Raw genomic sequence first — 53,373 nt, forward strand, 5'->3', positions numbered from 1 at the left:
TTCCCCCGCGTCCCCCCAGCTTCCCGAAAAAGCCGCTGATCAGAATTTCGTGACCAACGGCTTTTCAGGTTATTCTGCCGATGCGTGCAAAAGGGGTTTAACCGGTTGTAGAACTCGAAGCGAAACTGGGGGAGAATTGGGGCCGCTCTTATTATATTTCATCCATGCATGAAAAGATAAGTCCGCCCCCTCTTCCTCTGCTATCCGGGTTGTCCCTAAAATGTAAATCCGCTATGGGCATACCAGTTGGTTGTAATCACCATCGTATGAGTTGATGCATTTAAAGGTGGCGGTAAGACCTTGAAGATCGAATGGTCCATTCACTTTGGTCGATCCTATTTTAAATGATCCTCCTCCAGAAATTGCGGACCTCATTCCAGTGATCTCTGAATTATCAACGAAAACTGAAGCTTCTATACTCTGCAATCCGGCAATTCCTTGTGGGACTTTGATTTGCGATGAAGAGATCTGGATGTTACCGTTTACGGCAATTACGCCATAGCCGTTAGATGGGACGTTTACATTTATCGAGGAATTCGAGATGACGACATTACCGCTGCCATAGTTCAGTCTGATACCATAATGGGTAAGCGTGTTGCTATCGGTAACGTCGATTACAGTATTTCGAACGGTGAGGGTGGCATTTCCCTCGTTGAAGATGCCGCCGGTCCAATCAACTAATTTGGGTGTACCTTCGATCCTGGAATTGTCCACGACCAGGTTGCCCGCATTGTACAACCCACCTTTTGCCAGAACTCTGTCGAATGTAAAACCATCTCCATAAAGCCACAACGCGTGATACTCGAATTTATCAGTAGAATTTACAGTTACGTTTCTGAAGAGCGACCGGCTTCCCCAGATTCTTATGTGACCACTTGGGATGTTGATCGTAAGCCCCCGTATCTCCGCATTGGTTAGGGACATGTCTCCCCAGCCAGAGTTAGCTACCAGGAATGTTGCATTTTCACCCGAACCTTCTATGGTGACAAAAGGATTCACGACGATCGTAGCGGCAGCAAGATCCAGGTCGTATACACCCGGCATAATCTTGATAATATACGGGTTAGTTTCACTGGCGTCGGTTATGGACTGGAGTGCCGGCAGCAGTGCAGTAAAATCCCCTCCTGTTTTGGCGACTGTGATTACGTTGCCTGTTTTCTTTTGAAAAACGCCATCCTGAATCTTACTTGCCGAGATGGGTCCCGTGATTTTTGTATCCGTAACGGCGCCATCGGCAATCTTCGAACCTGTTACAGCTGCATCCTGAATATGCCCTCTCTTTATACCAGTACCAACTGTGACATCCTGACCACTTGTACCATCTGCCGGCCTGATGCTGCTCGACACTACCTGGTTTGGCCCAATCACTGCCAAACTCTCCACAGGGAGTGACATACTCGCTACAATCATTAATACTGCTGCTGCCCCCTTCAATCTCATAACTCCTCCTCTAATTGTAATTTCCAAGCGTCACGCCAGGAAGGAAATTGCTACTGTCACGGATTTGACTTAGTAGCAGATGACTAGCGGCACTTTTTTAACAGTACATCTTCTAATTAGCAAGATATTTTTATGAGGTTTTAAAGTAATGAAAAATTAGAGGCTAATTATTTGTTTTTTACGAATGTTTTGCAGTTTTCTTAGCTTGCCAGCAGCAACCCCCTCGATTGGCATTCCACCAGTGAGGCATAATAGCCCCCCTTCTCCATGAGTGCTTGATGGGTATCGGACTCGATGATATGGCCGTCTTTCAAGACCAGGATCCGGTCGCGCCGACGATGGTGGAGAGGCGGTGGGCGATGATGAAGCTGGTTCGACCCCTGATGAGCCGGTCCAGTGCCTCCTGCACCAGGACTTCCGATTCGGCGTCCAGTGCCGAAGTGGCCTCGTCAAGGATGAGCAGGGAGGGGTTCTTCAACAGCGCCCGAGCGATGCTGATCCGCTGGCGTTCTCCGACGGAGATCCGGCTCCCCCGTTCGCCGACGACGAAGTCGTAGCCGCCTGGGAGCTGGCAGATGAACTTGTGGGCATTGGCCGCCACCGCCGCCGCTTCGATCTCCTCCTGGCCGGCATCGGGCCTGCCGTAGGTGATATTGTTGCGGATGGTGTCGTTGAAGACCAGGGCGTCCTGGAGGACGACGCCGATCTGCTGCCTGAGCGACCGCTGCTGCAGGAAGCGCAGATCCACCCCGTCCAGCTTGATTGAGCCGGAGGTGGGATCGTAGAAGCGCTGCAGCAGCGAGATGAGGGTAGTCTTTCCCGAGCCGCTCGGGCCGACGATGGCCACCGTCTCACCTGGCCGAACATGGAGATCAATGTTGCTGAGGATGGTCCGGTCCTCGTTGTAGGCAAAGTCGACGTTGCGGAAGACCACTTCCCCCTTCACCTGCTGCACCGCCACCGCATGGGGCACGTCCTGGAGCTGGTCTTCGGCATCGAGGATGGAAAAGACGATGTCGAAGGAGATGGTCGCCTTGCGCAGGGTCTGGTAGATGGTGGTCAGACTGTTGACCGGGCCGAACAACCCACCCTGATAGCCGAGGAAGGCCATTAATGTTCCCACGGTCGTTTCACCCCGGGAGATGAGATAAACGGCACAGCCGATGGAACTTGCCTTGGCCAGCATCACCACCAGGTTCTGGGTTGCCCCTATCTTGGTGTCGGTGGCCACCCCTCTCCTGACGATACCGTGGGCTTCGGACACGTCGCCCATGAATCGTTTCCGTTCCGCTTCCTCCATGGCAAAGCTCTTGACGGTTACGATCCCTGCCAAGACCTCGTTGAAGCGGGAGAAGACGACTCCCCACCGATAGAGCAGCGAGCTTTCCCGGGCGGTCTGCTCTTTGGAGGCAAAGACGCCGATCAGGGCAGGGAGGGGCGCAAAGAGGATTACCACCAGTGACAGCCGCCAGTCCAGGCGGATCATCACCACAACCGAAATGGCCAGGTACATCAACCCCGGCAGGATGTTGAAGGTGATCTCGGCAACGGCGGCGACGAAGCCGTTGATGCCGTGATTGAGCCTGGTCATCAGGCCGCCTACCGTCTCACCACGATGGTAGGAAAGGGGCAGCGAGTGCAGGCGGCTCGTCACGGCATCGAGGAGCTGATAATTCACTGCCAGTCGCACTTTCCAGCTGAGACGGTTGGAAATGGCGTTGAACCCTTCCCTGGTCAGCGCCGCCAGCATAATGGCCACTACCGCCAAAAGCACGCTGGCAAGCCCTTTGTTCCCTGCCAGGCGGTCGAAGACCAGCTTGTAGATTAGCGGTTCCAGGGCGCCAAGGGCGGCGATAATCGGCATTATGGCCAGGATGGTGGCGACGGTCCGGCGATGGGGTGCAACAAAGCCGAGGGCACGCCGCATCTGGGTCAATTTCTCTCCATCCAGCCCGGCCAAGCCGGCCACCTTGGCGAAGATCCTGTCTTTCGTCTTAAGCATCATAGTTTTCATAGCCGACAGTCTGCAGCATTCCCTCCACGAAGGAAGTGAGCAGCATCACGCCGCTGGCAGTAACCGTCAGCGCAACCGGCGGTCTCTGCTATACTTTAATTTATTGGTTCCAATAAAATGCCGAGGTGATGAGATGCAAAAAGTGACGACTGTTGTAGTCTCATTGTTTCTGCTGTTCTCCAGCGCCTGCTGTCACCACCCCATGGGCGCCCATGCACTGCCGGTGGTGGAAGCACTACTGCTGCCGGCGCCGCTCAAGCATTCACCAAGCCGGTTTCATTCAGCATCCTGCAGGATTACATCAAGGGGGAAGATCTGGAGGAGGTGGCAAAGGACTTCAGGCTGATGAAGGAACTGGGGCTGACCACCTGGAGGGGAAGCCTGGCCTGGGGCGATTACGAACCTGCTCAGGGGCAGTACGATTTCAAGTGGCTGCGCCAGTTTGTCGAGCTCGCAGCGCAACATGGCATGAGCCTGCGCCCCTACATCGGTTATACCGCTCCATGGGCCGCAGGGGGAGGAACCGACAAGGAAGCCTGGAACGACCCTCCGGCCCGACTCCAGGACTGGAGCAATTTCGTTTCACGCCTTACCGGTGCCCTGTCCGGCCAGAAGAACATCCTCTCCTACGAAATTTACAATGAGGAAAACGTGCGGCAATGGTGGGACGGCACGGCGGAGCAGTATAACCAGGTACTGCAGAAGGGGGCTGAGGCCATACGCAGCAGCGACCGGACCAAGCCGGTTATCTTTGGCGGCATGGTCTACCCCGACGCCGACTGGGTCAAAGCAGCCTGTGACGAGTACGGCAGCGGCGACAGCTTCCACATCCTCCCCTTCCATGCCTATCCTGAGACCTGGACGGAAAAGCACATCGTGCTGGAAAACTATCTGGACCAGGGTTACCCCAATCATTTCCAGGGCACCTTCATCCCCTGGGCCGACCAGTACTGCGGCAGAAAGCCGATCTGGATCAATGAGGCCGGCTTCGCCAACACGCCGGGGAAAAGTGAACCCGATCAGGCCAACTGGTGGGCAAGGGCCTTCGCCACATTCCTGGCTTCCCCCCGGGTGGAACATCTGGGTATCTATCAGATCAAGGAGCGCAAACAGTCCGAAACGGTCATCGGCGGGGGGGAAAACTATTACCTGGGTATCAGCCGTCCCGACAGGACGCGAAAAATGGCGTTCTTCACCATCAAACGCCTGATCGGCCTGCTCGATGTGGGCAACTTGACCGTAGCCGACCGGGAACTGAAGGTTGAGGTTACCGGCGGGAAAAAGGTGGAACTGTACAGCCACCTCTTCGTCAGGCCCGATGGAAGCCAGGTCCTCTTTGTCTGGGACAAGAAGGGAGAACCGACGTTGCGGCTCCATCCCCGGCCGGGATCGGCGGTCGTGGAATATGCCCTGGACGGCTCGCCGTTGCCGTTCAGGTCATATAACGGCAAAACGCTGGAAAGGGTAAAACTGACCCCGGGTCTGGTTCGCATCTTCGAGATCAAGGCAGCAGGAAAGAGCTGATGGACATAGACCTGCAGTTGCAACGAACAAAAAACGGGGCTCTGGCAGGAGCCCCGTTGCTTTCCCCGAATACTCTTACTTGGTTACAGTTGAAATCGCCTGGATTTGACTTGATGTCAATGTGGAAAGGAAGCCCATTCCACCCCTGTTGTTGTTTATGGCCGACTGGATAGCGCTTGCACTCCACCCTTTCCCTGTCGGGGAACCATGGCAACCCGAGCAGTAGGTCTGGTAAAGGGTTGCACCGGAGGCGGCTGGAGTTGGGGTTGGGGTTGGAGTTGGTTTAGGTGTCGGTGTAGCCGTTGGAGTCGGAGTTGGTGTCGGGCTTGGTTTAGGTGTCGGTGTCGGTGTTGCCGTTGGTGTCGGGCTTGGTTTAGGTGTCGGTGTTGCCGTTGGCGTCGGTGTTGGCGTCGGACTCGGTTTTGGTGTCGGGCTTACCGCCGGCATTGGGCTTGGTGTCGGAGACATACGGGGTCTATGACGTCGGTCCTTTTTCTTATCCCTGTCCCTGTCTCGGTCACGGTCATCATCCCGCTCCCGGTCATTGTCCCGGTCATTGTCACGATCACGGTCATAGGTGCTGCCACCTGTAGCTTTACCTCGATCTTCATCATCATTGGCCACCGCCATTGCTCCTGATTGCAGGAAGCTCATGCATATCAGGATCGCCAGGGTTTTCTTCAGTCTCAGCATGCCGTGTACCTCCTTTTTTTAGTAGGCCCCGTAGCGCCGTGCTTCCGATTGTCGTCGGCTTCCCCAGTTGCAGGTAAAATTAGAATATACCCATACTATGCATTCTACTGACGGGCAACTCCATGTCAAGGGTGGCTCTCAATACAAATGTTAAAATAGTATCATTTCCAAGTTGCGGTATAGTTTAAAAATGGGCGCACACGGTGGGAAAGCATTCTTAAGCTTAAGCAGGCAGCCTGGGACACTGTCAACATTAGTGAGGCAATTGACCCGCTTCAACCTGGTCGGGATCCTCAATACGACAGTGGATTTCAGCCTGTTCTTTCTCCTGGACATGCTGGGCATGCCTTACCTGCTGGCCCAGACCTGCTCATACAGCTGCGGCATTGCCAACAGCTATTTTTTCAACAAATACTGGACCTTCGGCATGACAGGCATCAAATCAGCAGAAATGCTACGATTTGCCATGGTCAGCCTGACCGCCCTGGGAATATCAGTGCTGCTCGTCTATCTGCTCCACTCCACGCTGCACTTTTCTCTCCTGACATCAAAGATCGCCGCAACCATTCTGACAATGCTGCTTAGCTTCTTCGGCAGCAGGCAGCTGGTCTTCAGGCCCGAGACCAAGCCCATTGACCCATGAGGTGATAAAATGGCATCGCTTCTCCTGCTCGGGCTGGTTCCAGTACTGTTTGCCCTCGGTATGAGCATCGGCGGGAAATACGCCTTCCTTGTCAGCGGCACGCAGGACGGTAAACCGAGACCATGGCTTGTCTGGCTCGCCATGGCAACTATGCTGGTGATCAGACTGCTCCTGGCCGCCTCCATGGAAGGCTATAGGAACGACGTGCATACCTTTCAGGCCTGGGCAGTGCGAGCTGCCGAAAATCTGTCCGGATTCTATTCCGGGGGGTTCTTTGCCGATTATCCGCCGGGCTACATGTACGTGCTGTTTCTCATCGGCAAACTAAAGGAACTGCTGGTCCTGCCCGATGGAGGTTCAGGTTTTCTGGCACTTATCAAACTGCCGGCGATCATTGCCGACATGCTCACCACATTTCTGCTTTACCGGTTGGCAAATCTGCGTTTCGGCAAAAAAGCGGCTCTTGCCGTTGCCCTCATGTACGGCTTCAATCCGGCAGTGATCCTCGATTCGGCGGTATGGGGACAGGTGGATGCGGTTTTTACCCTCTTCATCGTGCTCTCCATCTTCTTCCTCACCGGAAACCACCTTGCTTCCTCCGTCAGCTGGTTCGTCGTCGCGCTGCTGATCAAACCGCAGGCGCTTATCTTTACCCCTCTGCTGCTCGCTTCGGCCATTGACCGGCTGCTCCTGCAGCCGGTCAACAGGATGTGGACCCGGATATTAGTGGCTGCTGCGGCAGGCGGTTTGGTATTCATGGTGGGCGTGGCGCCTTTCGCCCTGGAAGAAGGGACCTGTGGATCTTCAGTCATTACAGGGCTACCCTGACCTCTTATCCGTATGCAACGGTGAATGCCTACAACCTGTTCGCCCTGAGCGGAGCGAATTTCACGAATGAAACAGCCTCCTGGCTGTTTTTCCCTTATCGGAGCTGGGGCACTTTCTTTATCGTCCTGGCAACCCTTTTCGCTTTCAGAGTCTATTTCTGCGCCAGCGAAGAAACAAGGTTGTACCTGATGGGCATGTTCATCATTGCCGCCGTTTTCATCTTTTCCGCCAGGATGCACGAACGTTATCTGTTTCCGGTGCTGATCTTTGCCCTCCTGGCTGCTCTTTATGCGGGGAGCATGCAGCTGCTCGTCATCTTCACCGGTTTCAGCATCACTCACTACATTAATGTGGCCCATGTGCTGATTGCCAGCACCCGAGGGATTACCCATATACCGGGGAATGATCCACTGTTGCTTGGCACTTCCATGGCTAACCTGCTGCTGTTTCTTTACATGTTGCGATGCATAGCCGGAAGCTGGTCGGACCAGGAAGGTCGATTGCTGCCGGAATGACGGAGGTTTACCTTCCCCGGCAATCCTTCTCCATGGCGAAGTTCCTCACCCGACGCACCACGTAGAGGGGTCTTCCCTTGGTCTCGTCATAGATCCTGCCGATGTACTCACCGGCAATGCCCAGCATCATCAGCACGATGCCGTTGAAAAAAAGGCTGATGACCATGCTGGAGGCCCAACCGGCAACGGTCCGGTCGGTAAAGAACTTCTGGTAGACCACCACCATCAGGTAGATGAAGCTGAAAAACGACAGGGACATCCCCAGGTATGATGAAAGTTTCAGCGGCTTGAAGGAAAAGGAGGTAATGGCGTCGAAGGCGAACTTGAGCATTTTCTTCATGGGGTACTTGGTCTCGCCGGCAAAGCGCTCCTCGCGGGAAAATTCCACGCCGATCTGCCTGAAACCGAGCCAGCTGATGATGCCCCTGATATAGCGGTTTCTCTCCTTGATGGATTTGAGGGCGTCACAGACCCTGCGGTCGATCAGCCTGAAGTCGCCGGTATCCACGGGGATATCCACATCGGTCATCTTGCGCATCAGCCGATAAAAGAGGGCTGCCGAGAACCTTTTGAACAGGGTTTCCCCCTTGCGTTCTTTCCGCTTGCCGTAGACCACGTCATACCCCTCCCGCCAGCGGTCGATCATCTGCGGTATCAGTTCCGGCGGGTCCTGAAGGTCGGCATCGATGACCACTACCGCGTCGCCGTCCGCATAGTCCATCCCTGCGGTGATGGCAGTCTGGTGGCCGAAATTCTTGGCGAAGTCGATAATCCTGATGTGCCGATCCTGCTCGCAGATAGTGTCGAGTATGAACATGGTGCGGTCGGAACTGCCATCGTTGACGAATATGATCTCGTAGGTTCGTTCAGCCCCTCCATCACCTCATGGAGCCGCCGGTAGGTCTCGGGAAGGACTTTCTCTTCGTTAAACACCGGCACCACGATTGAGAACTTTGTCGCTTCAGACATAGTGACCTCCGGTCCTTAGAATATCCAGCTTTTGAGCCATCTCAGCCTGTCGATATAGTCCGTTGAGACTTCCATTCCCGACAGCTGGTAGAAGATTATGAACAGCAGTCCGGCAACGGTCAAATAGCCACTGACCGCCCACCGTGCCTTGGGCCACCTCTCCATGGCCTGCTGGATTACATATACCTGACACAGGATCATGAACGGCACTGCTGAAAAGAAGTGGTAAATGAATGTCAGCCGCGTGACGAACATCCACGGCAGATACTGAAAGGCGAAGGCGGTAAAGATGACGGCCATCCGCCGCTCCCGCTTCCTGGCGGCAATGATGACAGCGGCTATGACTGCCGGTAGACCGGTCCACCAGATGGCGGGATTACCGAAAGATGCAATGGTCGAGGTCCGGCCGGGAAGAAGACCGGACGCGGTGTAAAACCAGACCGGCTGAAGATCCAGCGGCCAGCTCCACCAGGGGGAAGAAAACGGGTGGGTGGCCTTAAGCCGCTGTGGTAGTCGAACATGTCCAGCTGATTTCGCAGTATGTCCATGAACCCGTGGGATTCCCCCTCAACCATCAGATAGGGAAGGTAGGACAGAAGGTAGATGATTGCCGGGATTACCAGGAAGGAAAACAGGCAGAGACAGATGACAGGCAACAGGTAACACCAGAAAAAGCGTCGCGTTCCGAGCTCTCCCCGATAATTCCTGAAACTGCGGAAGAGCTGCAGGGCCACCAGCAGGGCCAGCCCTGCCCCGGCATAGATGGCGATCCACTTGGATGCTGCGCCGAGTCCGAAGCAGACCCCGCCCAGGATCAACGGGACCGCGCTCTTTTTCATGGGGGCCACGGGGCAGCTGTTCACGTAGAAATCATAGATGAAATAATACATCGCGGTGATGAAGAAGACGCCGAAAATGTCGATAAGTGCGATCCTCGACTGGGTGAAGTGCATGAAGTCCACCATCATCAGAAAAGCGGCGCAGAAAGCGAAAAAAGACCTGCCGAACAGCTTTCTGCCGAAAAGATACATGACCGGCAGCAGTGCCGCACCGAACAGGGTTCCTGCCATGCGCCAGCCGAAAGAGTTCATGCCGAAAACTGCTATGCCTGAAGCAATGAACAGTTTTCCCAGGGGGGGGTGGGTGTTCTCGTAAGGCTCCATCCGCTGCAGATGCTCGTAGGCCGTCCTGCCGTGGTATACCTCATCGAAGTAGAACCCGTTGATAAATGAGGGGCCAGCTTCGAAGGTAGACTGCTCATCCAGCAGATGCTGCGGTTCAGTGCCGGCGGAGTTAAGAGCCGAAATCCTCACCCCGGCCAGCGGGACCTGCGCTCCCTTTTCCAGAACGACCAGTTCATTCAGGGCGCCGCCGGCAGTATCCGCTACTATTCGCAGTCGGGAGGTCGTAACACCTGCGTCCTGGAACTTCCAGATATTGCAGTCATTCTTTTCGAAATGGGCCAAGGGGCGGAATATGCCCTTTGTTTCATAATCAAGGGAAAAGCTTGGCTGCTGAAATCGCTTGTCGTTGATACCGCAGTAATAATAGATCCTGGAAACGGGAACCACACGCCCCAGATCAAGGACCAGTGATTCTCCCTTCCGCAAGGGTTGCCAGACGGTGGCAGGCACCTTGAAGCTGCCCAGATTATGGAGTGCTACCAGCAGGTAGACGAGAACCATGGCGGCCATAATCAGGACATCCTCCTGCTGGGACTGAAACATGCCCGGCCTGGCTCTGCCCATATGGATCCCGCTTGGGATGGTATTTGGGTTTCGGGTTTTGTCATGTTAGCCTGATTATCATTTGGCCCTGAAGGCTTCCATGGCCCATTCCAGGTCGGGTAGTTGCAGGCCCAGCCCCTCCCGCGTCGATTCCTCTTTCAGGGCTGCCTTTCTTGCTATTTTCCCAACATGCTCAGCATCTATTTTAATGCCGTGATGATCTAAAAGCGTGCCCATGTCCCTCCAGAGCCTTGACACCGCGCCGGCAAAGGTTTCCACCGCATCCACCTGTGAATTTCTGGCAAAGGTCAGATCGTTTTGCGCATTGATCACATCCTGAACTGTGCTTGTACCGGCCTGATTGTTCCTGCGGTATTCTTCAAGACGCTTCTCCGCTATCCTCAAGGACATGTCGGCCATCCGCACCTGCAATCGGGCAGAAATCAACGCCCGCATGTCCGACTCTACCTCATTGCGGATCCTCCAGCTGAGCGACCTGATCTGGTTTAGCAACTGTTCGGTCCTGATCTTGCTCCTGCGGTAATCATTGACGGCTGCCGTATTGCCGATGGGATAGCTGAACTGCATGCCGACGGTCCAAAATCGTCTTCTGCCGTCAATGATCTCCTTCCAGTTTTTGCTCATCGTCTCACCAGTGCCGTTAAGTCCGCCGCTGCCGGTCAGGGAAAGTTCGGGCCACGCCTGCCGCCTTGCGATGCGCTCCTGCACCTGCGCCACATTATATGAAATTTGTAACTGCAGCAGTTCGGGACGTAGATCGAGTGCAGCCACTACAGCCTGTTCCTCCGTCTCCTGCGGCTCCTCACGGGAGGGTGGATCAACGGGGATTATGGTGGCTTTCCCTTCCTGACCGATAAGATAACGGAAGCCTGCCTCATGGTCCTTACATTGCGTTCCGCCTCCACCAGCTCCTTGCGACGCTGAACAACGGCAAAATCGGCATCTGCCACCTCCATGGCCAGTGGTGTTTCCGGGGTTACCTTCTGCCTGACACCTTCAAGCAACATTTCAGCAGAAGCAAGGGCAGCCTTGCGCGTCTCCAGAATCCGACGCAGGGTGTAAAGACGGTTGTAGGACGTGACGACGGCGTGAACCGTATCGATAATGATGGAGCGAAACCTCTCCACGGCATCCTGTAGATTGCTGTCGGCAGCAAAAATGGAAAATTCGTTCGTTTCCCTGCCTGCATTGCGTAACAGCGGCTGACTCAGGTTAAGCCCCAGAGATGTCTGCCAGTCCCTGCTGGTCAATTCCGGGTCTTCCGATTCGGCGGTAGTGTAACCGGTCTGGGTGGAAACGGAAACACTCCCGCCAGTGGGAAGGTTCTGGGAAAGTCCGATGGTGGTCTGGGTGTTTCTGGTTCGAAAAGGCTCTCCCGGTGAAGCATTTATGCCGCTGTTTGCGGAAAGTGTCAGTAGCGGGTTGTAAATGCTGCGGCTGCGGATGGAATCAAGTTCTGCCATGAATGAGGAAAGAGATTCGTTATGAACCTCGATGTTGCTGGTCATGGCCATTTTTATGGCATCCATGCGGGAAAGGTTGAGTTCTTGGGGAAGGCTTTCACACTGACCGTCAATGGCTAGCAGTTGCACCAGGATGATGATGGGGAGTGGCAATTTCAGCCAATCTCGGCGCATAAAAAAATCCCCTTGGAAGTGCGAATTCTAAGAGGATTATATCTAATTAAATTTTTTTATCAATCAAGCCTTCGGTAATCAGAAATCAGCTATGGTCCGTATCTGCTCCTGGGTCAGAAACCTGAGCGAGCCCATTCCTCCGGTGTTTTTCCTGATGGCATTCTCGATCAGCGAGCTGGCTTGGCCACGTTTGGCCTGTCCATGGCAGATGGCGCAGTTTGCTTTATACAGCATACCGTTTTCCCTTCTTTCAGGCACAACGGCGGCAGAGGCATCGGCATGGGCATATGTGAATAAGCAGGCCTGCAGCATGAGGATCATGGGGAAAACCATGTGTGTCATTTTTTTCAACATTTGTCGTCTCCTTGCACTGTAGCGGTTTTACCGTTGCTTCAGGATACCGACAAAGAACCCCTTTAATATGTGATTATTGTCACCGGGGACCTGATTCCCGGCCTTGCCGGCCGTTGACCGTCATCACGGCTATGTTATGCTTTTTTAATAGGCCAAGGGAAAATCGAACGTAAGGAAGGATGAAATGGACTACCATAAATTCATCGAAGATGTTCTGGAACAGGCCGGGTGCAGCGAGACCTCTGCTTGCCTGATATCGGTCTGGTAAAACAGCAGCCTGATTACCGATTTTCTCCCGGCTGTGCCTTCCGGAGGTTTCCATGGAATCCTCGGAATACTGGTTGCCTAGGCTCTTGCTGCAACGGGGTCTGGGCTTGATTTATCTGATGGGCTTTCTGGTGGCACTCAACCAGTTCCGGCCGTTGTGCGGCCAGAAGGGGCTGTTACCGGCTACCCACTACATGCAGCTGGTACCGTTCCGTTCCGCCCCCAGCATCTTTTACCTGTTTCCCTCTGACCGGGCCTTCCAACTCTTTGCCTGGCTTGGCACCGGTCTCTCCCTTGCGGCAATGACCGGCCTCTCCGAGGCATATGGAACACCTGTATCAATGATCGTCTGGTTTCTGCTCTGGGCCATCTATCTGTCCTATGTCAATATCGGTCAGGATTTCTACGCCTTCGGCTGGGAATCTCTCCTTCTTGAATGCGGTTTCCTCGCCATCTTTCTCGGACCGGTCGGCGTTGAGCGCCCATTGTCATCATCTGGCTCTACCGCTGGGTCCTGTTTCGTGTCATGTTCGGCGCCGGGCTGATCAAGATGCGCGGTGACCCATGCTGGCGTGACCTGAGCTGCCTGGACTACCACTTCGAAACCCAGCCCATGCCGAACCCCGTCAGCCGTTTTTTCCATCTCCTCCCTGCCGTGCTGCGGCGATGGGGAGTTGCCTTCAATCATCTGGCCGAACTGATCATGCCCTGTCTCTACTTCGCTCCCCAACCGCTGGCAGTGACGGGCGGCGCCGTCTCTGCCGCCTTTCTCTTTTTCATCATCGTCAGCGGTAATTTTGCCTGGCTCAACTGGCTTGCCTTCATCCTCTGCTTTTCCACTGTCACCACCGGCCAGCTTCCATTCCTGCGCTGGAGGTTCCACCTCTTGCACCGCCACCGCCGCTGTTCGATGCCGCCTGCTGGGGAGTTGCGATTCTGGTGGCAATCCGCAGCATCCAGCCGGTGCTGAACATGATCTCACCGGCCCAGATCATGAACACCAGCTTTGACCCCTTCCATCTGGTTAACACCTATGGCGCCTTTGGCAGCATTACCCGTGAGCGTTACGAAATCGTTGTCGAGGGAACGGCCGATAACGCACCCGGCACTGCGAGCGGCTGGGTGGAGTATGAATTCCGCGGCAAACCGGGGGACCCGCAGGGGATACCGCCGCTCATCGCCCCCTACCATCTGCGTCTCGACTGGCTGATGTGGTTTGCGGCCATGCCTTCCCGGTCCCGGCCGCTGTGGTTTATTCATTTCCTGGCCAAGCTTCTTCAGGGGGACCGGCAAGTGCTGGGACTATTGAAGAAGAACCCGTTCCCTGACAAGCCCCCGCTTAAGGTGCGGGCGCTCTATTACCGCTACCGTTTCACCACCGGGGAGGAGCATCGCCGTACCGGCCAGCACTGGAGCAGGGAATTGATCGGCGAGTATCTGCCTGAAGTCTCACTTTCGTCCCCGTCGTTCCGCAGGATTCTGCAGGTCTACCAGCTGGAATAACCTTAAAAGGAGGCACCAATGGACTATCGCAGCTACATGAATCAGGTTATGGAACTTCCCTTCATCAATGATGAAAAAGCTGCTGACTCCGCCATCAAGACCGTTCTCGGGGTCCTGGCGAGCAAGATTGACGAAGACTGGGCCAGGGAACTGACCAACATCCTCCCCCCGGAGCTGGATTTCGCCACCTTGCGCGGCCAGCAGCAGGCGCCGGTCCAGCTGTCCATCGACGATTTCTTCTCCGCCGTGGCGGAACAAATGCACCTGGACTGGCAGCAAGCCAGGGATCTGGTGGGGCGTGTTTTCCACTGTGTCAAGGAAAGCGAGGAGGGGGCCGACATCTTGGGAGAGATAGAAACCAAGTTGCCCCCTGACTGGGCGGCAATTGTCGATCAGGCATAAAAAAAGAGGCTGCCGGTAACGGGCAGCCTCTTGCAATGTTATCTAACTACTAGCTCAGCCAGTCCGAGCAATTATTTCTTATGGCACTGCTTGCATTCCACTGGTCCTTTTTCTTCCAGATCATGACAGCTGATGCAGATTTGGTGGGCAGTTTCCTTGTTCCAGTTGTCGATCTTACCGCCGGTTTTTTTCGGGTGGCAGTGAAAGCATTCATTGTTCAGATCCTGCTGGTGCTTCCTGTGGGAAAAAGGCAGTATCATCACCCCCATTTTCAGGTTGATGATCTCGGGACCCGGATTTTTCGGCGTTGCGGCAAACGCAACCGCAGACAGTACACCAATGGACAACAGCAGAATGATCAAAACAGCTCGTTTCATTGTTTCCTCCTTTCATCACAACAATAGTCACTGATAACTTGTTACTTCAGCACTACCGATACCTTTAAGTTCCTCTTTTTCCCATATGTGCAGCTGATTTGCCAGACATTTATGATAAGATTATCTTAATTTAATCATTACCCGTTACCCGAGGAGAGCAATCATATGGATGGTGAAATGCCGTTTTCCCAATTCAGATACCTTGTGGAGAGCCATGGTATCTTTGCCGGATTTTCGCAGGTTACCCTTGACCAGGAAGACCTGGCCCTCCACGATCGGGAAAAGCTGAAACTGCAGACGGCTAACCTGGTTCTATCAGGCGGCATGCTCACTTTCGGCACCGATCTTTACAAGTGGCTGTGCAGTGTCAAACCTCAGACCATCGAGCGTCGCACCATCAGCATCATTCTCCACAACGATTCCCATCAGAAAATTGCCGCCTGGCAGGTCAGCAGTGCCTTTCCGGTCAAGGTCAGAGGGCTGCAACTGAAATCTTCGGGCCACGAGGTGGTAATCGAGCTGATTGAAGTGGAGCACCGCGGGATAGAGCTCATCGAGCAGCTGTAACCCTATTTCCTTACCTGGAAGGTCTGTCGCTCCATGATCATATCTACCACCGGCAGCTGCGGCACCTTCTCCAGGCCGTAAATCTCCTTCAGATTCATGTCCTTGGGCACCGCGGCCAGAAGCGACTCCGCCACCTTCTGATCAGCCTGGCGATAGCGCAGCTTTACCTCCACCGTTACCTTCTTCGCCCCCTTCGCCCCGTTCATGCCGTAGAAAACGTCCTTGTAGCCGTGGGGAGGAATGGTATCGTGGCGGGAAAAGGCCGTTACCACCCATGGATCCACGGCAAAATGGAAGTCCTTTCCCATACCGTCCGAATTGAAGATGCGGGTGTTTTCCGGCAAGGCGCCGGCCTTCTGAACGGCGCCGCTGGCCAATACCACCTTGCCCTTCTCGTCTTTTGCCGTTATCTCCAGCCACATCTGCCGCACGTTGGTCAGGGAGGTGGGCAGGTTGTGTCCGGCGCGGATATTCTTTACCCTGACCTTCAGCTCACTGAGCTGCCCTGCCCGGTAAACCGGCGTCATCTCCAGTGCTGCGGCACTCTTCAGATGCTCCACCGCCATCTGGTATTTTTCCTTCAGGGATGCGACCAGCTCCCTGTCACCCGTTCTCTCGGCCGCAGCCCCGGCCAGATAATAGAGGAGATAATTGGCGCCATTGAAGTAGTGGTGGTATTCACCCCTTTCCGGCTTTCTGAATTCATCGGCCGTGCGTTTGAAGGTGGCGGTATCCACCATGTGGCAGTCCTGGCAGAGGATTGACTTTTGGGCATAGGGGCCATGTTTCCACTCCAGGTAGGTGGCTTCCAGGGGAAAATGGGCATCGTAATGGTAGACCTGGTGGCAGGAGGCACAGAGGTCGGCTTGCTGGTGCAGCGAAGACTCTTCGCATTTGTGGAAGCCACCGCCGCAATCGGCAGAAGGCTTCCACGGTCCGCGCTTGACGAGATCGGTTCCCTCCTTGCCGGAAAGACCGGGACTGAGGATCATCGAGCCGTTTTCAGGCTCATGGGATGGGGTCTGCCAGTGGGTAGTGTCGCTGATGGAATGGCAGATATCGCAGGAGACGCCCCCCAGGGCCATGGGGCTCAAGCCGGCCAGTCCCGGCCCTTTAATTTCGCCGGTTACCATGCCCGCCGCGGAGTGGCAACCCTCGCACTGGCGGGTAACCTCATGCCCCACCGCCTTGACCGCCTTGTTCAGCTCCCCCTGGTAGACCGGGTCAAGGAAGGCAAGCTGGTGCACGGAGCCGTTCCACTCCCGGAACTGTTTTTCATGGCAGCCGCCGCAGTCGGCCGGTGGAGTAAACTCCGCCGGCGACTTGTTCCACTTGATAAGCGACGGATAGAACGGGTAAAATTCCCGATCCACGTGGAAGACCGCCGGCGCCGCAACAGAGGTAGCCGCCAGCGCCAGTACAACAGCGATGGCAGCCGCAACTTTAGCATATGGATGTTTCATCAGTCCCTCCTGTTTTTATAATCATGGCAATGCATTAAATAATAACGCAAAATTCAATCGAGGAAAGGACTGCCCCCTATTTTTTCACTATGCGCCAAGGGCCTGCCGCAGGTCGTTTTCGGCAGTGGTGGTCGGCCCCAGATCATAGTTCTGGACGAGGAAATCCAGTACCCCCGGAGAAACGTACGCGGGCAGGGAGGGGCCGAGCCGGATGCCCTTAATCCCCAGATGGAGAAGAGTCAGGAGGATGACGTGCGCCTTCTGCTCGTACCAGGAGAGGATCATGGACAGCGGCAGTTCATTGACCCCGCATTCAAAGGCCTCGGCCAGGGCAAGGGCGATGCGGATGGCCGAATAGGCGTCGTTGCACTGCCCCACGTCCAGCAGTCTGGGAATGCCGCCAATATCGCCGAATTCCAGCCGGTTGAAACGGTTCTTGCCGCAGGCAAGGGTCAGAATCACACAGTCCTTGGGCACCTGTTGTGCCAGCTCGGTGAAGTAGTTGCGTCCCGGCTTGGCCCCATCGCAGCCACCGATGAGGAAAAAGCGGCGGATAGCACCTGTTTTTACCGCGTCCACCACTGCCCCGGCCACCTTGAAAACCGCCTCATGGCCGAAGCCGACCAGGATCTCCTGTCCCGGCTTTTCCGGCAGGTCGGGAAGCTGCATGGCTTTTTCTATCACCGGCGAAAAATCGAACCCCTCCAGATGGGTAATGCCGGGCAAGGCCACCTCTCCCCAGGTGAAAAGCCGGTCGGTATAGGAGGGGTCGGGGCGCTGGATGCAGTTGGTATTGAAGATGATCGCACCGGGGAAATCAGGGAGTTCCCTGGTCTGGTTCTGCCAGGCGGTGCCGAAGTGGCCGGCGAAATGGGAGTATTTTCTCAGCCCCGGGTAACCGTTGGCCGGTAACATCTCGCCGTGGGTGTAGACATTGATCCCCTTTCCCTCGCTCTGTTTCAGGATCTCTTCCAGCATGGGCAGGTCGTGCCCTGAAACGACGATTCCCTTGCCGCCACGGGTTCCCAGATTTACCTTCATCGGCTCCGGATCGGCAAGACGCTCGGCATGCCCCTGGTAAAGGAGCTCCATGGTGCGGAGGTTCATCTTGCCGCATTCCAGCGCAAGCGGCACAAAATCCTGAAGGGTGGTCCGGCGATCAGCCGCAGCCGACAGGGCCCGGTGGATAAAGGCATAGATTTCATCATCTTCCTTGCCCAGTTCGGCCGCGTGCCAGGCAAACGCCCCCATACCTAGCAGACCGTAGAGGACCAGCTCCAGGGCCGACAGCGTATCCGGGTCCTGGTGCCAGGTCAAGACCCCGTATTGCCGGCCCTGGGTGATCAGCCCTGCCGTATCTCCCGCAGGCTGCCATGCCGCAGGCCCGCTATGGAACTCCGGAGGCTTCTCCCTTTCCGTTCCTGGTAAGCCTTCTCGAACAAGGACCGCGCCTGTTCCTTCATCTGGTAACATCGCCGCAGGCGGCCGGCAATATCTTCCGGGTCAAAGTTCACATTGGTAACCCTGGTGAAAAGACCATCGAGCATGAACCGGTCCACTTCCGGGTCCTTCGCCCCCAATTCCCGCGCCCGGTGGGCATAGACTGCGACCCCTTCGAGTCCATGGATCATCAGGTCCAGCAGGGCGGCGACCTGGGGATTCTTGCCGCAATTGCCCATCACCTCGCAACCCACTCCCTGGGCCGCCTGTTCGCACTGTCTGCAGAACATCGCTTTTTCCATGACCAGTCTCCTTAGGAATATTTTATATGAACAGTATGGCAGCAACGGACGCCATTTCAAGCTGTTGCGGCTGTTGTCCGGTTCTCAGTCTAGTCGCCCCTTATTTTCGCCTGGGCGGCCAGGGTGGCAATGCCCCCGGCAAAACCGGCCAGAAGCCAAACGATACCCATGGTGAGGGCCATGGCGACACCATCAACGAGAGGCACTCCGGCAAGAAAAAGGGGAATTTTGGATAAGATCTGACCGTTTTCTTTTTCCCGCCGGGCCTTGATGGTGAGGTAAAGAATGTAGCCGAACTGCACCGCAGCCAGAAGTACGAGCACAAGGTTCGGCTTTCCGGCGCAGACAATGCCGCTGATCATATAGATCATGAAGCGGCAACCGGCCATGGGGATGGCGGCAAGGGGTGAAAAACCATGCCCCAGGTTGTAGGTTGTGATGAAGAGCAGCAGGATTACGGCGGCGCAGAAGGCGATATAGCCCCCGGCCGCAAAAAAAAGGCAAAGTGACACGGCAAAGAGGGATAGCCAGCAGATCCTGGCCTCGTCTGCACTGATCCTGCCGGACGGGATCGGCCGGTCGGGTCGTGTCTGACGATCCATATCGGCATCAAGCCAGTCGTTCATGGCCATGCCGCCGCAGTACATTAATGAAAAGGCGAGCAGTAGCAGGAATATCTTCTTCAGCTGCCAGTTGCCCGACAGCAGACATGCGGCCAGGGTGTTGATCCAGATCGTCGGCAGATTGCTGACTCTGCACAATTCGAGATAGATACGAACAGGCTTCATGGCTTCACTCCCTGAATACATGATCGAGGATGACATGAAATACATCCTGGGCCGCCACGCTGTCAGAGTTGAGCAGATGTGGGTCCGAGGACAGGAGCAGCGGCAGTTCTCCGGAATCTTCGGGAATCCTGCCGTGTGAACCTTTTGCGAGTCCGGCATCGATTGGTATCACATCCAGCAGCGTCCTCAACCCCATCCGCTGCTTTAACAGGGAGAGCCCCGCCGTCAACGCCGGAAATTTCAGTTTGGGGTCGAAGAACAACTCGCACGGGTCGTAGCCAGGCTTGGCATGGATATTTACCGTCCTTGCGTAATCGGGTGCTTTCCCGTCATCCATCCAGAAGTAGTAACTGAACCAGCTCCCCTTACCGGCAACCAGCACCAACTCTCCCGACCGGCCGTGCCCCAGCCCCCACTCCTTCTTCCGATGAGTCGAGAACGTGCTCGATCCCCGGCACCTGGCGAAACAGGGAGGCCACCCCCTCCACATCCCTTTTCTGGCGAACATAGACATGGGCAACCTGGTGATCAGCCACGGCGAACGCCCGGCTGGCCCCAGGATCGAGATATTCCCGCCCCAGGTCCGTTTTAGTCGACAGCAGGCCTGCCTCCCGCATGATGCGGTTGGGATGGACCGGCCGGTCAACGGCAGAAATACCGTACTCGGAGAGAACGATGACGCGGCAGCCACGGTTCCGGAAGAAGTCGAGCAGTCTGCCGCAGGCTTCGTCCAACTCCCGCAGATCTCCATGGATCGATCCTTCCGGCCCCACCTTCTGCAGGACGTAGTCAGGTGAGGTAGATATACCAGATGAAGGACCGGGGAATAGAGCTCTTCAATGGCCATGGCAGCATCGCCGATCCACCGGGTCGAGGCGATGGAGGTGGCGGGACCCCAGAAGCGAAAAAGGGGGAAGGTGCCGAAGCGCCTGGTAAAGACCTGCCGCAGGTGCGGCGGCTGGGTATAGCAATCGGGCAGCTTTCGCCCGTCGGCACAGTATACGGGACGGGGGGTAACGCTCCAGTCCGCATCAGTGGCCATGTTGTACCACCAGAAACTGTTGGCGCAGGTGAAGGCCGTATTTATGGTCCGCCCCACCTGCCAGATCTTTTCCCCCTGAATGAGCCGGTTCGACTGGCGCCAGAAAAAAACCTCGGCCAGATCGCGAAAATACCAGCCGTTGCCGACGATGCCGTGTTGCGCCGGCAGCCTTCCCGTAAGAAAGGTCGCCTGCATGCTGCAGGTTACTGCAGGACAGACCGGATGGATCCGGGAAACGCTGTCGGCAAGTTCATTGATCCTTGGCGTATGGGGTCCAAGAAGGGAGGAACTGAGGCCGGCAACATTGATGACCACTGTCCGTTTCACAGCTTTCCCCCAAGCCAGGCGAACTCCCGGGCAATGGATTCGATCACGCCACCCTGGCGCAACTTCGGCGGAAGATTTTCGTAGGTGTAGGTCTCGATTTCCAGAAGGGCCTGGGGCGGAGCCAGGTGAGCACCTCGCCGATGAAGTCGTTTGTTGTCCCGTAGAGGCGTTGCCGCTGTCGTAGATGGGGAGATGGTAGTGTATGCGCCACTCACCCCGGAGTAGAGGTACATCACGGATGGCATCCGCCAGGTCGGAAAAATGGACGGTACCGGCATGGCTCCTGACACTCGTCTGGTGCTGGTAACAATCATCTCCGAACAGTGCCGCTGCCTGGAGATGATTCGTGGCGAGACGTACTGCCGAGGAAAGATGAACCTTTGCCACGGCTATGCCCGCCTCGCCCAGCAAAGAAAAGGCTCGCCGTGGTTCCTCATGGAGAACGGCAGCATGGCAGCAATCGAAACAGACGCCCATCAGCCGACGCAGATCGGCAGGAAAGGCCATCGCTTCCAGGAAGTGGGCCACGTCCCGCGCAGTTTCCAGCAGGCACCCCGCTCCGGTTCCAGGGCCAGGATGACCGGTTTTCCGGCCGAGGCGGACAACTCCAGCTCCCTGAGCACTGTCAGCAGGTTTTTCCGCACCACCCCCAGATCGTCCCTGCACATATACCGGCCGTAGGCGATGGGCAGGGTGGAGATGGAACCGGTCAGGGAGGGGGGGAGCCAGAGTCTGAGCAGCCGGATCAGGTCCATGGTATACCGGACCCTCTCCGGACTGCGCCAGTCTGGCAGATAGGCCCCTTCCTTGACCGGAGTGCCATAAAACTGCCCATGGGGAAAGCCGTTGATGGTGGGGATAAAGCACCCGTCATCGGCACAGCAGTCGGCGAATCTCCTTGCTGCGGCCGGAGTGACCTGCCGGGCCGCAAGTGCCGAGACCCGAAGGCCGACCGGAAATGCAGCATCGGGAGCAACCACTTCCTTCACCTGCAGCACCTGAGGCCAGACCTTGGTCACAATCTCGTCCCAGCTGTGGCCGGGGTGGATATTGGTGCAGTAGGTCAGCACTGGACTTTGAACCGTGGGGATTGGCCGAGAAAGGCGGCGGGATTGCGGAATAGCACACCGTTTATGGCCTCCTCGCTGAAGCCGCGACGCCGCATCTCCTCTCCTGCCTCGACCACCGCCAGGGGATTGCTAACCCCCCAGTCGGCGGCAGAATTCAGCCAGATCCGTTCGCAACCTGAGGTCTCAAGGATGTCCACCGCCCGGTCGGCAGAGCATTTGGAGTGGGGATAGAGGGTAATGCCGGCCCAGAAGCCCTTCTCAAGGATCAGGTCGACGGTGTGTTCCTCGGCGTGGTCGATAAGCACCCTGTCGGTGGAAATGCGGGAATCGGCACCGACTATATCGAGAATAAGACGGGTCCCTTTCAGCTTGTCTTCCAGATGGGGAGTATGAACAAGGATCAGCTCATTTCGCCTTGCCGCCAGCTCCACCTGCCACTCCAGCACCTTGATCTCGTTGCGGCCATTGCGGTTCAGGCCGATCTCGCCAATGCCCAGGACCGTCGGCCGATCAAGATATTCCGGCAGGATCTCCAGGACCTCCAGAGCCAGGCCGAGATCGACTGCTTCCTTGGGATTGAGGCCGAGCCAGCAATGGTGGCTGATGCCGAACTTTGCCGCCCGAACCGGTTCGCGACCGTCAGCTGTTCAAAGTAATCGGCAAATCCTGCGGCAGTTCTCCGGTCATATCCGGGCCAGAAGGCGGGCTCGGTGACGATGGCGATCCCATGCATGGCCATGGCCCGGTAATCGTCAGTGGTGCGGGAAACCATGTGGATGTGCGGCTCAATGATCACCGGGAACATTCCTCCACGCACCCTGCGCTATTTCCAGCGGCAACACGTCCTCCAGGGGCTGCAAAGTGGGATCGCTCAGGAGCAACAGGATCTCCCTGACCCGGTTCTGTTTACCGGAGGAGATGATTCCCAGGGCCTGAAAAATGGCCCGGTATCGGAAATCCTTCCGTGCCTCTTCACTTCCCCCGAAGCGATCGATGCGATCGATGAAGGCGGCGATCTCCAGCAGTCGGGAACGGCACTTGACAAAGTCCCATTCCAGAAGCTCCATTGCCGTTGGTTTGATATTCTGTCGCATCGTCATCCTTTATGGGAAGGCCATCAGCCGGTCCCTTGAACTGTGCAGGACCTCCAGGTCCATCTGGTGAAACTCAGCCCGGCAGCCGATACCGAGCGGAAGGGTTATGCAAAGCGTTCCGCCCAGGTGCTGGCGGAAACGGTCGAGAGCTCCTTCCAGGTCCAGTTTCGCCAGGACCGGATGGGACAGCCTGAAGCCAAGGTCCTGGAGCAGGTGGATGATCTGATCCCGTTCCTTTTCCCTCAGGAGCCCTTTTTCTGCTGCATAGAGACAATCCAGAGCCATTCCCATGGCCACCGCCTCGCCATGGAGGATCTCCCACCGCTCGCCTCCTCAAGTGCATGGGCAGACCAGTGGCCGAAGTCGAGTGGACGTGCCGATCCCTGCTCGAAGGGGTCCCCTGCAGCCATATGCTCCAGGTGCAGTGCGGCACACCTGATAATCATTTCCTCCATCTGCTGCAGTTCAAGGGCTGCCAGCTTTTTCCTTTGTCCGGACAGCAGTTGAAAGAAACCGGCGTCCTTTATCACCGCCACCTTTACTGCCTCGGCAAGTCCTGCCCGACTCTCCCGCTTCGGCAGGGTGCTGAGGAAGTTCAGATCGCTGATGACGGCAAAGGGGGGAGCGAAGGTGCCGACCCAGTTTTTCCTGCCGAAGGAGTTGTATCCGTTCTTGACGCCGATGCCTGCATCGTTCTGGGCCAGTGTCGTCGTCGGCAGCCTAATCAGCCTCAAGCCCCGATGGGCCGTAGCGGCAGCATAACCGGCCATATCAAGGAATGCTCCGCCGCCGATGGCCAGCACCACCGAATGACGACAAAGTTTGTGCTTATGGAAAAGGCGGTGCAGCCGATCCACCTGGGCCGACCCATTCTTGCATTTCTCCCCGCCGGGAAGGACATGAAGAGGAGAGAGCAGCCTCAGTGCGCTCCTATGGCTTGATGCGTAAGCTTGGACAGCATCGGCCAGTCCGTCATTTGCCTCGGCAACGCCACTATCGGCAATGGCAAGAACCGGGACCGGACCGGCAGCTTGGAAAACGGTCGCCAGTGCATTATTGGCAGGGGCAAAGACATTTCTGGTGTAGATCACCGGGAAGCGCCACGGCACGCTGAACTCCTGCCAGAATACCCGCTCCCGGTTTTCCTTGTGCCGTACGTCGTCCTGTCCCATTCGGATCAGTGCTTTCTCAGGGTCTGCAGATAGACTATGAGGTCGTCAAGTTTCTCGTCGGGAAGAAACTCCTTGGAAAAAGCAGGCATCGCTCCCGCTCCCAGGCGGACCTGGTTCTTATCAGAGGGCCGGGCAGAGGTTTGTTGTTCAGTGCATGGCCGACGCCGCTCTCCCCCAGGGGATGACACTTGTTGCAGTAGGTCATGAAATATCTTTCCCCTCTGACTTCCTTCTCTGAGGCAAGAGTCAATGGGCCGGCAACGTTTTCGCCACGCCGGGGAGTGCCGCAAGCAGACAGAAAGAGAAGCGATATGACCAGCAGTGGAATCAGCCGCATCTTGCCCCCTAACATTTCTTCAATCGACGGTACTGTCTGACTATTTCAGTTCCCGCGTTATTCGCCACAACACTCCGGTTTTCTGCTGTGGCACGGTACCCTTTGCCGTCTCCTTAAGGATCCCGAAATCCACCACGTAGAGCGCTTCTCCCGACGGATCGAAGCGGGCGGCAACGGGGCGCTCTAATCCCTTACTGCCTTGAGCCGATGCAGGCCCTGTCGTTTTCCCCTTGTTGGCGGCGAATTCATGAATCACCCCGGTTCGTACATCCACCCGCACTACCTTGAATCCCACTGCCCCGAGAGACTTGCCGGTCGGCGGCGATTGATCCCCGAACTCGGCCACAAATGCCTCTCCCCGATGGCCGAAGTTGTCGCTGCGGGAAAAGTCGAAACCATTTGCCGAAGCATGAACCGGAAGGATGGCCGCCGGATTGGGGGATGGTTCGGGTACTCTGAGAGCAGGAGCCGCGGTTTTTCATGGAGGAACGGTTTGAATTGATTGCCCTCGTCCAGCCGCAGTCCGGCGCTGTAGTCGGGCCAGCCATACCAGGTGCCTTGTTTCACCAGCCACAACGGGTCTCCTGCGCCGAAAACCGGTCTGCTCCCCCGGTCGTCGTAGCCGTTATCCGTAACGAACAGCTCTCCATCTGGGGAAAAAGCAAGCCCGAAGGGGTTGCGGAAGCCCCAGGCAACAAGCTCCAAATCCCCTCCCTCCGGCTTCACCCTGAGAATCGCTCCGTTGCATGGAACTCGTCCCTTTATCACCTGGCCTTTACTGGTGGTCGTGCCAAACGGAACAAAGGCCCCGGTTGCAACCTCACCTTCCCCCTTGACCACATCCTTGGTCCGGAAATTTTCACCGGCAAGTCTGACGTCGCGACAGGCAGTATCGTGAAAATCCGGGTAACGTTTCAGCCAGCCGAAGCGAAGGTTGTCCTCGCCGACGATGCCGGAGTTGGTGGCCGTGCCGATGCCGAAGTAGATCAGCCCGTCATTCCCCACGGCAGGGCCGTTGGTGTGGTGGTCACCACGGGAAGGAAGCTGGTCGGCAATTACAGCTATCTTGCCGTCATCGGTGATGCGCAGAATCCTGCCCCCGTTGAGCTCACCCCCTTCGGCAACAAAGAAGGCCCCTCCGTGGCGGGTAGCTCCTGTCCACGGTCCGTTTTTACCCCCCTCGGCGATTACCTCCAGCTGCCCGTCCCTGACGCGAAGAAGCCGGGGGGTTTCCCATACCTCGCCATAGGAATATCCCGCCTCCACCACATAAATGTTCCCCTTTTCGTCAAAGGTCACTCCGGTGGGAAAGGTCAGTCCCATAGCAACCGCCTCGATGCGATAGCCGAAAGGAAGGGCAATGTCTTCAGGATCAACGGTTCTGGCATCCTCTGCCAGTTCCGTCGCCCCGCCTCCGCCGCTGGAGGGATGCATGGCGTAACAGCCGACAAGACACGCGTATAAAGCAAAGATGCAGATATATTTCATTTGGTCCATGCCGCTTCCCCATAATATTAGACCTGCAGGCGTTATCTGAGCAGCTGCAACCGTTCAATCTCGTCCTTGCGGGCGTTGTACTCCTTGTCGTCCATTTTTCCCGCCTTGTGTTCGCTCTCTATTCTCTCCTTTGCCTTATGCAGCCGATACTCATACACCCCTCCACCAGCTGCCGCGCCGCCAAGTGCCCCGACAGAAGCAGTGCCGCCGGTAGTACCGCAGCCGGCCATAATAAAAAAAGAAAGGAGCGCTATTGCAGAAAGAGTGTTTTTCATATCCGCCTCCATTAAATTAATAGTCTTTTATTAATACAGTTTATTTTCTCTTTTTGTCCTGTCAATGTCACTCCTTGGTTTATTGTACTGACCTCTGTTCAGGGGAACCACCGGACACAAAAAAACCGCCAAAAGCGGGTCATTTTTGCAAACACAGCAAAAATGGCCTGCACACTGGCAGGCCATTTCACGTTCATAGGGTTATGGTTATTTCCCGCTTTTCTCCTCTGCCTTCTTGCCTGGGAAAACCTGCAGCCCCCCCTCCTTGGCTACCGCGTCGAGAAATTCCCTGGCCTTTTTCTCCTCCAGCTGCGCCTTCAATGTGGAGCTGATATAATCTTTGGTCTCTTCAAATGTTGCCGTCCGCTTTTCCTGGCGTTCGTCAACCTTGATGATATGGTAACCGAAGGGGGTCTCCACCACCGGACTAACCTCCCCCGCCTTCAGGCTGAACGCCGCCTTCTCGAATTCCTCGGAGTTGGTCTTGCCGGGGGTCAGGTAACCCAGATCCCCTCCGTTGGCTGACGATTCGGCATCTTCGGAACTTTCACCGGCCAGCTTGGCAAAATCTTCCCCTTTTTTCAGTTGCGCTGCTATTTTCTCCGCCTTTGCCCTGGCTTGAGCCTTCACCTCGGCAGTCGCGTCTTTTTCCGCCGCAAAGTAGATATGCCTGACCTTGACCCTCTCGGGAACTACGAAGTCCTTCTCGTGCTCCTGGTAATATTTTTTCAGCTCTGCGTCCGGCACTTCCACATTTGCCGTCACCACCTTGCGCAGGTATTCCTGTCCCAGGAACTGGTCAATAATGTAGCTGAGCTGCTCCTTTACCTCCGGCTTCCGTTCGAAGCCTTCTTTTCGCGCTTTGGCTGCCAGGGCTTTGGTCAACAGGATCTGGTTGACGAGACTCGCCTGCTCCTGCTCCCCCTGGAATTTCTGCTGCGCCTCCGGTGTCAGATTGGCGATAACTCTTTCCAGGTCGGCCTGACGCAGAACAAAATCCCCCACTTTGCCCACCACCGGATTTACTTCTTCGGCATGGACCGTTCCTGCCAACAACATTCCGGCAACCAAAGCAAATAAATAACTTCTGACCTGCATGACTCCTCCTTTTATTGCATAAGTCCTTAAGAAGTTAGCGACGGGTAATTTTTACACCACTTCACCGGCCCCATCAAGTAAAATCAGGCGATTGCAGCCATGGACAAATTTATCCGGGTAGACAATTGACACCCCACCAATATTAGCTATAGTTAACATAACCTGTTTCCGAAAAGGTAAGCTTAGAGAGAAATCTCCTGGCGCACAAAGTCACGGGTTTATAATCTTTGATCAGATCTCCGATTAATCTCAGGTTATGGACAGCCGGGCTACCGAAGAAACAGGTGAAAATCGCTTTTTTGAGCCGCTTACCGGGAAGCCGGTAAGCGGCTTTCTGTTAATATGCCGCGGGTGTAATCCCTATGCTGACAGTTTGACAGAAGGAGCATCAATGGCTGGTACAGGCAGTGGATTTGTTGATCAGACACCACATCCGCCTCTTCCCTCGGCGCTGGCAAATCTGCAGGAAATTCTGCAGCTCGGCAGAGGCAGGCAGTTGGTCGTCTTCCTCGATTATGACGGCACCATCGCTCCCATTACGCCGACCCCCGACTCTGCGTTGATCACCCCGGAGATGCACCGGGCAATGCTCAGACTAGCGGCAAAATGCACAGTGGGAGTCATCAGCGGCCGCGATTTGCCCGATGTGCGCCAACGGGTCAATATCGATTCAATCGTCTATGCCGGCAGCCACGGCTTTGAGATTGGCGGTCCGAAGGGGCTCCACGTTGAACAGCCAATCGGCATTCAGTGCCTGCCAACCCTTGACCTTACCCACCAGGAGATCTCACGGCAGTTGGCAGAAGTAAAAGGCGCCATCGTGGAGAGGAAACGGTTCGTTATAACCGTTCACTATCGGCTGGTTGCCGAACAGGAAGTGACACTTGTTGAAGCGGCGGTGGATCAGGCCATCCACCGCCATCCCCAGCTCCGGAAAACGGCGGGGAAAAAGATGTTCGAGCTGCTCCCCAACACAGACTGGAACAAGGGAAAAGCCATTCTCTCTCTGCTGGACATACTGAAGATGAATAGCCCTGAGGTGCTGCCCATTTATCTTGGGGATGACACCACGGATGAAGACGCCTTTCGCGCTCTGCAGGGGATAGGTCTCGGCATTTTTGTGGGAGAAGAGGCTGTGGAATCGGCGGCAGGTTACGGACTCAGGGATTGGGAGGAAGTAAGAGAGTTTCTTCTTGAGCTTACTCCATTTTGCCGCATCTGAAAGACCTGCCTTTCTGATAGGGCATCACGTGAGAAGTTCCAGCTGTGCTTCTGCAGAAGATGATTTATCCCAGATCCTTATGAGACTGCGGCCGGAATACTTAGCCTGGTAGAGGGCATCATCGGCTCTTTCTACCAGCTGCTCGATGCAAGCATCCTCGACACCGTCAAGTGAGGCAATTCCCATGCTCAGGGTCACTTTTATCGGGCCTTTGCGGGTGTCGATCTCGGTGCTTTCGATGGCATCCTTGATTCTGCGGCCAAGATTTTGGGCTGCTGCCAGATCGGTTTCCGGCATCAGAATGGCAAATTCCTCTCCTCCATAGCGGCACGGTGTGTCAGCCCTGCGCATCAGCTTATCAATGGCAGCGGCCAGGGCCTGCAACACCTGGTCACCGATAAAATGGCCGTAGGTGTCGTTTACGCGCTTGAAGTGGTCCAGGTCGATCATGATAATGGACAGGCTGTGGCGGTACCGCCGGTAACGCGCCAATTCATGTTCGGCGATGGAGAAAAAATGACGCCTGTTGTAAAGACTGGTAAGAGGATCAAGCTTTGCCATTTCCTCCGCTTCATGTCTTGATTTTTCCACATCCAGCAAAGCCTTCTTCAGGTTCTCAGTCTGCTCCCGTATTTTTCGCCGCTGCAGGAAGTCCTGGCGCATGTAACGCTCTATGGAGTAAGAGGCAGACATACCGGTAATGTTAAAGGCGATAAAGAAAAAGGTGTTATTTGTCAGAATGGGCAGGGGAATACTTTTAGTCCAGATGACCATGACCTCGTAAAGAAGAAAGATTGTCCAGGACAGGACTGTCGCTGCGAGGAAAGGCAGACGGAAAAATGTGTAATAAAACATCAGGCAGAGCAGTAATCCCACGTAATAGAGGAAGCACCCCGGCGCACCCGCTCCCAGGATCATAGCTATAATTCCGACACCCGCAATAAAACCGGCAAGCACCATCAGCGGATACATGTACTGATAACGGATTTCGGAATAGGCTAGAAAGAATACCCCGACCAGCAGTGGACAGACTATGTAATAGCGAACGGTCCAGGCAAATTGTTCAATGTCAGGGATGATCCAATGATCCAGAATTCCGAACAAGGCATAGAGCAGAAAACCCAGCGCCAGACACACCCTGATCTGGGGCAGGTTTTTTTCGTAGTTGGCTTTCTGGAATTCTTTTTCCAGATCACTGTCTCGGAAGACCAGGGTAAAAGGGCGCAAGGTAGCTCCTGTTGAAGGGAAATGAACGTACAGATGCTAATGCAATTCATATTCCATTAAAGAGTTATTCCTTGACTCTCAATCCTTTTGAACTATGCTTTTTATAACTGATTCTAATTTTGGGGCTGTGCGAGACAGCCGGAAACCTGAAAGGAGGCTCTATGTCTGAACTGGCCAAGGGAAGCACATACCGCTGCTCAAGAAAGGAATGTGGTGTTGAAGTACAGGTGCTGCAGGAATGCCGCAGCCAGGAAGACTGCCAACTGAGCTGCTGCGGTGAGCGGATGCAGCGAAAATAGGAATCTTCAGCGACAATCAGACATGAAAAAAGGCTGCTTTCGCCGGAAGCAGCCTTTTCTGTGAAGCTGTATTTCCCGTTAATCCTCCCCCTCATCCCCCGCTTTCTTGTCTATGTTGGGTGGTTTACCCTTTTTCCTGGGATTGAAATATATGTAGCTGAATAACACCAGCACAACGAGCAGGATGATTACAAAGATGAACCCGTAATTAAACCAGCCCCAGTCAGCTTGGTTCATGGTTCTCACCTCCCTTTTCGGTCTTTACCTCCCGTTCTGACAGATTTTTTCCGGACGCCGGCCCCCCCACCTGTTCCATCCTGTCCAGGACCTGCTCAGGTGCCACGTCCTTTGCCAGCTCCTTCAGTTCAGGGTTCTGTGATTCTTCGATGCCCATTCTTTCCGCTACCGCAGTCACCAGAGTTATGATACGCGTCACCTCGTGCTCGGCCAAAAGGCTTATGTGCAGGCTCAGCTCTGCCCGCTTGTCGGATATGGCCTGCATTCTGTTCTGGCTGATAAGGACGAAGGTGGAAAGAAAGATTGCCTCCACCGATGCCGCCATGGCCAGTATGACGAAACTGGGATCAAAGGGATGAATGAACGGCATCCATCCTGTGTTGATAAGGATCCAGCTACCGAAAACCACAACGTGCAAATAGACGAACCGCATGCTGCCGGTGAAACGGGTGATGGCATCGGCGATCCTGTCCTCCCGTCTTTTCTCCTGCTCTTCCACCTGGCGCCGGGCAACGAGTGCTTCGATGTTCCGGTCGACAACGGCAGCCATTTCCCCTTTTTTTGCCCCGTCGCTATGGTTCAGTCCGGTCGCCGCCATACAGCACTCCATTAAACCTTTATCTGTCGGAGACCAAAAAGGGGGACAGCACCTTTTGGTTTCCTGTCCCCCCTTCATAATTTATGCAAGTCGCAGCATCTGGCACATCCATTGGCTAATGAATTAATACCAACCGGACCCGCCGCTGCCCTTTGTGCCGCTGGTCCCGCTGTCCATGCTTCCGCCTGTGCCGCTGCCTGTTGATCCGCCGCTGCTTGAGCCGGTGGAACCACTGGTGTCTGTCGAGCCGCCGGTGCCGGTTGTGCCCCCGGCGCCATTTGTTTCCGATCCAGTTGATCCGCCAGTCCCTGTCCCATAAGTGCTGCTCCCGGTATCGCTACCGGTGCTGCCGCCAGTGCCTCTACCTGTTTGGCAACCTGCAGTAAAAACGAGACCCGTCAGGGCGGCCAAGGCTGTCAGGGTAACGATGGATCTTCTGACTTTGTTCATATCGATTCCTCCCCATTAATAAAGTATTTTTTTAGTTTACTAAAAACTGCTCCCTGAAAGTATAAAGAAGAAGATCGGACCTGGCAACCCAAAAAATTAAGCAGGATTCATTATTTCATTACCCATACTGATCACCTAATGGACAAAAAAAGACCGGCAGGCAGCCGGTCCTTTTTTTATGGAAAAGTCAACGTCTATTGATATTGAACATAAAGGGGCTTCGGCTCAAGCTTGAGCAAGTCCTGTGGAGTCATCAGGATCCCCTTTTTGGTGTCGTTGTGGTAGAAGAGCTTGAACCCTGTGTACTGAACCGGTTCGGAGACGATGTAGTCCTTGTAGGAATCGCGTTTCAGCCATGGCGCCCCCCAGCCGTCCATATGCATGACTATCTGGACTTCAGGGCGCAGGGCGATCTTCTTGAAGTTGGTGACCCCGTTGCGAGTAAAGCGGTGCACCGTGAACAGCTTCGGCGGCAGGTTATATTTCTTCACCAGATCGCGGAGATAGCCGGAGGCATAATTGATGTCCTCGGCGTCATAGGTACCGATCTTTTTGCCTGGAACCTTGCCGCTCTTGATCAGATTGAATTCCGGGTCGATTCCCAGGTGGACGTCCGGGTTCTTCAGGATCCATTCGAAGCGCGGCAATATATTCCGGATATCGTCATGACCGGTCTGGATATCGATGAAGAGAACGGCATTGGCCTCTTTCGCCCAGCCATAGACCTCGTTGATAATTTTGTCGGGCATCACCATCCGGAATTTGCCGGCCTTGCCCGGCTCTCCCTGGGCCACCACCGCAATCAGGTGGAGGGCCGGCTGCACCGGAGTCGACGGATCCGCCTTCTCCCAACGCGCGGCCTCCCCCTTCAGGCGGCGCAGCATGTCGTCCTTCTGAAATTCTCCAAGGGCGCCCATCCGTTTGGAAAGTGGATGCCGTAATAGGCGACGATGCGCTTCCTGGGCAGGATGGAGCCTGGCAGCGGCTCCGCACACTTGACCGGCCAGCCGCAACGCTTGGCATAGGCAGGGTCTTCACCGGCAAGGTATCTTCCTTTGGGAGATTTTGCCTCTGCTCGTGCCGAAGTATAGGTCTTGTTCGCCACCTTGGCAGCCGTTTCAGCAGCTGAACTGGTCTTGGCAAATGCAGCTGCGGCCGGAGCAGCAACTGTCTCTGCCTGCTTTGCCGTGGTCGCTGCGGCAAAAGCCTTGGCTTGGGCAGGGGAAGATTGGCTCTCGGTACATCCCGACAGGCTGAATGTTGCGGTCATGGCAAGGAATACCAGACCGACAGGAAAGGAAGTCAGGCCATTTCGGTTGCCGGCCGGGATCGGAATTCTTTTCATCAGTTGTTCTGCTCCTTTGACTGTGTTGAAAATGGTGGATACGCAAAAATAGCCGGGAGCCGATTCGTGTGACTTCGGCAACCCGGCTATTCCTAAGGCCTGCAGGTTTTCCGTTCATCCTTTGCGGATGGCTACTCGTTGGTCAAGCACCACACTACATCAACAATTTACCTGAAACCGCACAAATAAGTCAAAAATTTTCTTCGTACTATCCTATACATATAGTTTCTGCTCATCGGTATAATAGGTCGTCTTCTGGGCAATCTTCTCCTTGAGGATCGGTCGGCCCGTGGGTGATGTTTTGCGGGAAGGGTTATGCACCTGCAGGAAATCCCGGATCTCACCGGCAGTGATGCGGGATTCCTCTCCTTGATGGAGACAATGGCCCACTGCAGGACTGCCGGTATTTTTTCCGCAAGCACTTCAATGGTCCGGGGGGGCAGCTTTCCCATCAAAGACAGGGGTGAGATGCGCGCTTCCCACAAGATCTCGTCAGCATAGGCGTTACCTATGCCGCGCATCACTTTCTGGTCGATGAGAAACGCCTTGGCCTTAGCTTCGGAAACCTTGAAATCAGGCGTTTCAGCTCATCGACGGTTACCGCCAGGGCATCAGGTGAAGCTTCCGGCTTTTCCGGATCGAGTGCCGCGATGGCCATTGCTTTTTCATCGGTGACGACAAGGCTTGTATCGTCCTCGAAGCCGATCACCAGCTGCGGGAAAGGAACCTTGTCCGGCGTGCCGGTTATAACGAAGCCGCCGGTCAGCATCAGATGAACATACAGCACCCTGCCGTTGCCGATGAGGAAACGGACCTCCTTTCCCCAACGCTCCACAGTGTCTACCACCTGAGCCTGCAATGATTCTGCAAGCATCATGGGAGAGACATTCAGGCGCAGATTACTCCCGCACCTTACGGACTTTATCTTTTTTTTCGTTACCCTCTTATCAAGATTTTCGACAAAGACGGTCAGATCCGGCAACTCCGGCATCTTGCACTCCTTTTTCAAATCGAAGGCCCGCAGGAAGCGGGCCCAGATTGCTGACGAAGTCACAATATGTAAGGCTGATCAAAAAGCCCTAGGTGCAAGGCGCCCGAAACCTGAGGAGTGAGGCGTACTTAACGGTACGCCGCAGCGACGACTGGTAAGGGCAACGCCGCAGATGGGGCTTTTTCATCAGACTCAGGCCCGCAGGAAGCGGGCCTTCGTTATCTAACGGTCGTTGGTTGTTCACTATTTTTCCTGATCGGCACTGAGCAGCACTCTCATCCGGCCAAGCCCTCACCCAAGGAGAAGGATTCCATCAGGTTGCTATTTGACCTTGGCGCCCACCTTCGTTGCCAGTTCCTGTGCCTGCTGCAGATGCTGTTCGAGAACCGGCAGCGTCTTTTCCGCCCACGCCTTTACCTCAGGGTCCTTCACCTTCTGGGTCGCTTTCCTGAAGTCCTCCACATCATGCTTATGGTCCTTTACCATATCGGACATGTATTTTTTATCGAATTCGGCGGCGGAAGCCTTGTTCAGCTTGTCCACCATGGATTTGTGTTTGCGCTCAAGCTTGGTGGGCAGGGTAACGTTTTTCTGCTGGGCGAGGGTCTTCAATTCCTCATTGGCCTTGCCGTGATCGGTAACCATGCGGCTGCCGAAATCCTTTACCTCCTGGGACTGGGCCTTTGACTGGGCCAGTTGCCCGAGCTCTACCTCCATCATGCCGCCACTGGCCGCTTTCTTGATGAAATCCTTGTCTTTGCCCGCCAATCCCTTCTCTGCTGCAAAGGCAGCCATAGTCACTGTACCAAGCAGAAAAAGACTTACCATCAGAACTATCGAAACCCTGTTTTTCATGGCAGCTCCTTTCAGTTGTAGGTAACCACATCCCGTAGAATCTAATTCAGCTGTAGGCGGCCTTTACCTTCGCTCTGCTGTAGTTATCGCTACAGCCGGTTCTTCAACAGGTCCTTCCCCTTCTGCACCAGGTTGGCGTTCGTCTCCAGCACCTCGTTGAAATACTGGCGAGCCTCACGGTCCCCTTCCTGGTCTGCATCCCTCATATACTGGTTACATGTATCCGCCGCCTGTGAAGCATTGTAGATGACGCTGATGAGATCATAGTCCTTGTCCTTGAGCTTTTCAGCCATGATGAGCCTCCTTGCGTTGGATTAGTACTTATTTAAAAAGAATAAAAGAGTACTCCGCAATGTCAACGGCGGGTAGTACGGCAAAGCCGCCTTTTTCGGGCCAGAGGGTAATCGTGGCCGGCGCCGTCATCATGGATGGGATTATTTTGCGCTGAGGGTTTCAGGGACAGGTAGGCGCAGGGAGAATGAAAAAGGAGTTTTCATTTTTTCGTAGTCTTTGCCGAGAGCTTCTCCAGGTAGCGCTGAGCGGTTATAGAGCCTTTGCGGGCAGCCCGATTCAGCCAGTAAGCTGCCTCGTCGTTATCTTTTTCCACTCCATCTCCCTTGGTGTACATAACCCCCAGATACACCTGGGCTTCGGTGGATTCTTGCTCTGCCGCCATGCGGAACCAGCGCACCGCCTCCCGGCGGTCCTTTTCTACCCCTTCGCCGCGGCATATAATCCCCCCAGATAAATCTGAGCCTTGACGTAGCCCTGTTCTGCCGCCAGCCTGAACCAGTTCAGGGTTGCGGCCATGTCCTCGGCCACCCCGTCCCCCCGGGCATACATCAACCCCAGGTTGTACTGGGCTCGGGCATCCCCCTGGGCCGCCGCCCGACTGAACCAGCAGAATGCTTCCCCCAGGTCCTTTGCCACCCCTTCACCGTTCAGGTAGAGAAGACCAAGATTGAATTGGGCACTGGCGTGACCGCCGTTAGCAGCACGCTGGAACCAGACTGCAGCTTCGGCAGGGTCGCGCTGCACTCCTTCCCCTTTGTAATGCATGACGCCGGCAGCAAAATCACCGGCCGAATCACCTTCCGATTGAAAGTGACGCAGTGCTCCGGCGTAATCCTTTTGCTGGTAAGAAACGAGCCCGGAATTCTGCACGCAGCCGGTAAAAAGCAGCATTGCCATCAGAAGAAGGAGAAATGGGCAGGTAGCTGTGAGATTACTGTAGGGAATCCTGTACATGTTCTTCATCATGCAAAAGTCACTCCTTATGGATTCATGATCTTCAGGCAAAAAACAGGCTGAAGAGAACCAGGAAGGTGAGCTGACAAGCCGCCACCAGCCAGCCGTTACGCAGCATGGACTTCATATCGGTTGATTCGGCAAAACCGAGGGAGCTGACCATATTTGCCCCCGGGAAGACAAAATTGTGCACTCTCGTTGCCACCACCAGGGCGAGGGACCAGGCGAGCATCGAGACTGCATATTTGGCAAGTAGCGGATTGAACATCTCGTGGAGCAGCTTGAGGGTTGCCACCGTCGCACCGCTGATGCCGAAGGCTCCGAGAAAGCCGCCGGTTATGACTATCACCGGCTTGCCGCCGGTCTCCATCAGCGGTTTCAGGAGTGTTGTCAGGGCGGCAAAGCCACCTGCCTTTTCCACAAAGATGATAAACGGGTCCAGGAGGAGAAAGAGCAGGAACAGCCCCACATTGCCGGCCATGCCGTGGATGATGTGCCTGAGGATCTGCTCGAACCTGAGTCCACCGGTAAAGCCGGTGATGAAGGAGAGGCCAAGCATGATGACGACAACAAATGAGGTTGGCGCCTTAACCGCAATGCCATAGACGACGGCGGCAACAAAGGCCACCGTAAAGGCAAGGGTGGCGCACTTGTTCTGCCGCGTCGGCTTGAAGCGCTCCAACTCGTCCGGTTGTTCATAGGGTGTCAGATGGCGAGTATTGCGCTGGATGCGCTGAATCATCAACAGGTCACCGCCAGGGTAATGAGGCAACCGGGCCGGAAACATAGAGCAGCATCTCCCGTAGCCGATATTTGTCAGGCCGAGCAGCGTTATCACCGGCGGGGAAAAGGGCCCCAGGATCAGTGCCTCCTCCCCCACCGCCTGGAAGATGACCCCCACCGTGCTCCGGGACAGCCCTAGGGCGGCGGCAATGGGGAGGACGATGGGGGCGATGATGGCATTTCCCCCCGCCATGGTCCCAAGCAGACCGACAATGACGAGACAAGCAACCATGATGCCCAGCATGGCCTTCCTCTCCGTGTCCACCCCTATACTGTAGATGATGCCGTGGACGATGGTGTGGGACACTTTGGTGGCATTGAGCACCTCGCCCAAGCCCCGGCCAAGCATGATGATCAGCCCCACCAGCGCCAGGAAGGATCCCATGCTGTTGGCCAGTGCCGTTCCCAGGGAAACCAGGGTCTGTTGACTGAGAAGGGCCCCGATGACGACACAGATCACGGTGGCAGCCAGGATGTCCACGTTGCGGAATACCAGGATAATGTAGACCAGGAGCGGCGCCAGGCCGAGCAGGCCCCAGAAAATGCCGGGTACTGTTTCAAGGGACATCAGATTCTCCTTTAGCACTGGCTTGTTCAAAAGGGAAAGTATTTTATTTTTTCAACCGAAACGGATGAGGTCTGGCCGGCGCTTTTTCTTATCAGCTAAGATTAAGCCTGCGCAGAACCCGCCCCGGTCTCCGCCCGGTAAGTTTTCCGTCCCAGATCACCGGTTCCCCGGCCACGAAGAGATGTACGATGCCGGTGGCATAGCTGTGTGGGTCGGCATAATCAGCCTGGTCCCTGACCGTTGCCGGATCGAAGAGGACCAGATCGGCGGCATAACCCTCCCGCACCAGCCGCGGTCGCTCAGCCCCAAGCGGGATGCCGGCAGTCCGGTCATCTTGTGGACAGCTGCCTCCAGTGACAGCAGGTTTTCCTCCCGCACATAGCGCCCAAGGACTCGGGTAAAAGTACCATAGGAGCGGGGATGGGTCGCTTCACCAGAGGCATCCACGGCATTGAGGCCATGGCCGTCGGAGCCAACCATGACTGCCGGATCGGCGAGAATGGCTGCCACATCCTCCTCGGCCATGGAAAAGAAGATGGCCCCCACCTCCCCTTTCTCTTCCACCAATAGCCTGATCACCACTTCGGCGCCGTTGCACCCCCAGCAGTCGGCAATCTCGGCGATAGTCTTGCCGGAGAGATGGCGGTTTTGCCCGGAGCGGCAATTGCTGATCATGATTCCTGCCGCTCCTTCGCGGGAAACCATGGCGCTGTCGATTTCAGGTAGAAGCTGATTCCGCAGCTCGGATGCCTGCAGCCGCTGCAAAAGGGAAGCAGCCCCCCCTTCATGTGCCCACTGTGGAATTACCGCTGCCAGGGTGGTGGCCGAAGCCGCATAGGGATACTGATCGGCAGCGATATCCAGGCCTGTTGCCCGAGCCGCTGCAATTTTCGTCAATATTTCACCGGCTCGCCCACGATTGCCCCGTCCCATGGCTTTAAGGTGGGAGATCTGCACCCGCACCCCGCTTTCCCTGCCTATGGCCATGGCTTCTTCAAGGGCCGTCATCAGCCTTCACCTTCGCTGCGGATGTGGCTTGTATAGAGCGCCCCGCAGGCGACCAGCGTACGGGCAAGGGCAATCAGTTCATCCGTGTCGGCATAGCTCCCCGGCGGATAGATAAGTCCGGTGGACATGCCCCATGCTCCCTGCTGCAGGGCTATTTTCAACGTTACCTGTATCTGCTCCAGCTCGGCGGGGGTCGGCGGCCGGCTTTCCATGCCCATGGCAGCCATACGCAGGGAAGCATGCCCCACCAGCGGCGCCACGTTGATCCCGATCCCCGGCCTCTCCACCGCCTCGCTCCAGGAGGCGAGGTCATTCCAGGCAATGCCGCCCGCGGGCTGGCAGAAGTCGTGCAGCGCCAGATATTCGGCCAGTTGACGCTCTCCCCGTGGAGCCACCGGGAAAAAGCTCAGCCCGCAATTACCGGTCACCTCCAGGGTAACCCCCTGAAAAGCCTTGCTTTCCACCAGCGGATATCGAAAAAGGGTCATGTCCGAGTGGCTGTGGATGTCGATGAATCCCGGAGCCAACACAAGGCCGGCCGCATCCACAACCTTGTCTGCAGCGAGCCGGGAATTTCCTCGGTCGACGGCAAGAATGCGTCCCTCTGCCATCAGAACATCAGCCGTACAGGCGGGTCCTCCGCTGCCGTCAACCACCGTTGCGCCTTTTATTAGCAGAGAATTCATCGATCCACCTCCGGCAGCCCCCCTTCAAGGAGGCGAACTTATCCTACGGTAATTTTCCGGGAGATAAAAGGGGAAAAAGAGTCAATATCTTCACTTGAAATGACCAGTCACCTCTGCTACCATTAAAAACACCTTATATTTACCGGAGTCCGACTGGAACCCGCCAGGATAGTCCGTCAATAATTAATGAAAGAGTGATTTTTTTCTTTATCGAGCCGGTCGCCGTGTGGCATTATCTCCATCCGGCATCACACCCCTTTGCGTCAGGAGAATCCATATGCCTATCCTTGTAACAGGCGGCTGCGGCTACATCGGCAGCCATGTTGTCCGTCAGCTCAGTGAAGCGGGGCTTGAAGTAATTGTCTATGACAACCTTTCCACCGGTTCTGCCGAGGCCCTTGTCAACGGCGAAAGACTCATTGTTGGAGAACTGTCCGACACGGAAATGTTGGAACAGGTTTTTCGCGCTCACTCACCGAAAACCGTTCTTCATTTTGCCGCTGCCATCGTCGCCCCGGAGTCGGTTTCCGACCCGCTCAAATACTATGGCAACAACACCTGCAATACCATGAACCTGCTCAGAACCTGCGTCAAATTTGGCGTGGAGCGTTTTATCTTTTCCAGCACCGCGGCCGTCTATGGTCTCCCTGAAGAGGGGGTGGCTTCGGAGGAGTCTCCGACAGTCCCCATCAACCCTATGGGACCTCCAAACTCATGAGCGAATGGATGCTCAGGGATACCGCCCTGGCCCATGGCCTGAAATATGTGGCGCTACGGTATTTCAACGTTGCTGGAGCTGACCCTGAAGCGCGCATGGGCCAGAGGACCCCCGACGCCACCCATTTGATCAAGGTATGCTGCCAGGCGGCCCTGGGAATGCGGCAGCAGGTCTCCATCTATGGCACCGATTACCCTACCCCCGACGGTACCGGCATTCGCGACTATATCCACGTGGAGGATCTGGCTTCCGCCCATCTGGCCGCCTTGCGCTACCTGGAAAACGGAGGGCGCTCCGAAATCATCAATGTGGGCTACGGACAAGGATCAAGTGTCCGGGAGGTGGTCCAGGTGGTACGCCGCGTATCGGGAGTGGAATTCACGGCAGTGGAGTCGCCACGCCGTCCCGGCGACCCGGCCTCCCTCATTGCCAGGGCAGATTACGCCCGTAATCTCCTTAAATGGACCCCTCGCCATGACAACCTGACGCAAATCGTTACCGATGCCTGGCGTTGGGAGCAGAAACTCTTCAAGGGGAAGCACCCGTAACTTCCAACGCCAATGTCACCTTCCACTGCCCCGTCCACCTTTCCGGACGGGGTCCCATCACCTCCGCCAGCCTTTTTCGTCCGCCCCGTTCCAGCAATACCTAAATAACGGCAATAGATTGCATTCTCCTACCCGTGTGTTATTAGTTTGGAATACCAAGTTAGCTAATTCTAACAGAAGCCTGAGCGTGGGGCTGATGGAGGAGACACAATGGAAGCTGCAACTGGAGCAACCCGGAGTGGCTTGGAAAGAGGGGCAAAACAGCATGGAAAGGAGCGTATCAATGTGGGCCGAAATGAGAGGACCGCATCCATGATTGGTGGGGCGGCGCTTGCCGTTTCAGGGCTGACAAAGCTGGCCCACAAGCGGATTCTGCCTGGAATGGCACTGATGGCAGCAGGAGGGATGTTCCTCTACCGCGGCAAAACTGGCCATTGCAATCTGTTCGAGGCCATGGGTGTCGACACCGCCGGCACTGATGACAAGGGACTGAACGTGGAGAAGGTGCTGACCATCAACCGCTCTCCCCAGGAAGTCTATGACTTCTGGCATAATTTCGAGAACATCCCCAGGTTCATGCGTCACCTGGATACCGTCCGCACCACCGGCGTCCGCACCTCCCATTGGAAAGCAAAGGGGCCGGCCGGGGTAACGGTTGAATGGGATGCAGAGATACTGGAAGATTACCCGGGGCAAAGGATCAGCTGGCAATCCCTTGGCAACGCCGATATCCCCAACGAAGGGTCGGTGGAATTCATGGAAGCCCCTGGTGGACGCGGCACCGAGCTGAAGGTTAATCTCACCTATCGCCCCCCCGGTGGAGCTGCCGGGAAAATAGCGGCCAGGGTTGCCCACGGCATCAATTCCCAGGTCATCGAAGAGGACCTGAAACGCCTGAAGCAGATTATGGAGACCGGAGAAACCGCCACGGCGGCCTACAGGGGAAGTGAAACCTTCCACTGAACCGGCCACCCCACACATAGGAAAAGGAGGCTCTATGAAGGCTGTTTGCTGGCACGGGAAGCACAATGTGCAGGTAGATACTGTTCCGGACCCCCAGATCCTCAATCCTCGTGATGCCATCGTAAAAGTCACCCTCTCCGGCATCTGCGGCTCCGACCTGCATCTCTATAACGCAAAGTCCCGACCATGAAAGAAGGAGACATCCTCGGCCATGAGTTCATGGGCGAGGTTGTCGAGGTGGGCTCAGCCATTACTTCAATCAGCCGCGGCGACCGCGTTATCGTTCCCTTTCCCATAGCCTGCGGCGACTGCTGGTACTGCCAGGAGGGGCTGTGGGCACTCTGCGACAACTCCAACCCCAATTCCTGGATGCTGGAAAAACTCTATGGAGACACCGGCGCCGGCATCTTCGGTTATTCCCATCTGTACGGCGGCTATGCCGGCGGGCAAGCGGAATATGTCCGTGTCCCCTTTGCCGACACCGGTCTGGAGAAGGTACCTGCGGAATTGGGCGACGAGAAGGTACTTTTTCTCACCGATATCCTGCCCACCGGTTACCAGGCCGCCGAAAACTGCAATATTCGGAAAGGGGACACGGTTGCGGTCTGGGGCTGTGGGCCGGTTGGGCTTCTGGCAATGAAATGCGCCTGGCATCTGGGAGCGGGCAAGGTATTCGCCATAGACCGCTTCCCCGAGCGGCTTGAAATGGCCCGTATCAATTGCAAGGCTGAAACACTCAACTACGAAGAAACCGACATTACGGAAGCGCTGCACAACATGACCGGCGGGCGGGGCCCCGATTCCTGCATCGATGCCGTCGGCATGGAAGCCCAGGGAACCGGATTCGAAGCAGCCTATGACACAGTCAAACAGACGCTGCACCTGGAAAATGACCGACCCATTGCCCTGCGCCAGTTGATCAAGGCCTGTCGCAAGGGGGGAACCATCTCTGTGCCGGGCGTATATAGCGGCTTTGTGGATAAAATGCCCATGGGTGCCATTTTCGCCAAAGGGTTGACCCTCCGCGCCGGACAGACCCACGTCCAGAAGTACCTGCGGCCACTGATGCGACTGATTGAGACCGGGGAGATCGACTCGTCATTTCTCATCACCCACCGCATGTCCCTGAATGATGCACCCATGGGCTACGAACTCTTCGACCGCAAGCAGGACGGCTGCGTCAAGATTGTCCTCAGGCCCCAGGGAACCAGTCAGACCGTGCACTGATGGAGGCAGGGCCAACAGAGCTGTTCCAACACTTACAGGAGGCGGCCATGGCACAGCAATCTCACCAGTTCTTCGAGCTTCTCAAAAATGATCACCGCCGGGCGGAGCAGCTCATGCAGCAGGTCTCCGCCGCATCCCGCGAACAAAGGCAGGAGCCTTTCATCACCCTGCGTAACGAACTGCAGGCGCACTTCCAGATCGAGGAAAAATTCTTTTATCCGAAACTTCTTCCCATTCAGGACATGAAGGCACTGGTGGAAGATGCCCTGGACGAGCACCAGGAGGCCAAGGACCTGCTCTCCCAGCTGGAAAGAATCGGCTTTGCCGCAAAGGACTGGCAGGAAACCTTCAGTGAGCTTGAGGATGGGATCAGACACCATCACGAGGATGAAGAGCAGGAAATTTTCCCCAAATGCACCCAGTTCCTCAAGGACCAGGAACTGACCGACATGGCCCGGAAATCGGTACAGGAAAAGGAGCATTTTCTCACACGCGCTGCCAAATCAAGTTCAGCCAGGCCAGGAGCGAGGAGAAAGCCCACAGGAAAAGAAATTCACCCATAGGCATGAAAGGAGAAACCACATGAAACAAGCACGACCCGGCTTGATGGAAGTGATTTTATTATTCATTGCCATGACAACTCTTTTAACAGCAGGATGCGGTGGCGGTGGAGGGGGCGCAGCAGCAACACCCAGCGGTACCGCCAGCATTCATATAACCGACGCACCTGACCTGAACTACGACCATGTCTGGATTACGGTAACGGAAGCATGGTTCCACAAGCTGGATACCGACGACCTCACCGATGCCGGATGGATCAAGTTTCCCCTGTCAACGCCAAGAACCATCGATCTTGTCGCCCTCACCGCCGGCCAGACCCAGGAGGTCTGGAGTGGCCTGCAGCTCCCGGCCGGCGAGTACGGACAGATCAGGGTCTTCCTGGCCCCCACCGAGGGTCCGGCCCGGGCTTCCTTACCCAGCGGGGTCACCTTCAACAACGAGGTTGACTATACTGACAGCACCGGCGCACATAAAGTACCTCTGCGCATTCCATCCCCCGGACAGGGGATCAAGGTCCTGCCGGAAACGCCGATCATCGTCGCCGGCGGCGACCTGAAGCTGGCGCTGGACTTCAACGTCGGCGAAGACGTGGTGCAGATCTTCCGCCAGGGACGGATGTCATCGGCGCAGAATCTTGCCGCCGTGCCGACCAGAGCCAAGGAATTCATTCTCAAAGCCCGTCTGAGATATTTCGACATGAACAGCGCCGGTGCCATAACCGGCACACTGGTGCCTCCTGCAACCGCTTTCGGCAATTCCAGCAGTGCCTTCCGCAATATCAGCGGCGCCTTTAACAATATGAGCAGTTCCTTCAGGACCGCCTTCCAGAACTATACGGGCAAGAATTTTACAATCAAGGCCGAGCAGGTAAACACGGTAACCTCATTGCGCCAATCCCGGCGCGCAACTAGCATCGACAGCAGCGGCCGGTTCACCCTTTACCCGCTGCCGGTTTTCGGCACCGCCACCACCGCCACCTATGACCTGGTCATCAGAGGGCGCAACGTGGAAACAATCATCATCAACGGCGTCAAAGTCCACAAGGGAAGCTCGCCGCAGCAGGCTACCGCCGTCAGTTCCAGGCCAATCAGGCTTACAACCGGCACTGAATTCCCAGCAGATGTCAAAGTCAAACCGGCAGGGGCCGCCGTGACCTTCTACCAGACCCTGCCCACAGACCCGGTCCCCTATGAGATCCGCTTCAGGCACATCGATCCATTCAGCACCAGCGGCAGTTTCAGCGCTCCCATGGAGCTGTCCTCAGGCCCGCTCCATGTGGGAGCATTCGCCAATGGGGGACCGATCACCTTCAACCCCGTTACTCCCAACGAAGGGCTGGGCGGTTTCAGAGCCATTGCCACCGCAGAGCTGTTCAACGCCAGTCAACCCGTAGCTGTCAGCTCCCTGACACCGCTGATCGACTTCGGTACTCTGGCCATCTCGCACCGGCCACGGCCAGAACCATCAGCGGCAAGATCACGGTCAAGGATGCGGGGCTTGACCAGGGAATCATGCTCATTACCCACGGCGGCACCCTTGTGGACACCCTGGATCTGAGCGACAAGGTCAAGGTGGTGATAATCCTTACACCACCGGCAACTTGCCTGGCGGAACAACCGCTGCACCGCTGTCCGGCGCCTTCTATGACCTGTTCGTCCTCGGCTGGAGCGCAGCTCAGCCGGATAACACCACCGAAACCGGAAGCGCAACCGGCGTCAACCTGAAGACCGGCAACGGCACCGCCGACATCACCATGTCAAAGCTCTAGACCTGCCGGAGGAGGGGCAGCTGCTCCTCCTCCCCACTGGCAGTGCTTCGGCCTGATCAGCACAGACAGCCGTAGGCGTGACAACACCCAACACCCACAAAAGGAGGCATTACATGGCCAGAAAACAGAGCTCCGAAACCGACGTTTTCCAGATCCTGCGCACTGACCACCAGGAAGTTAGCAAGCTTATGGACAAGATCAAGCAGGCCGATGGACAGCAGAAGCAGCAGCTGTTTTCCCAACTGCAGGAAGAACTCAACAACCACATGGACCAGGAAGAGAGGTTTTTCTACCCGAAGCTGGAAGAAATCGAAGATCTGGCCGACCTGGTTCAGGATTCCTATGCCGATCACGATGACATCAGACAGATACTGCAGCAGATGAACGAGCAGGACTTCAACTCAGATGAATGGCAGGCAAACTGCGAAGCACTGGAGGATACCAAGGACGATCACGTGGATGTGGAAGAGGAAGAGATCTTCCCCCAGGCCATGGAACTGGTGGACGCTAGCGTTTTGAACCAGATCGGCGAGCAGATAGCTGCAGAAAAGGCCAAAACAGTAGAACCAGCAGCAGCCAAGGCGCCAAGGCAACAGAAACGGCCACCCAGAGCTCATGCATGACGAGCAGGTGCCCAAACCATGGTAAAGGAGGTATATATGGACCGTGAAGAGATCCTCGACCAACTGGAAAAACTGATCAAGCTGGATGTGGATGCCACCCATGCCTATGACCAGGCAATCAAGAACATGGATCAATCCATCGTCCGGGACAAGCTTCTCTCATTCCAGGGAGACCATCGCCGGCACATCGATGTGCTTTCGGAAAAGATGAGAGAACTGCAGGGTACGCCACCTGACCTGACTGCCGACTTCAAGGGCTTTTTCATCAAGGGATTTACGGCACTGCGCAGCATGATAGGGGCCAAAGGCGCACTGCAGGCCATGGAAACCAACGAAAGGCTTACCACCTCCACCTATGAGAAAGCAAGCGGCCTGGGCTGGCCAGCGACATTGCCGCAATCGTCCGCTCAAACTGGGCCGACGAGCAGCGCCATCTCTCCTTCATCCGCGAGGCAATCTCGGGAGGCCATGTCTGATTTTGGGTGATGAAATTAAAAAAAGGGCTTGAATCCAATAGATTCAGGCCCTTTTTTCTTTGCCTGCTGGTCCCGGTCAGCCTTTTTTGCTTTGCTGGCTCTGCTGCTGTGATGATTTGCTCCGGGACGAACCTTGATGTTCCTTGCCGTATGACTTCATTACGTCAGCCATGCTGCCATATTCCCTCTCTTCGAAATTCTGGAGCTGACTGATGACTTCCCTGTCCGCATGTTCATGCTGGGCATGCTTGATCAGGTCCTGTTTGCTGGCAGGGAAGCTGATCCCTTTCAGATTCTTGGTGACATTGGCGGGAGATTGACCGCCGCCGCGTCCGACATTACCTGGAGCCATAAGCGTACCTCCTTTTCGTAGATTTGTCGCAGCCTTGTCGGCTCTTAACAATTTTAACACCGTGCAAAGGCCTGACAACCGCTTTTTTCGCAGTTTACCCCGGATTCAGCGCGTTGCAATGCCCTCCACAACTGCTACACTACCAGTTAACGGGACCTAATCCAAGAAGGGAGGTACGGATATGAAAGCAGTTGTGTGGCACGGAGTGGGCGACATCCGGCTGGATGATGTCGCTGAACCGCGGATCGAACAACAGACCGATGCCATCGTCAAGATAACTGCCAGCGCCATCTGCGGCACCGATCTCCACATGGTGCGCGGCACCATGAGCGGGATGAGGCCGGGGACCATTCTCGGCCACGAAGGGGTCGGCACAGTGGAAGAGGTCGGTACTGCCGTGCGTAACTTCAAGCCTGGCGACCGGGTTCTTATTCCATCCACCATAGCCTGCGGCTATTGCTCCTATTGCCGGGACGGCTACTATGCCCAGTGCGATAATGCCAACCCAAACGGCATGCAGGCCGGAACCAGCTTTTTCGGCGGCCCGGAGAAATCCGGCCCCGTCAACGGCCTGCAGGCGGAGAAAGCGCGGATACCTTTGCCGGGGTAGGCCTGGTCAAAATCCCTGACGGCGTAACCGACGAGCAAGCAATCCTGGTCTCGGACATCTTTCCGACGGGATACATGGGAGCGGAACTGGCCGAGATAAAACCGGGCAACACGGTGGCAATCTTCGGCTGCGGACCTGTTGGCCAGTTCGCCATCACCAGCGCCAAACTATTCCAGGCCGGCAGGATCTTCGCCGTTGACTGCATCCCCTCTCGATTGGAAAAAGCACGGGAACAGGGAGCCGAGGTAATCGACTTTTCCAAGGAGGATCCGGTGCAGATGATCCGGGAGATGACCGGGGGGATCGGCTGCGATCGTGCCATCGACGCCGTCGGAGTCGATGCGGAAGCGCCTCACACTGGCCCGGCAGTGAGGGAGGCGAAGGAACACGAAGAGGAATTCAGGCAGGAGGTGGCCCACGTGGCGCCCCAGACCAATATCAGCGGTGACAACTGGCATCCCGGCGATGCTCCATCCATGACCCTCATCTGGGGGGTGGAGTGCCTGGCCAAGGCGGGCACCTTTTCCGTTATCGGCGTTTATCCGGAGAGTGTGACCCTTTTCCCCATCGGCATGGCCATGAACAAGAACCTCACCATCAAGATGGGCAACTGCAACCATCGCAAATATATTCCGTTCCTGCTGGACATGGTCAGAAGCGGCACGGTCGATCCGGTCAGGATATTGACCAGGAGAGAACCCCTCACCTCGGCGGTGGATGCATACCGAGCCTTCGACATGCGCCAGTCGGGCTGGCTGAAGGTGGAGTTGCAGACGAGCGAGATGACACACTAGAAGGTTGCTGAAAACTCTGCAGGGGCTGGCCTGGGCCGACTCGGCCACAGGCCGGCCAGTCGGGATGATTTATGAGCCGATCACCTCATCCATTCGTGACAGAGCAGCCGCGGCAGGCAATCAATTATTTTTAAAACAAAGTTTGTTTTAGCAAAGATTTAGCTTGACAGTATTATGGTATTGAAGTACTTTTTTACCACAAAATATGATTAGTCTCCGAGCCGCGGCGCCTAAAGGGAAATTCTCCATGGCGGTCCGGCCTGTGGGTATCGCTGGAAACGGCCTTGCCTTCCTTATGAAAAGGGGACCTGAGCGGTGCGGAGGTATATCTGCACCGTCAAGGGGCCTTTCTATCCAGAGATGCCCCTTTTGTTTTTCCCACTGCAGGCCACAGGCAGATTGCTGCAGGAAGTTCGAAAATCTGAAACAGTCTCCGAGCCGCGGCGCCTAAAGGGAATTCCCATGGCGGTCCGGCCTACGGGTACCGCTGGAAACGGCGATGCCTTCCTTATGCAAAGGGGACCCAGCGGCGCGGAGCTATGTCTGCGCCGTCAAGGGGCCTCTCTATCACAAGAGGCCCCTTTTGTTTTTCCCACTGCAGCCACAGGAAGGTTGCTGCAGGAAGTTCGAAAATTTGAAACCGTCTCCGAGCCGCGGCGCCTAAAGGGAATCCCCCATGGCGGTCCGGCCTATGGGTACCGCTGGAAACGGCGATGCCTTCCTTATGCAAAGGGGACCTAGCGGCGCGGAGCTATGCCTGCGCCGTCAAGGGGCCTCTCTATCACAAGAGGCCCCTTTTCTGTTCTGAGCTTAAAGGTGAGAGAGCCATGGATAAAATTCTCGACATTCTGCTGCTACTGGACCCTGCAATGGAGGCTCTGCTGTCCGAGCGGGGAATCGGGGAGGATGATATCCGACCGGTGGTGCTCCATGCGGAAGGGAATGGCGTCTACCTGGAGCATGGCAACGGGCATAGGCTGGCCTGCTTCACCCCGGCCCACGTGACCTTTTGGGTGGAGTATCTGCCGAAAGGGAATGGCTACCGGATATTCAGAGCATACACGCACCGGATGAAGATCCTGCAAGGCTTCAACATGGCCTCCGGAAAAGAGTCGCCGCCTATTGGCTGGTCCTGCTCCCCATGTGGCCTGCCGTTGGAGCTGGCGGCAGTGAAGCTGACCTATCTCGGCGAAACCTTTGTCGTCGATCTCCCCGCCTGCCCCTCATGCCAGCGGGTGCTGGTCAGCGAGGAGAACGCCGTGACCAGGATGGCCCTGGCAGAGCAGATGCTGGAAGACAAGTAGCCGGGTGGCAGCCAAGTAAAACTAAACGAGATAGATGTGTTTGAGAATTGTAAAGGGGGGAATATGTCAGAACAGAACAGGAAAACGGTCTACTCCGCTTGTGCCCTTTGTTATCACAGTTGCGGGACGGAGGTGGATGTGACGGATGGGCGGGTGACGGCCATCCGGGGGCAGCAGTCCCATCCCCTGAACAAGGGGAAGCTCTGCCCCAAGGGACGGGCAACCCTGGAGCATCTCTATCATCCCGACCGGCTCACCCATCCATTGAAGCGGGTTGGTACCGGATATGAGCAAATCTCCTGGGAGCAGGCTCTTGCGGAAATCGGGGCGAAGCTGAACGGACTGAAGGAGGAGTATGGCCCGGAAGTGCTGGCCTTTTTCTGCGGCTCCATCGGCGTGGAGAACCTGGAGATCGTCTCCCTGACTCACCGCTTCCAGGGGGCCTTCGGCACCCCCAACTTCTTTTCCGTGGAGAGCATCTGCTTCAGGATGCGGGTCAGGGCACGGCAGATGACCTTCGGCAAGTATGTGGTGGAAGAGATGGATTCCAATCTCTACATCCTCTGGGGGCACAATCCTGCCGCCTCCGATTTCCCCCTGGCCATGGCCATGGCCGAAAATATGAAAAAGGGTGCAAGGGTGGTGGTCATAGATCCCCGGCGCATCGCCATTGCCGACAAGGCGGACATGTATCTGGCCATCCGGCCCGGTACGGACGGTGCCCTGGCCTTGGCGCTGATCCACGTCATGATCGACGAAAAGCTCTACGATGCCGACTTTGTGGAGAAATGGACCTACGGCTTCGATAAGCTGGTGCCCCATGTGCAGCAGTACACCCCCGAATGCCGAAGCGGTCACCTCGGTAAAAGCTGATGATATAAGGAAACTCGCCCGTTTATTTGCCGGTACCAGGGGCGCCGCCATCTACCACGGCACCTGTACCCAGGACCAGTGCGCCAACGGCAGCCAGACCGACCGCGCCTTCGCCATCCTCCAGGCCATCTCCGGCAACATCAATGTTCCCGGCGGTTGGGTGGCCGGCCCCCGCCTGAACTTAAGCGACATCACCCTCCCCATTCCGGGCACGCCCCTGGGGGCTGAAGAATACCCCCTTTTCCACCAGTTCTGGGGGAGAACCAGCCCCTACGGCGTCATGAACATGGTTCCCGAGAGCATTCCCGGCAAGATCAAGGCCTTCATCGTCGCCGGTGGCAACCCCCTGGTGACCATGCCCGACTCCAACGCCCTGCAGGAGGCCTTCGACCGGCTCGATCTCCTGGTGGTCTACGATCAGTTCATGAGCGAAACCGCCCGTCATGCCCATTACGTGCTTCCTTCCGCCATCACCTGGAAGGGTGGGGGCTTGGCTACAACTACAACGTCTGTCATTGCCTGCCTTACCTGATGCTGCGGGAACCGGCGGTGGCGCCCTTGGGGGAAAGCAGGACGACGCTGGATTTCTACAAGGGGCTGGCCGATGCCTGTGGCTTCGGCGAACTGTTCCCCTGGAAGGACGACCGGGAGCTCATCGAGCACGAGGTGGCGCCCAGCGGCCTGGATTTCGACACCCTGCTCGCCGGCGGGGGAGAGATCTTCCGGGAAAAGACCTACGGGCTCCAGGGGCGCCCCTTTCCCACACCTTCGGGAAAGATCGAGATTTACAGCCACGCCTTCGAGGAGGCTGGCTTCGATCCGCTTCCCACCTACCTGGAACCGTTCAAAAGTCCCCAGGGGCCGCGATGGCAGGAGCTTGGGGAAAAGTATCCGCTGGTCCTCGCTACCGGGACGAGGACTTTGTACTTCAACGGCTCGCAGCTGCACAACATCGCGTCTTTGCAGCGTTTCGAGCCCCATCCACGTGCGGAACTGGGGCCGCAGACGGCAGCCGCGTACGGCATAACCCATCAGGATGAGGTAATTGTCGAGACCGACCGGGGCTGGGTGCGGATGACGGCCGATGTGAACGAACGGACCATGGAAGGGGTGGTGCTGGTCCCCCACGGCTGGGAAGGGGACGCCAACTGCAACCGCCTCACCGACGCCAACTGTCGAGAGCCGATCATGGGCTACCCCCAGTGGAAAGGGCTGTTGTGCAGTATCAGGAAGGCAAGCCATACGGACAAGTAACCATACCGAGGAGGCAACACAATGAGATACGAAGCGGTTGGCTGTTATATGGAAGTCAATGTGGCAACGGGGACTGTCGAGCGGGTGGCACTGGACGCGGATGAGATGCGGCAACGGCTCGGCTGTCCGGATGTGGGCATTGGGGAAGCATGCGCAGGATTTTGCCAGCATTCGCTGCCGATCTGCCTCCGCATAGGGGAATAGCATTGTTTTGAATATCTACGAGGAGGAAACATGAGATACGCAGAAGCGGGATATTTTCTGGAAGTGGATCTGGCCACCGGCAACATTGAGCGGGTGGCGACCGATCCCAGGTTGATGGAACTCCATCTCGGCGGACTGGGGACCAGTGTCAAAGTACATTGGGACCGGGTGCCGCCGGAAACGAAGGCATTCGACCCCGAGAATCTACTGGTATTCAGCACAGGACTTTTAAACGGCACGCCTGTTTTCAGCGCCAACCGCACCGTCGTCTCATTCATCTCGCCACAGTCGGACACCCTGGCCTATCCGATGATGGGTGGATTCTTCGCTGCGGAGATGAAATATGCCGGCTACGACAAGATCATCTTCAAGAACAAATCTCCCGACTGGATCTACCTCTATGTAAACAACGACAAGGTTGAGATCCGCGATGCGTCCCATCTCGTGGGGCGGGGCGCCGTCGAGACCCAGGAACTGATCCGCAAGGAGCTGAGACAGCCGAAAGCCAGGTAGCCGCCATCGGCATGGCCGGTGAGAACAGGGTCTTCACTGCCTCCATCGAGCAGGCACGGTCGAGCGCCAGCAGGCTTGGCGGCGGCGCTGTCATGGGGGATAAAAAAATAAAGGCAGTGGCTATCCGCGGCACCGGCGATGTCTTCCTCGCACGGCCAGAGGAGTTCATGAAAGAACTGCAAGGGGTGACCGATTACATCAACTTCCGCAATACCAATCCGATCAAGGACGTAATGACCATCATGTCCGGGATCGGTTCCCCCCAGGAGATGCTGCACACCGATGAAAAGTGGCACACGGAGAACTTCGCCTGGGGCAATGCCCGTACCCGGCGGCGGGATTTCTGGACCGATGAAATCGATGCATCGTGGACCAAATCGCAGCATGGGGCGGTGAAGCGGCTCATCAGCTGCTTCAACTGTCCCCAGCACTGCGGAGCCTTGATTTCCCACAAGGACACCCCGCGCTACATGGCAAAATGCTTCGGCAAGCTCACCTATGCCATGGCCGCCTATGTGGACGACCTGGATTTTTCCTGGAAGATTCTCCAGCGCGCCACGGAATACGGGGTTGACTCCTTCTCCACGCCGCAGATCCTGGCCTTTGCCGTCGAGCTCTATGAAGCCGGCATCCTGACCGACAAGGATTTACCCGGATGCCCGAAAGACAATGAAGGGCGGTTCTTTTGGCTCCTGGACCGGGTGGTGCGCCGCGAGGGGATCGGCGACATTCTTGCAGACGGCGTTTATTTCGCCGCCCGCAAGATCGGCAATGGCGCCGAGGCCTTCGATCACAACACCATCAAGAAACATGAGCAGCTCCCGGTCAAGCTGGGCACTCTCGACCCGCTCTATTTCCTCATGTACGCCACCAACGAGAAGATAAGCATTACCCAGATGGAGGGACAGTGGCCTCAGTCCGCCTTCCCCACCATGGAACAGCGGGAGGAATTCGTCCGCGATTGGCCCCAGATTCCCGATGAAAAGTTCAAGCAGTATGTGCTGGACTGGGAACTGAGGGGAGAAAAGGCGATCCCCTATTATCCAACGCCTCCCATGTGCAGTGAGATCGTCGATTGGATGGAGATGATGCACAACATCGACGATGCCGCCGGCATGTGTTGCGGCATGTCCTCCTTCTGTCTCAAGCCCCCCTACCACATCCACAACTACCCGAAACTGATTTCGGCAGCGACCGGCATGGACCTGGATGAGGCCGGCCTGAAGAAGATTGCCAACAGAAGCCGGAATCTGCACCGGGCCTACAACAACCGCAAAGGGATCAGGAGAAAAGACGAAAAGCCGCCGGCAGATCATTGGAAAAGAAGGTTTCCTGAACTGGAGGAAGAGCTCCTCTCCACCTATTACAAATACAAGGGGTGGAATGATGACGGCATCCCCACGAGGGAAAAACTGGAGGAGTTGGATTTGGGCTATGTTGCAGATGACCTTGAAAAGAGGGGGATACTGAAAAATGGCAAAAATTAAGAAAAAGATCAGAACGATTACCGTGAATGCCGACAAGTGCAACGGTTGCCGGACCTGCGAAATCATGTGTTCCGCCTTTCATGCCGTTCCACCATACAGCAGCAACAACCCGGCCCGGTCCCGCATCCAAGTCATCACCAACCGGCTTGAAGACATCTGGATGCCGGTCTTTGCCGGGGAATACACCGAGTCGGA

General features: G+C 56.1%; 62 protein-coding genes, 7 pseudogenes and 3 riboswitches (1 of these 72 only partly in view). Of the genes and pseudogenes, 29 read left to right on the plus strand and 40 right to left on the minus strand.

Annotated elements, in window-relative coordinates; genetic code table 11:
• Nucleotides 1-231: 231 nt before the first annotated feature.
• Nucleotides 232-1,440 carry a right-handed parallel beta-helix repeat-containing protein gene (locus JCM15764_RS13800; RefSeq protein WP_054696681.1) on the minus strand — a complete coding sequence of 403 codons (1,209 nt, stop codon included), beginning with the start codon at nt 1,438-1,440 and terminating at the stop codon, nt 232-234.
• Nucleotides 1,441-1,750: 310 nt separating this feature from the next.
• Entirely contained in the window at nt 1,751-3,454 is a 1,704-nt protein-coding gene (locus tag JCM15764_RS13805) for an ABC transporter ATP-binding protein (protein WP_243689009.1), read from the minus strand.
• Between the two features lie 133 nt (nt 3,455-3,587).
• On the opposite strand from JCM15764_RS13805, the gene JCM15764_RS23810 reads away from it, so the two are divergent.
• Both JCM15764_RS23810 and JCM15764_RS13810 read left to right on the plus strand, forming a co-directional pair.
• Nucleotides 3,588-3,800, plus strand: coding sequence for a hypothetical protein (locus JCM15764_RS23810; protein ID WP_243689010.1), 213 nt, complete (start codon nt 3,588-3,590; stop codon nt 3,798-3,800).
• On the plus strand, nt 3,779-4,978 hold the full coding sequence (locus tag JCM15764_RS13810; RefSeq protein ID WP_054696684.1) for a beta-galactosidase: 1,200 nt from the start codon (nt 3,779-3,781) through the stop codon (nt 4,976-4,978). Before JCM15764_RS23810 ends, JCM15764_RS13810 begins: the two co-directional genes overlap by 22 nt.
• Nucleotides 4,979-5,053: 75 nt before the next feature.
• On the opposite strand, the gene JCM15764_RS23815 is transcribed toward JCM15764_RS13810, so the two are convergent.
• Entirely contained in the window at nt 5,054-5,671 is a 618-nt protein-coding gene (locus tag JCM15764_RS23815; RefSeq protein WP_243689011.1) for a c-type cytochrome, read from the minus strand.
• A gap of 265 nt (nt 5,672-5,936) precedes the next feature.
• On the opposite strand from JCM15764_RS23815, the gene JCM15764_RS13820 reads away from it, so the two are divergent.
• Genes JCM15764_RS13820 through JCM15764_RS13830 form a run of 3 tightly spaced genes read left to right on the plus strand, consistent with a single transcriptional unit; the run spans nt 5,937 to nt 7,657 of the window.
• Nucleotides 5,937-6,314, plus strand: a complete 378-nt coding sequence (locus JCM15764_RS13820) for a GtrA family protein (RefSeq protein ID WP_054696695.1) — start codon at nt 5,937-5,939, stop codon at nt 6,312-6,314.
• A 9-nt stretch (nt 6,315-6,323) separates the two neighbouring features.
• Nucleotides 6,324-7,142, plus strand: a complete 819-nt coding sequence (locus JCM15764_RS13825) for a glycosyltransferase family 39 protein (protein ID WP_054696699.1) — start codon at nt 6,324-6,326, stop codon at nt 7,140-7,142.
• Nucleotides 7,143-7,162: 20 nt separating this feature from the next.
• Nucleotides 7,163-7,657 carry a hypothetical protein gene (locus JCM15764_RS13830; RefSeq protein ID WP_054696702.1) on the plus strand — a complete coding sequence of 165 codons (495 nt, stop codon included), beginning with the start codon at nt 7,163-7,165 and terminating at the stop codon, nt 7,655-7,657.
• A gap of 7 nt (nt 7,658-7,664) precedes the next feature.
• Here JCM15764_RS13830 and JCM15764_RS13835 read toward each other — a convergent pair whose 3' ends face one another.
• The 6 genes from JCM15764_RS13835 to JCM15764_RS13855 form a co-directional block, all read right to left on the minus strand.
• On the minus strand, nt 7,665-8,474 hold the full coding sequence (locus tag JCM15764_RS13835; RefSeq protein WP_243689012.1) for a glycosyltransferase family 2 protein: 810 nt from the start codon (nt 8,472-8,474) through the stop codon (nt 7,665-7,667).
• A 167-nt stretch (nt 8,475-8,641) separates the two neighbouring features.
• Nucleotides 8,642-9,082: a dolichyl-phosphate-mannose--protein mannosyltransferase gene (locus JCM15764_RS23820; RefSeq protein ID WP_243689042.1), complete on the minus strand. Its 441-nt coding sequence runs from the start codon at nt 9,080-9,082 to the stop codon at nt 8,642-8,644.
• Complete coding sequence (locus JCM15764_RS13845) at nt 8,965-10,374, minus strand: phospholipid carrier-dependent glycosyltransferase (RefSeq protein WP_054696716.1); 1,410 nt, start codon at nt 10,372-10,374, stop codon at nt 8,965-8,967. Before JCM15764_RS13845 ends, JCM15764_RS23820 begins: the two co-directional genes overlap by 118 nt.
• Nucleotides 10,375-10,431: 57 nt before the next feature.
• On the minus strand, nt 10,432-11,145 hold the full coding sequence (locus JCM15764_RS23825) for a TolC family protein (protein ID WP_243689013.1): 714 nt from the start codon (nt 11,143-11,145) through the stop codon (nt 10,432-10,434).
• A 56-nt stretch (nt 11,146-11,201) separates the two neighbouring features.
• The gene (locus JCM15764_RS23830) at nt 11,202-12,011 is read right to left on the minus strand and encodes a TolC family protein (protein ID WP_243689014.1); all 810 of its coding nucleotides are present in this window, start codon (nt 12,009-12,011) and stop codon (nt 11,202-11,204) included.
• Between the two features lie 78 nt (nt 12,012-12,089).
• Nucleotides 12,090-12,365: a c-type cytochrome gene (locus JCM15764_RS13855; RefSeq protein ID WP_054696719.1), complete on the minus strand. Its 276-nt coding sequence runs from the start codon at nt 12,363-12,365 to the stop codon at nt 12,090-12,092.
• A gap of 386 nt (nt 12,366-12,751) precedes the next feature.
• On the opposite strand from JCM15764_RS13855, the pseudogene JCM15764_RS29930 reads away from it, so the two are divergent.
• The 3 genes and pseudogenes from JCM15764_RS29930 to JCM15764_RS13870 all read left to right on the plus strand — a co-directional run bounded on the left by JCM15764_RS29930 (nt 12,752) and on the right by JCM15764_RS13870 (nt 14,537).
• Nucleotides 12,752-13,602, plus strand: a pseudogene (locus JCM15764_RS29930) (lipase maturation factor family protein).
• Nucleotides 13,572-14,135, plus strand: coding sequence for a lipase maturation factor family protein (locus JCM15764_RS29935; RefSeq protein ID WP_243689017.1), 564 nt, complete (start codon nt 13,572-13,574; stop codon nt 14,133-14,135). The pseudogene JCM15764_RS29930 and the gene JCM15764_RS29935 overlap by 31 nt, the downstream one beginning before the upstream one ends.
• An 18-nt stretch (nt 14,136-14,153) precedes the next feature.
• Nucleotides 14,154-14,537, plus strand: a complete 384-nt coding sequence (locus JCM15764_RS13870) for a DUF2267 domain-containing protein (RefSeq protein WP_054696724.1) — start codon at nt 14,154-14,156, stop codon at nt 14,535-14,537.
• A 71-nt stretch (nt 14,538-14,608) separates the two neighbouring features.
• Here the strand turns inward: JCM15764_RS13870 and JCM15764_RS13875 are convergent, their stop codons facing one another.
• Complete coding sequence (locus JCM15764_RS13875) at nt 14,609-14,914, minus strand: cytochrome c3 family protein (protein WP_054696727.1); 306 nt, start codon at nt 14,912-14,914, stop codon at nt 14,609-14,611.
• Between the two features lie 165 nt (nt 14,915-15,079).
• Between JCM15764_RS13875 and JCM15764_RS13880 the strand changes: the two genes are divergently transcribed.
• The gene (locus tag JCM15764_RS13880) at nt 15,080-15,481 is read left to right on the plus strand and encodes a phage tail protein (RefSeq protein ID WP_054696730.1); all 402 of its coding nucleotides are present in this window, start codon (nt 15,080-15,082) and stop codon (nt 15,479-15,481) included.
• A 2-nt stretch (nt 15,482-15,483) separates the two neighbouring features.
• Here JCM15764_RS13880 and JCM15764_RS13885 read toward each other — a convergent pair whose 3' ends face one another.
• The 15 genes and pseudogenes from JCM15764_RS13885 to JCM15764_RS13945 all read right to left on the minus strand — a co-directional run bounded on the left by JCM15764_RS13885 (nt 15,484) and on the right by JCM15764_RS13945 (nt 27,386).
• The gene (locus JCM15764_RS13885) at nt 15,484-16,944 is read right to left on the minus strand and encodes a multiheme c-type cytochrome (protein WP_054696733.1); all 1,461 of its coding nucleotides are present in this window, start codon (nt 16,942-16,944) and stop codon (nt 15,484-15,486) included.
• Between the two features lie 87 nt (nt 16,945-17,031).
• Entirely contained in the window at nt 17,032-18,417 is a 1,386-nt protein-coding gene (gene hcp, locus JCM15764_RS13890; protein ID WP_243689018.1) for a hydroxylamine reductase, read from the minus strand.
• Between the two features lie 14 nt (nt 18,418-18,431).
• Nucleotides 18,432-18,686, minus strand: a pseudogene (locus tag JCM15764_RS29940) (hydroxylamine reductase); the annotation flags it as partial.
• 89 nt (nt 18,687-18,775) lie between these two features.
• On the minus strand, nt 18,776-19,474 hold the full coding sequence (locus JCM15764_RS13895) for a UbiA family prenyltransferase (protein ID WP_054696736.1): 699 nt from the start codon (nt 19,472-19,474) through the stop codon (nt 18,776-18,778).
• A gap of 4 nt (nt 19,475-19,478) precedes the next feature.
• On the minus strand, nt 19,479-19,856 hold the full coding sequence (locus JCM15764_RS28530; protein WP_369412336.1) for a hypothetical protein: 378 nt from the start codon (nt 19,854-19,856) through the stop codon (nt 19,479-19,481).
• Nucleotides 19,840-21,350 (minus strand): annotated as a pseudogene (locus JCM15764_RS23860) (alkaline phosphatase family protein). Before JCM15764_RS23860 ends, JCM15764_RS28530 begins: the two are co-directional and overlap by 17 nt.
• Entirely contained in the window at nt 21,320-21,913 is a 594-nt protein-coding gene (locus JCM15764_RS13910; protein ID WP_054696742.1) for a hypothetical protein, read from the minus strand. The pseudogene JCM15764_RS23860 and the gene JCM15764_RS13910 overlap by 31 nt, the downstream one beginning before the upstream one ends.
• Nucleotides 21,907-22,518, minus strand: coding sequence for a TatD family hydrolase (locus JCM15764_RS13915; protein ID WP_243689044.1), 612 nt, complete (start codon nt 22,516-22,518; stop codon nt 21,907-21,909). Before JCM15764_RS13915 ends, JCM15764_RS13910 begins: the two co-directional genes overlap by 7 nt.
• A gap of 180 nt (nt 22,519-22,698) precedes the next feature.
• On the minus strand, nt 22,699-23,007 hold the full coding sequence (locus tag JCM15764_RS13920; RefSeq protein WP_054696745.1) for a hypothetical protein: 309 nt from the start codon (nt 23,005-23,007) through the stop codon (nt 22,699-22,701).
• Between the two features lie 9 nt (nt 23,008-23,016).
• A pseudogene (locus JCM15764_RS13925) lies at nt 23,017-24,179 on the minus strand (3-dehydroquinate synthase).
• Nucleotides 24,180-24,213: 34 nt separating this feature from the next.
• On the minus strand, nt 24,214-24,516 hold the full coding sequence (locus JCM15764_RS13930; RefSeq protein ID WP_243689019.1) for a cytochrome c: 303 nt from the start codon (nt 24,514-24,516) through the stop codon (nt 24,214-24,216).
• Nucleotides 24,517-24,556: 40 nt separating this feature from the next.
• Nucleotides 24,557-24,862, minus strand: coding sequence for a hypothetical protein (locus JCM15764_RS23865; protein ID WP_243689020.1), 306 nt, complete (start codon nt 24,860-24,862; stop codon nt 24,557-24,559).
• Entirely contained in the window at nt 24,796-26,013 is a 1,218-nt protein-coding gene (locus JCM15764_RS13935) for a PQQ-dependent sugar dehydrogenase (RefSeq protein ID WP_243689021.1), read from the minus strand. The genes JCM15764_RS23865 and JCM15764_RS13935 overlap by 67 nt, the downstream gene beginning before the upstream one ends.
• Before the next feature lie 32 nt (nt 26,014-26,045).
• The gene (locus tag JCM15764_RS13940; RefSeq protein ID WP_054696749.1) at nt 26,046-26,288 is read right to left on the minus strand and encodes a hypothetical protein; all 243 of its coding nucleotides are present in this window, start codon (nt 26,286-26,288) and stop codon (nt 26,046-26,048) included.
• 207 nt (nt 26,289-26,495) lie between these two features.
• On the minus strand, nt 26,496-27,386 hold the full coding sequence (locus JCM15764_RS13945; RefSeq protein WP_054696751.1) for a peptidylprolyl isomerase: 891 nt from the start codon (nt 27,384-27,386) through the stop codon (nt 26,496-26,498).
• Nucleotides 27,387-27,777: 391 nt separating this feature from the next.
• Between JCM15764_RS13945 and otsB the strand changes: the two genes are divergently transcribed.
• Nucleotides 27,778-28,608, plus strand: a complete 831-nt coding sequence (gene otsB / locus JCM15764_RS13950) for a trehalose-phosphatase (protein WP_054696754.1) — start codon at nt 27,778-27,780, stop codon at nt 28,606-28,608.
• A 24-nt stretch (nt 28,609-28,632) separates the two neighbouring features.
• Here otsB and JCM15764_RS13955 read toward each other — a convergent pair whose 3' ends face one another.
• Complete coding sequence (locus JCM15764_RS13955; protein WP_054696757.1) at nt 28,633-29,835, minus strand: GGDEF domain-containing protein; 1,203 nt, start codon at nt 29,833-29,835, stop codon at nt 28,633-28,635.
• A gap of 161 nt (nt 29,836-29,996) precedes the next feature.
• Between JCM15764_RS13955 and JCM15764_RS23870 the strand changes: the two genes are divergently transcribed.
• On the plus strand, nt 29,997-30,134 hold the full coding sequence (locus JCM15764_RS23870) for a hypothetical protein (RefSeq protein WP_012645395.1): 138 nt from the start codon (nt 29,997-29,999) through the stop codon (nt 30,132-30,134).
• Between the two features lie 78 nt (nt 30,135-30,212).
• On the opposite strand, the gene JCM15764_RS23875 is transcribed toward JCM15764_RS23870, so the two are convergent.
• From JCM15764_RS23875 to JCM15764_RS14010, 13 genes and pseudogenes are all read right to left on the minus strand, one after another.
• Nucleotides 30,213-30,371 carry a hypothetical protein gene (locus JCM15764_RS23875; RefSeq protein ID WP_243689022.1) on the minus strand — a complete coding sequence of 53 codons (159 nt, stop codon included), beginning with the start codon at nt 30,369-30,371 and terminating at the stop codon, nt 30,213-30,215.
• Nucleotides 30,358-30,969, minus strand: coding sequence for a DUF1003 domain-containing protein (locus JCM15764_RS13960; protein ID WP_054696760.1), 612 nt, complete (start codon nt 30,967-30,969; stop codon nt 30,358-30,360). Before JCM15764_RS13960 ends, JCM15764_RS23875 begins: the two co-directional genes overlap by 14 nt.
• A 123-nt stretch (nt 30,970-31,092) precedes the next feature.
• Complete coding sequence (locus JCM15764_RS13965; protein ID WP_054696763.1) at nt 31,093-31,419, minus strand: hypothetical protein; 327 nt, start codon at nt 31,417-31,419, stop codon at nt 31,093-31,095.
• A gap of 194 nt (nt 31,420-31,613) precedes the next feature.
• Nucleotides 31,614-32,764, minus strand: a pseudogene (locus JCM15764_RS13970) (hypothetical protein).
• A gap of 167 nt (nt 32,765-32,931) precedes the next feature.
• Entirely contained in the window at nt 32,932-33,285 is a 354-nt protein-coding gene (locus JCM15764_RS23880) for a hypothetical protein (protein WP_243689023.1), read from the minus strand.
• A complete protein-coding gene (locus JCM15764_RS23885; RefSeq protein ID WP_243689024.1) occupies nt 33,285-33,755 on the minus strand; it encodes a DNA-formamidopyrimidine glycosylase family protein in 471 nt (156 codons plus the stop codon). Before JCM15764_RS23885 ends, JCM15764_RS23880 begins: the two co-directional genes overlap by 1 nt.
• Nucleotides 33,756-34,076: 321 nt before the next feature.
• Complete coding sequence (locus tag JCM15764_RS13980; RefSeq protein ID WP_054696766.1) at nt 34,077-34,610, minus strand: DUF4142 domain-containing protein; 534 nt, start codon at nt 34,608-34,610, stop codon at nt 34,077-34,079.
• A gap of 89 nt (nt 34,611-34,699) precedes the next feature.
• Nucleotides 34,700-34,903, minus strand: coding sequence for a hypothetical protein (locus tag JCM15764_RS13985; RefSeq protein WP_012645388.1), 204 nt, complete (start codon nt 34,901-34,903; stop codon nt 34,700-34,702).
• Between the two features lie 200 nt (nt 34,904-35,103).
• Nucleotides 35,104-35,301: a tetratricopeptide repeat protein gene (locus JCM15764_RS13990; protein WP_054696769.1), complete on the minus strand. Its 198-nt coding sequence runs from the start codon at nt 35,299-35,301 to the stop codon at nt 35,104-35,106.
• Nucleotides 35,302-35,321: 20 nt separating this feature from the next.
• Nucleotides 35,322-35,870, minus strand: a complete 549-nt coding sequence (locus JCM15764_RS13995) for a tetratricopeptide repeat protein (RefSeq protein WP_054696772.1) — start codon at nt 35,868-35,870, stop codon at nt 35,322-35,324.
• A gap of 31 nt (nt 35,871-35,901) precedes the next feature.
• On the minus strand, nt 35,902-37,209 hold the full coding sequence (locus JCM15764_RS14000) for a permease (protein WP_054696775.1): 1,308 nt from the start codon (nt 37,207-37,209) through the stop codon (nt 35,902-35,904).
• A gap of 156 nt (nt 37,210-37,365) precedes the next feature.
• Nucleotides 37,366-38,217 carry an amidohydrolase family protein gene (locus JCM15764_RS14005; protein WP_054696778.1) on the minus strand — a complete coding sequence of 284 codons (852 nt, stop codon included), beginning with the start codon at nt 38,215-38,217 and terminating at the stop codon, nt 37,366-37,368.
• A complete protein-coding gene (locus JCM15764_RS14010; protein WP_054696782.1) occupies nt 38,217-38,903 on the minus strand; it encodes an amidohydrolase family protein in 687 nt (228 codons plus the stop codon). The genes JCM15764_RS14005 and JCM15764_RS14010 overlap by 1 nt, the downstream gene beginning before the upstream one ends.
• Before the next feature lie 277 nt (nt 38,904-39,180).
• Here JCM15764_RS14010 and galE point away from each other — a divergent pair.
• The 9 genes and pseudogenes from galE (at nt 39,181) to JCM15764_RS14045 (ending at nt 45,797) form a co-directional block, all read left to right on the plus strand.
• A pseudogene (galE, locus tag JCM15764_RS14015) lies at nt 39,181-40,169 on the plus strand (UDP-glucose 4-epimerase GalE).
• 210 nt (nt 40,170-40,379) lie between these two features.
• A complete protein-coding gene (locus tag JCM15764_RS14020) occupies nt 40,380-41,132 on the plus strand; it encodes an SRPBCC family protein (RefSeq protein ID WP_054696785.1) in 753 nt (250 codons plus the stop codon).
• A gap of 34 nt (nt 41,133-41,166) precedes the next feature.
• Nucleotides 41,167-41,322, plus strand: a complete 156-nt coding sequence (locus JCM15764_RS29945) for an alcohol dehydrogenase catalytic domain-containing protein (protein WP_243689025.1) — start codon at nt 41,167-41,169, stop codon at nt 41,320-41,322.
• On the plus strand, nt 41,319-42,359 hold the full coding sequence (locus JCM15764_RS14025) for a zinc-dependent alcohol dehydrogenase (protein ID WP_243689026.1): 1,041 nt from the start codon (nt 41,319-41,321) through the stop codon (nt 42,357-42,359). The genes JCM15764_RS29945 and JCM15764_RS14025 overlap by 4 nt, the downstream gene beginning before the upstream one ends.
• Nucleotides 42,360-42,406: 47 nt before the next feature.
• Nucleotides 42,407-42,922 (plus strand): hemerythrin domain-containing protein, encoded by a 516-nt coding sequence (locus JCM15764_RS14030; protein WP_054696787.1) that lies wholly within the window; start codon nt 42,407-42,409, stop codon nt 42,920-42,922.
• A 19-nt stretch (nt 42,923-42,941) separates the two neighbouring features.
• A complete protein-coding gene (locus tag JCM15764_RS14035; RefSeq protein WP_054696790.1) occupies nt 42,942-44,477 on the plus strand; it encodes a DUF4382 domain-containing protein in 1,536 nt (511 codons plus the stop codon).
• Between the two features lie 43 nt (nt 44,478-44,520).
• A complete protein-coding gene (locus tag JCM15764_RS23895) occupies nt 44,521-44,688 on the plus strand; it encodes a hypothetical protein (RefSeq protein WP_243689027.1) in 168 nt (55 codons plus the stop codon).
• A 113-nt stretch (nt 44,689-44,801) separates the two neighbouring features.
• Nucleotides 44,802-45,311, plus strand: coding sequence for a hemerythrin domain-containing protein (locus JCM15764_RS14040; protein WP_054696793.1), 510 nt, complete (start codon nt 44,802-44,804; stop codon nt 45,309-45,311).
• A 36-nt stretch (nt 45,312-45,347) separates the two neighbouring features.
• Nucleotides 45,348-45,797 (plus strand): DUF2383 domain-containing protein, encoded by a 450-nt coding sequence (locus JCM15764_RS14045; RefSeq protein WP_243689028.1) that lies wholly within the window; start codon nt 45,348-45,350, stop codon nt 45,795-45,797.
• A gap of 66 nt (nt 45,798-45,863) precedes the next feature.
• Here JCM15764_RS14045 and JCM15764_RS14050 read toward each other — a convergent pair whose 3' ends face one another.
• Nucleotides 45,864-46,139, minus strand: a complete 276-nt coding sequence (locus JCM15764_RS14050) for a DUF2795 domain-containing protein (RefSeq protein WP_012645377.1) — start codon at nt 46,137-46,139, stop codon at nt 45,864-45,866.
• Nucleotides 46,140-46,320: 181 nt separating this feature from the next.
• Between JCM15764_RS14050 and JCM15764_RS29950 the strand changes: the two genes are divergently transcribed.
• From JCM15764_RS29950 to JCM15764_RS14095, 9 genes and pseudogenes are all read left to right on the plus strand, one after another.
• Nucleotides 46,321-46,749 (plus strand): alcohol dehydrogenase catalytic domain-containing protein, encoded by a 429-nt coding sequence (locus tag JCM15764_RS29950; protein ID WP_243689029.1) that lies wholly within the window; start codon nt 46,321-46,323, stop codon nt 46,747-46,749.
• Between the two features lie 74 nt (nt 46,750-46,823).
• Nucleotides 46,824-47,543 carry a zinc-binding dehydrogenase gene (locus JCM15764_RS29955; RefSeq protein ID WP_243689030.1) on the plus strand — a complete coding sequence of 240 codons (720 nt, stop codon included), beginning with the start codon at nt 46,824-46,826 and terminating at the stop codon, nt 47,541-47,543.
• A 202-nt stretch (nt 47,544-47,745) separates the two neighbouring features.
• Nucleotides 47,746-47,865: riboswitch (molybdenum cofactor riboswitch) on the plus strand.
• A 97-nt stretch (nt 47,866-47,962) separates the two neighbouring features.
• Nucleotides 47,963-48,080, plus strand: a riboswitch (molybdenum cofactor riboswitch).
• Between the two features lie 95 nt (nt 48,081-48,175).
• Nucleotides 48,176-48,294, plus strand: a riboswitch (molybdenum cofactor riboswitch).
• 76 nt (nt 48,295-48,370) lie between these two features.
• The gene (locus JCM15764_RS23910; RefSeq protein WP_243689031.1) at nt 48,371-48,847 is read left to right on the plus strand and encodes a DVU_1557 family redox protein; all 477 of its coding nucleotides are present in this window, start codon (nt 48,371-48,373) and stop codon (nt 48,845-48,847) included.
• A gap of 63 nt (nt 48,848-48,910) precedes the next feature.
• Complete coding sequence (locus JCM15764_RS28540) at nt 48,911-49,720, plus strand: molybdopterin-containing oxidoreductase family protein (protein ID WP_054696799.1); 810 nt, start codon at nt 48,911-48,913, stop codon at nt 49,718-49,720.
• On the plus strand, nt 49,668-50,252 hold the full coding sequence (locus tag JCM15764_RS28545; protein ID WP_054696802.1) for a molybdopterin-dependent oxidoreductase: 585 nt from the start codon (nt 49,668-49,670) through the stop codon (nt 50,250-50,252). The genes JCM15764_RS28540 and JCM15764_RS28545 overlap by 53 nt, the downstream gene beginning before the upstream one ends.
• A gap of 26 nt (nt 50,253-50,278) precedes the next feature.
• Nucleotides 50,279-50,974 carry a molybdopterin dinucleotide binding domain-containing protein gene (locus JCM15764_RS14080; protein WP_243689032.1) on the plus strand — a complete coding sequence of 232 codons (696 nt, stop codon included), beginning with the start codon at nt 50,279-50,281 and terminating at the stop codon, nt 50,972-50,974.
• Nucleotides 50,975-50,995: 21 nt separating this feature from the next.
• Nucleotides 50,996-51,178 carry a hypothetical protein gene (locus tag JCM15764_RS14085; protein WP_054696808.1) on the plus strand — a complete coding sequence of 61 codons (183 nt, stop codon included), beginning with the start codon at nt 50,996-50,998 and terminating at the stop codon, nt 51,176-51,178.
• A 30-nt stretch (nt 51,179-51,208) separates the two neighbouring features.
• Nucleotides 51,209-53,178 (plus strand): annotated as a pseudogene (locus tag JCM15764_RS14090) (aldehyde ferredoxin oxidoreductase C-terminal domain-containing protein).
• A protein-coding gene (locus JCM15764_RS14095) for a 4Fe-4S dicluster domain-containing protein (protein WP_054696810.1) crosses the window boundary here: on the plus strand, nt 53,165-53,373 show its 5' end (the start). 331 nt of this gene lie beyond the right edge of the window; 209 of the gene's 540 nt are visible here — the first part of the coding sequence; the start codon lies at nt 53,165-53,167; its stop codon lies beyond the right edge, outside the window. The pseudogene JCM15764_RS14090 and the gene JCM15764_RS14095 overlap by 14 nt, the downstream one beginning before the upstream one ends.

It is taken from the genome of Geotalea toluenoxydans JCM 15764, from assembly GCF_001311985.1.
Lineage (GTDB): Bacteria > Desulfobacterota > Desulfuromonadia > Geobacterales > Geobacteraceae > Geotalea > Geotalea toluenoxydans.

What these genes read in the sequence shown, in the direction of transcription:
- JCM15764_RS13800 (WP_054696681.1), bottom strand. Translation starts at nt 1,440, where the DNA reads ATGAGATTGAAGGGGGCAGCAGCAGTATTAATGATTGTAGCGAGTATG.
- JCM15764_RS13805 (WP_243689009.1), bottom strand. Translation starts at nt 3,454, where the DNA reads ATGAAAACTATGATGCTTAAGACGAAAGACAGGATCTTCGCCAAGGTG.
- JCM15764_RS23810 (WP_243689010.1), top strand. Translation starts at nt 3,588, where the DNA reads ATGCAAAAAGTGACGACTGTTGTAGTCTCATTGTTTCTGCTGTTCTCC.
- JCM15764_RS23815 (WP_243689011.1), bottom strand. Translation starts at nt 5,671, where the DNA reads ATGCTGAGACTGAAGAAAACCCTGGCGATCCTGATATGCATGAGCTTC.
- JCM15764_RS13825 (WP_054696699.1), top strand. Translation starts at nt 6,324, where the DNA reads ATGGCATCGCTTCTCCTGCTCGGGCTGGTTCCAGTACTGTTTGCCCTC.
- JCM15764_RS13835 (WP_243689012.1), bottom strand. Translation starts at nt 8,474, where the DNA reads ATGTTCATACTCGACACTATCTGCGAGCAGGATCGGCACATCAGGATT.
- JCM15764_RS13845 (WP_054696716.1), bottom strand. Translation starts at nt 10,374, where the DNA reads ATGGGCAGAGCCAGGCCGGGCATGTTTCAGTCCCAGCAGGAGGATGTC.
- JCM15764_RS23830 (WP_243689014.1), bottom strand. Translation starts at nt 12,011, where the DNA reads ATGCGCCGAGATTGGCTGAAATTGCCACTCCCCATCATCATCCTGGTG.
- JCM15764_RS13855 (WP_054696719.1), bottom strand. Translation starts at nt 12,365, where the DNA reads ATGTTGAAAAAAATGACACACATGGTTTTCCCCATGATCCTCATGCTG.
- JCM15764_RS13870 (WP_054696724.1), top strand. Translation starts at nt 14,154, where the DNA reads ATGGACTATCGCAGCTACATGAATCAGGTTATGGAACTTCCCTTCATC.
- JCM15764_RS13875 (WP_054696727.1), bottom strand. Translation starts at nt 14,914, where the DNA reads ATGAAACGAGCTGTTTTGATCATTCTGCTGTTGTCCATTGGTGTACTG.
- JCM15764_RS13880 (WP_054696730.1), top strand. Translation starts at nt 15,080, where the DNA reads ATGGATGGTGAAATGCCGTTTTCCCAATTCAGATACCTTGTGGAGAGC.
- JCM15764_RS13885 (WP_054696733.1), bottom strand. Translation starts at nt 16,944, where the DNA reads ATGAAACATCCATATGCTAAAGTTGCGGCTGCCATCGCTGTTGTACTG.
- hcp (WP_243689018.1), bottom strand. Translation starts at nt 18,417, where the DNA reads ATGTTACCAGATGAAGGAACAGGCGCGGTCCTTGTTCGAGAAGGCTTA.
- JCM15764_RS13895 (WP_054696736.1), bottom strand. Translation starts at nt 19,474, where the DNA reads ATGAAGCCTGTTCGTATCTATCTCGAATTGTGCAGAGTCAGCAATCTG.
- JCM15764_RS13920 (WP_054696745.1), bottom strand. Translation starts at nt 23,007, where the DNA reads ATGCGACAGAATATCAAACCAACGGCAATGGAGCTTCTGGAATGGGAC.
- JCM15764_RS13930 (WP_243689019.1), bottom strand. Translation starts at nt 24,516, where the DNA reads ATGCGGCTGATTCCACTGCTGGTCATATCGCTTCTCTTTCTGTCTGCT.
- JCM15764_RS13935 (WP_243689021.1), bottom strand. Translation starts at nt 26,013, where the DNA reads ATGGACCAAATGAAATATATCTGCATCTTTGCTTTATACGCGTGTCTT.
- JCM15764_RS13940 (WP_054696749.1), bottom strand. Translation starts at nt 26,288, where the DNA reads ATGAAAAACACTCTTTCTGCAATAGCGCTCCTTTCTTTTTTTATTATG.
- JCM15764_RS13945 (WP_054696751.1), bottom strand. Translation starts at nt 27,386, where the DNA reads ATGCAGGTCAGAAGTTATTTATTTGCTTTGGTTGCCGGAATGTTGTTG.
- otsB (WP_054696754.1), top strand. Translation starts at nt 27,778, where the DNA reads ATGGCTGGTACAGGCAGTGGATTTGTTGATCAGACACCACATCCGCCT.
- JCM15764_RS23870 (WP_012645395.1), top strand. Translation starts at nt 29,997, where the DNA reads ATGTCTGAACTGGCCAAGGGAAGCACATACCGCTGCTCAAGAAAGGAA.
- JCM15764_RS23875 (WP_243689022.1), bottom strand. Translation starts at nt 30,371, where the DNA reads ATGAACCAAGCTGACTGGGGCTGGTTTAATTACGGGTTCATCTTTGTA.
- JCM15764_RS13960 (WP_054696760.1), bottom strand. Translation starts at nt 30,969, where the DNA reads ATGGCGGCGACCGGACTGAACCATAGCGACGGGGCAAAAAAAGGGGAA.
- JCM15764_RS13965 (WP_054696763.1), bottom strand. Translation starts at nt 31,419, where the DNA reads ATGAACAAAGTCAGAAGATCCATCGTTACCCTGACAGCCTTGGCCGCC.
- JCM15764_RS23880 (WP_243689023.1), bottom strand. Translation starts at nt 33,285, where the DNA reads ATGCGCGGCATAGGTAACGCCTATGCTGACGAGATCTTGTGGGAAGCG.
- JCM15764_RS23885 (WP_243689024.1), bottom strand. Translation starts at nt 33,755, where the DNA reads ATGCCGGAGTTGCCGGATCTGACCGTCTTTGTCGAAAATCTTGATAAG.
- JCM15764_RS13980 (WP_054696766.1), bottom strand. Translation starts at nt 34,610, where the DNA reads ATGAAAAACAGGGTTTCGATAGTTCTGATGGTAAGTCTTTTTCTGCTT.
- JCM15764_RS13985 (WP_012645388.1), bottom strand. Translation starts at nt 34,903, where the DNA reads ATGGCTGAAAAGCTCAAGGACAAGGACTATGATCTCATCAGCGTCATC.
- JCM15764_RS13995 (WP_054696772.1), bottom strand. Translation starts at nt 35,870, where the DNA reads ATGATGAAGAACATGTACAGGATTCCCTACAGTAATCTCACAGCTACC.
- JCM15764_RS14000 (WP_054696775.1), bottom strand. Translation starts at nt 37,209, where the DNA reads ATGTCCCTTGAAACAGTACCCGGCATTTTCTGGGGCCTGCTCGGCCTG.
- JCM15764_RS14005 (WP_054696778.1), bottom strand. Translation starts at nt 38,217, where the DNA reads ATGACGGCCCTTGAAGAAGCCATGGCCATAGGCAGGGAAAGCGGGGTG.
- JCM15764_RS14010 (WP_054696782.1), bottom strand. Translation starts at nt 38,903, where the DNA reads ATGAATTCTCTGCTAATAAAAGGCGCAACGGTGGTTGACGGCAGCGGA.
- JCM15764_RS14020 (WP_054696785.1), top strand. Translation starts at nt 40,380, where the DNA reads ATGGAAGCTGCAACTGGAGCAACCCGGAGTGGCTTGGAAAGAGGGGCA.
- JCM15764_RS29945 (WP_243689025.1), top strand. Translation starts at nt 41,167, where the DNA reads ATGAAGGCTGTTTGCTGGCACGGGAAGCACAATGTGCAGGTAGATACT.
- JCM15764_RS14025 (WP_243689026.1), top strand. Translation starts at nt 41,319, where the DNA reads ATGAAAGAAGGAGACATCCTCGGCCATGAGTTCATGGGCGAGGTTGTC.
- JCM15764_RS14030 (WP_054696787.1), top strand. Translation starts at nt 42,407, where the DNA reads ATGGCACAGCAATCTCACCAGTTCTTCGAGCTTCTCAAAAATGATCAC.
- JCM15764_RS14035 (WP_054696790.1), top strand. Translation starts at nt 42,942, where the DNA reads ATGAAACAAGCACGACCCGGCTTGATGGAAGTGATTTTATTATTCATT.
- JCM15764_RS14040 (WP_054696793.1), top strand. Translation starts at nt 44,802, where the DNA reads ATGGCCAGAAAACAGAGCTCCGAAACCGACGTTTTCCAGATCCTGCGC.
- JCM15764_RS14045 (WP_243689028.1), top strand. Translation starts at nt 45,348, where the DNA reads ATGGACCGTGAAGAGATCCTCGACCAACTGGAAAAACTGATCAAGCTG.
- JCM15764_RS14050 (WP_012645377.1), bottom strand. Translation starts at nt 46,139, where the DNA reads ATGGCTCCAGGTAATGTCGGACGCGGCGGCGGTCAATCTCCCGCCAAT.
- JCM15764_RS29950 (WP_243689029.1), top strand. Translation starts at nt 46,321, where the DNA reads ATGAAAGCAGTTGTGTGGCACGGAGTGGGCGACATCCGGCTGGATGAT.
- JCM15764_RS29955 (WP_243689030.1), top strand. Translation starts at nt 46,824, where the DNA reads ATGGGAGCGGAACTGGCCGAGATAAAACCGGGCAACACGGTGGCAATC.
- JCM15764_RS23910 (WP_243689031.1), top strand. Translation starts at nt 48,371, where the DNA reads ATGGATAAAATTCTCGACATTCTGCTGCTACTGGACCCTGCAATGGAG.
- JCM15764_RS28540 (WP_054696799.1), top strand. Translation starts at nt 48,911, where the DNA reads ATGTCAGAACAGAACAGGAAAACGGTCTACTCCGCTTGTGCCCTTTGT.
- JCM15764_RS28545 (WP_054696802.1), top strand. Translation starts at nt 49,668, where the DNA reads ATGTGCAGCAGTACACCCCCGAATGCCGAAGCGGTCACCTCGGTAAAA.
- JCM15764_RS14085 (WP_054696808.1), top strand. Translation starts at nt 50,996, where the DNA reads ATGAGATACGAAGCGGTTGGCTGTTATATGGAAGTCAATGTGGCAACG.